The sequence below is a fragment of the Megasphaera indica genome, assembly GCF_046614755.1.
In the GTDB taxonomy this organism is placed as follows: Bacteria; Bacillota; Negativicutes; order Veillonellales; family Megasphaeraceae; genus Megasphaera; species Megasphaera intestinihominis.
Genome location: NZ_JBKKJR010000013.1, coordinates 1 through 57,671, shown reverse-complemented (window position 1 = coordinate 57,671; position 57,671 = coordinate 1). Strand labels below are relative to the sequence as shown.

46 protein-coding genes, 1 rRNA gene, 1 other RNA gene, 1 pseudogene, 1 riboswitch and 1 other annotated feature (1 of these 51 running past the window's edge) are annotated in these 57,671 nt (G+C 53.6%); of the genes and pseudogenes, 42 read left to right on the top strand and 7 right to left on the bottom strand.

Going from position 1 to position 57,671, the window contains the following annotated elements:
• The 10 genes from ACFCTO_RS07840 to carB form a co-directional block, all read left to right on the top strand.
• Positions 1-315, top strand: the final stretch of a protein-coding gene (locus ACFCTO_RS07840; protein WP_370842555.1) for an NAD-dependent epimerase/dehydratase family protein. Its footprint begins 615 nt before the window's first position; the window shows 315 of its 930 coding nt (coding positions 616-930); its start codon lies beyond the left edge, outside the window; the stop codon is at positions 313-315.
• A gap of 87 nt (positions 316-402) precedes the next feature.
• The gene (gene pyrF / locus ACFCTO_RS07835) at positions 403-1,116 is read left to right on the top strand and encodes an orotidine-5'-phosphate decarboxylase (RefSeq protein WP_020310987.1); all 714 of its coding nucleotides are present in this window, start codon (positions 403-405) and stop codon (positions 1,114-1,116) included.
• Positions 1,117-1,122: 6 nt separating this feature from the next.
• Positions 1,123-1,710 (top strand): orotate phosphoribosyltransferase, encoded by a 588-nt coding sequence (gene pyrE / locus ACFCTO_RS07830; RefSeq protein ID WP_020310986.1) that lies wholly within the window; start codon positions 1,123-1,125, stop codon positions 1,708-1,710.
• A 24-nt stretch (positions 1,711-1,734) separates the two neighbouring features.
• Entirely contained in the window at positions 1,735-2,670 is a 936-nt protein-coding gene (locus ACFCTO_RS07825) for a hypothetical protein (RefSeq protein ID WP_499876675.1), read from the top strand.
• Positions 2,660-3,133, top strand: a complete 474-nt coding sequence (locus ACFCTO_RS07820) for a hypothetical protein (RefSeq protein WP_499876674.1) — start codon at positions 2,660-2,662, stop codon at positions 3,131-3,133. Before ACFCTO_RS07825 ends, ACFCTO_RS07820 begins: the two co-directional genes overlap by 11 nt.
• Positions 3,066-3,563 (top strand): copper amine oxidase N-terminal domain-containing protein, encoded by a 498-nt coding sequence (locus ACFCTO_RS07815; protein ID WP_499876673.1) that lies wholly within the window; start codon positions 3,066-3,068, stop codon positions 3,561-3,563. Before ACFCTO_RS07820 ends, ACFCTO_RS07815 begins: the two co-directional genes overlap by 68 nt.
• Positions 3,564-3,770: 207 nt before the next feature.
• Positions 3,771-4,715 carry an aspartate carbamoyltransferase catalytic subunit gene (locus tag ACFCTO_RS07810; protein ID WP_292262007.1) on the top strand — a complete coding sequence of 315 codons (945 nt, stop codon included), beginning with the start codon at positions 3,771-3,773 and terminating at the stop codon, positions 4,713-4,715.
• Positions 4,699-5,985, top strand: a complete 1,287-nt coding sequence (locus tag ACFCTO_RS07805) for a dihydroorotase (RefSeq protein WP_020310982.1) — start codon at positions 4,699-4,701, stop codon at positions 5,983-5,985. The genes ACFCTO_RS07810 and ACFCTO_RS07805 overlap by 17 nt, the downstream gene beginning before the upstream one ends.
• The gene (gene carA / locus ACFCTO_RS07800; protein ID WP_499876672.1) at positions 5,985-7,043 is read left to right on the top strand and encodes a glutamine-hydrolyzing carbamoyl-phosphate synthase small subunit; all 1,059 of its coding nucleotides are present in this window, start codon (positions 5,985-5,987) and stop codon (positions 7,041-7,043) included. Before ACFCTO_RS07805 ends, carA begins: the two co-directional genes overlap by 1 nt.
• A gap of 1 nt (position 7,044) precedes the next feature.
• Positions 7,045-10,248, top strand: a complete 3,204-nt coding sequence (carB, locus tag ACFCTO_RS07795; protein ID WP_303148059.1) for a carbamoyl-phosphate synthase large subunit — start codon at positions 7,045-7,047, stop codon at positions 10,246-10,248.
• A gap of 482 nt (positions 10,249-10,730) precedes the next feature.
• Here the strand turns inward: carB and ACFCTO_RS07790 are convergent, their stop codons facing one another.
• Positions 10,731-11,171, bottom strand: coding sequence for a transposase (locus ACFCTO_RS07790; RefSeq protein ID WP_499876671.1), 441 nt, complete (start codon positions 11,169-11,171; stop codon positions 10,731-10,733).
• A gap of 535 nt (positions 11,172-11,706) precedes the next feature.
• On the opposite strand from ACFCTO_RS07790, the gene ACFCTO_RS07785 reads away from it, so the two are divergent.
• The 7 genes from ACFCTO_RS07785 to speC all read left to right on the top strand — a co-directional run bounded on the left by ACFCTO_RS07785 (position 11,707) and on the right by speC (position 20,941).
• Positions 11,707-12,180, top strand: coding sequence for a hypothetical protein (locus ACFCTO_RS07785; protein WP_499876670.1), 474 nt, complete (start codon positions 11,707-11,709; stop codon positions 12,178-12,180).
• 29 nt (positions 12,181-12,209) lie between these two features.
• On the top strand, positions 12,210-13,124 hold the full coding sequence (locus ACFCTO_RS07780; RefSeq protein WP_499876680.1) for a S66 peptidase family protein: 915 nt from the start codon (positions 12,210-12,212) through the stop codon (positions 13,122-13,124).
• A 439-nt stretch (positions 13,125-13,563) separates the two neighbouring features.
• Positions 13,564-14,508: an N-acetyl-gamma-glutamyl-phosphate reductase gene (gene argC / locus ACFCTO_RS07775; RefSeq protein WP_499876669.1), complete on the top strand. Its 945-nt coding sequence runs from the start codon at positions 13,564-13,566 to the stop codon at positions 14,506-14,508.
• A 27-nt stretch (positions 14,509-14,535) separates the two neighbouring features.
• The gene (locus ACFCTO_RS07770; RefSeq protein ID WP_292282339.1) at positions 14,536-15,261 is read left to right on the top strand and encodes an arginine biosynthesis protein ArgJ; all 726 of its coding nucleotides are present in this window, start codon (positions 14,536-14,538) and stop codon (positions 15,259-15,261) included.
• Between the two features lie 17 nt (positions 15,262-15,278).
• Complete coding sequence (gene argB / locus ACFCTO_RS07765; RefSeq protein WP_499876668.1) at positions 15,279-16,187, top strand: acetylglutamate kinase; 909 nt, start codon at positions 15,279-15,281, stop codon at positions 16,185-16,187.
• A 182-nt stretch (positions 16,188-16,369) separates the two neighbouring features.
• Positions 16,370-17,542, top strand: a complete 1,173-nt coding sequence (locus tag ACFCTO_RS07760) for an acetylornithine transaminase (RefSeq protein WP_499876667.1) — start codon at positions 16,370-16,372, stop codon at positions 17,540-17,542.
• 1,239 nt (positions 17,543-18,781) lie between these two features.
• Positions 18,782-20,941 carry an ornithine decarboxylase gene (speC, locus tag ACFCTO_RS07755; RefSeq protein WP_499876666.1) on the top strand — a complete coding sequence of 720 codons (2,160 nt, stop codon included), beginning with the start codon at positions 18,782-18,784 and terminating at the stop codon, positions 20,939-20,941.
• Between the two features lie 254 nt (positions 20,942-21,195).
• Here speC and metF read toward each other — a convergent pair whose 3' ends face one another.
• Together metF and ACFCTO_RS07745 are read right to left on the bottom strand one after the other, a co-directional pair.
• Entirely contained in the window at positions 21,196-22,050 is an 855-nt protein-coding gene (gene metF / locus ACFCTO_RS07750) for a methylenetetrahydrofolate reductase [NAD(P)H] (RefSeq protein WP_499876665.1), read from the bottom strand.
• Between the two features lie 199 nt (positions 22,051-22,249).
• Positions 22,250-23,080: a MetQ/NlpA family ABC transporter substrate-binding protein gene (locus tag ACFCTO_RS07745; RefSeq protein WP_020311165.1), complete on the bottom strand. Its 831-nt coding sequence runs from the start codon at positions 23,078-23,080 to the stop codon at positions 22,250-22,252.
• A gap of 105 nt (positions 23,081-23,185) precedes the next feature.
• Positions 23,186-23,279: riboswitch (SAM riboswitch) on the bottom strand.
• Between the two features lie 136 nt (positions 23,280-23,415).
• Between ACFCTO_RS07745 and ACFCTO_RS07740 the strand changes: the two are divergent.
• A pseudogene (locus ACFCTO_RS07740) lies at positions 23,416-23,523 on the top strand (D-methionine-binding lipoprotein metQ); the annotation flags it as partial.
• A 144-nt stretch (positions 23,524-23,667) separates the two neighbouring features.
• Here ACFCTO_RS07740 and ACFCTO_RS07735 read toward each other — a convergent pair.
• Entirely contained in the window at positions 23,668-24,783 is a 1,116-nt protein-coding gene (locus tag ACFCTO_RS07735; RefSeq protein ID WP_499876664.1) for an RNA-guided endonuclease TnpB family protein, read from the bottom strand.
• Between the two features lie 144 nt (positions 24,784-24,927).
• On the opposite strand from ACFCTO_RS07735, the gene ACFCTO_RS07730 reads away from it, so the two are divergent.
• The 5 genes from ACFCTO_RS07730 (at position 24,928) to ACFCTO_RS07710 (ending at position 29,486) form a co-directional block, all read left to right on the top strand.
• Positions 24,928-25,572, top strand: a complete 645-nt coding sequence (locus ACFCTO_RS07730) for a MetQ/NlpA family ABC transporter substrate-binding protein (protein WP_499876663.1) — start codon at positions 24,928-24,930, stop codon at positions 25,570-25,572.
• 361 nt (positions 25,573-25,933) lie between these two features.
• The gene (locus ACFCTO_RS07725; protein ID WP_292301349.1) at positions 25,934-26,749 is read left to right on the top strand and encodes an energy-coupling factor ABC transporter ATP-binding protein; all 816 of its coding nucleotides are present in this window, start codon (positions 25,934-25,936) and stop codon (positions 26,747-26,749) included.
• Positions 26,749-27,432, top strand: a complete 684-nt coding sequence (locus ACFCTO_RS07720; protein WP_036201004.1) for an energy-coupling factor transporter transmembrane component T family protein — start codon at positions 26,749-26,751, stop codon at positions 27,430-27,432. The genes ACFCTO_RS07725 and ACFCTO_RS07720 overlap by 1 nt, the downstream gene beginning before the upstream one ends.
• Before the next feature lie 12 nt (positions 27,433-27,444).
• Positions 27,445-28,920, top strand: a complete 1,476-nt coding sequence (locus tag ACFCTO_RS07715; protein ID WP_499876662.1) for a tryptophan transporter — start codon at positions 27,445-27,447, stop codon at positions 28,918-28,920.
• Complete coding sequence (locus tag ACFCTO_RS07710) at positions 28,917-29,486, top strand: GDSL-type esterase/lipase family protein (protein WP_292301347.1); 570 nt, start codon at positions 28,917-28,919, stop codon at positions 29,484-29,486. The genes ACFCTO_RS07715 and ACFCTO_RS07710 overlap by 4 nt, the downstream gene beginning before the upstream one ends.
• 556 nt (positions 29,487-30,042) lie before the next feature.
• Here ACFCTO_RS07710 and ACFCTO_RS07705 read toward each other — a convergent pair.
• Both ACFCTO_RS07705 and ssrA read right to left on the bottom strand, forming a co-directional pair.
• The gene (locus tag ACFCTO_RS07705; RefSeq protein WP_499876661.1) at positions 30,043-31,380 is read right to left on the bottom strand and encodes an MFS transporter; all 1,338 of its coding nucleotides are present in this window, start codon (positions 31,378-31,380) and stop codon (positions 30,043-30,045) included.
• A 66-nt stretch (positions 31,381-31,446) separates the two neighbouring features.
• Positions 31,447-31,687, bottom strand: a binding site (T-box leader).
• Between the two features lie 461 nt (positions 31,688-32,148).
• Positions 32,149-32,499, bottom strand: a transfer-messenger RNA (tmRNA) gene (gene ssrA / locus ACFCTO_RS07700).
• Positions 32,500-32,806: 307 nt separating this feature from the next.
• Between ssrA and ACFCTO_RS07695 the strand changes: the two genes are divergently transcribed.
• The 7 genes from ACFCTO_RS07695 (at position 32,807) to ACFCTO_RS07665 (ending at position 40,807) form a co-directional block, all read left to right on the top strand.
• Entirely contained in the window at positions 32,807-33,571 is a 765-nt protein-coding gene (locus ACFCTO_RS07695; protein WP_292300977.1) for a YdcF family protein, read from the top strand.
• 135 nt (positions 33,572-33,706) lie between these two features.
• Positions 33,707-34,735 carry a type I glyceraldehyde-3-phosphate dehydrogenase gene (gap, locus tag ACFCTO_RS07690; RefSeq protein WP_020311176.1) on the top strand — a complete coding sequence of 343 codons (1,029 nt, stop codon included), beginning with the start codon at positions 33,707-33,709 and terminating at the stop codon, positions 34,733-34,735.
• 266 nt (positions 34,736-35,001) lie between these two features.
• Positions 35,002-36,525: a 2,3-bisphosphoglycerate-independent phosphoglycerate mutase gene (gene gpmI / locus ACFCTO_RS07685; protein ID WP_292262100.1), complete on the top strand. Its 1,524-nt coding sequence runs from the start codon at positions 35,002-35,004 to the stop codon at positions 36,523-36,525.
• 43 nt (positions 36,526-36,568) lie between these two features.
• Positions 36,569-37,591, top strand: a complete 1,023-nt coding sequence (locus ACFCTO_RS07680; RefSeq protein WP_292262102.1) for a sugar-binding transcriptional regulator — start codon at positions 36,569-36,571, stop codon at positions 37,589-37,591.
• Positions 37,592-37,609: 18 nt separating this feature from the next.
• Positions 37,610-38,791: a phosphoglycerate kinase gene (locus ACFCTO_RS07675; RefSeq protein WP_302485570.1), complete on the top strand. Its 1,182-nt coding sequence runs from the start codon at positions 37,610-37,612 to the stop codon at positions 38,789-38,791.
• A gap of 31 nt (positions 38,792-38,822) precedes the next feature.
• The gene (gene tpiA / locus ACFCTO_RS07670; protein WP_499876660.1) at positions 38,823-39,584 is read left to right on the top strand and encodes a triose-phosphate isomerase; all 762 of its coding nucleotides are present in this window, start codon (positions 38,823-38,825) and stop codon (positions 39,582-39,584) included.
• 263 nt (positions 39,585-39,847) lie between these two features.
• On the top strand, positions 39,848-40,807 hold the full coding sequence (locus ACFCTO_RS07665) for a 5-bromo-4-chloroindolyl phosphate hydrolysis family protein (RefSeq protein WP_499876659.1): 960 nt from the start codon (positions 39,848-39,850) through the stop codon (positions 40,805-40,807).
• A 321-nt stretch (positions 40,808-41,128) separates the two neighbouring features.
• Here ACFCTO_RS07665 and ACFCTO_RS07660 read toward each other — a convergent pair whose 3' ends face one another.
• Positions 41,129-42,244 (bottom strand): RNA-guided endonuclease TnpB family protein, encoded by a 1,116-nt coding sequence (locus ACFCTO_RS07660; protein WP_499876658.1) that lies wholly within the window; start codon positions 42,242-42,244, stop codon positions 41,129-41,131.
• A gap of 281 nt (positions 42,245-42,525) precedes the next feature.
• Between ACFCTO_RS07660 and ACFCTO_RS07655 the strand changes: the two genes are divergently transcribed.
• The 12 genes from ACFCTO_RS07655 to ACFCTO_RS07600 all read left to right on the top strand — a co-directional run.
• Entirely contained in the window at positions 42,526-43,287 is a 762-nt protein-coding gene (locus tag ACFCTO_RS07655) for a LytR/AlgR family response regulator transcription factor (RefSeq protein ID WP_302485572.1), read from the top strand.
• A 221-nt stretch (positions 43,288-43,508) separates the two neighbouring features.
• Positions 43,509-44,138 carry a DUF47 domain-containing protein gene (locus ACFCTO_RS07650; RefSeq protein WP_292300657.1) on the top strand — a complete coding sequence of 210 codons (630 nt, stop codon included), beginning with the start codon at positions 43,509-43,511 and terminating at the stop codon, positions 44,136-44,138.
• Positions 44,131-45,120, top strand: coding sequence for an inorganic phosphate transporter (locus tag ACFCTO_RS07645; RefSeq protein WP_292300658.1), 990 nt, complete (start codon positions 44,131-44,133; stop codon positions 45,118-45,120). The genes ACFCTO_RS07650 and ACFCTO_RS07645 overlap by 8 nt, the downstream gene beginning before the upstream one ends.
• Positions 45,121-45,335: 215 nt before the next feature.
• Positions 45,336-45,812 (top strand): RrF2 family transcriptional regulator, encoded by a 477-nt coding sequence (locus tag ACFCTO_RS07640; protein WP_226885715.1) that lies wholly within the window; start codon positions 45,336-45,338, stop codon positions 45,810-45,812.
• A 185-nt stretch (positions 45,813-45,997) separates the two neighbouring features.
• Positions 45,998-46,810, top strand: coding sequence for a diadenylate cyclase CdaA (cdaA, locus tag ACFCTO_RS07635; protein WP_020310207.1), 813 nt, complete (start codon positions 45,998-46,000; stop codon positions 46,808-46,810).
• A 3-nt stretch (positions 46,811-46,813) separates the two neighbouring features.
• Positions 46,814-47,719: a CdaR family protein gene (locus tag ACFCTO_RS07630; protein WP_020310206.1), complete on the top strand. Its 906-nt coding sequence runs from the start codon at positions 46,814-46,816 to the stop codon at positions 47,717-47,719.
• Positions 47,720-47,733: 14 nt separating this feature from the next.
• Positions 47,734-49,338 carry an NAD(P)/FAD-dependent oxidoreductase gene (locus ACFCTO_RS07625; RefSeq protein ID WP_302485573.1) on the top strand — a complete coding sequence of 535 codons (1,605 nt, stop codon included), beginning with the start codon at positions 47,734-47,736 and terminating at the stop codon, positions 49,336-49,338.
• The gene (gene glmM / locus ACFCTO_RS07620; protein WP_303150125.1) at positions 49,339-50,694 is read left to right on the top strand and encodes a phosphoglucosamine mutase; all 1,356 of its coding nucleotides are present in this window, start codon (positions 49,339-49,341) and stop codon (positions 50,692-50,694) included. It begins immediately after the preceding gene.
• Between the two features lie 276 nt (positions 50,695-50,970).
• Positions 50,971-52,800: a glutamine--fructose-6-phosphate transaminase (isomerizing) gene (gene glmS, locus ACFCTO_RS07615; protein ID WP_292301588.1), complete on the top strand. Its 1,830-nt coding sequence runs from the start codon at positions 50,971-50,973 to the stop codon at positions 52,798-52,800.
• 213 nt (positions 52,801-53,013) lie between these two features.
• Positions 53,014-55,458 (top strand): phosphate acetyltransferase, encoded by a 2,445-nt coding sequence (gene pta, locus ACFCTO_RS07610; RefSeq protein WP_366665143.1) that lies wholly within the window; start codon positions 53,014-53,016, stop codon positions 55,456-55,458.
• A 290-nt stretch (positions 55,459-55,748) separates the two neighbouring features.
• Positions 55,749-56,747: a phosphate acyltransferase gene (locus tag ACFCTO_RS07605; protein ID WP_492001092.1), complete on the top strand. Its 999-nt coding sequence runs from the start codon at positions 55,749-55,751 to the stop codon at positions 56,745-56,747.
• A 605-nt stretch (positions 56,748-57,352) separates the two neighbouring features.
• Positions 57,353-57,671: ribosomal RNA gene (locus ACFCTO_RS07600) — 16S ribosomal RNA — on the top strand; the annotation flags it as partial.

The following is a 57,671-nucleotide window of genomic DNA, read 5'->3' as shown; positions in this document are numbered from 1 at the left end:
AATCAGACCCGCGATTTCGTCTATGCCGGCGATATCGCCCAGGCCATCATCCGGGCGCTGCCGCTCAAAGGCTGTCACACGATGAACGTGTCGACCGGACAGGAAACGAGCATCAACGATTTGATCTGCAGTTTTGAAAAAGCCGTCGGCTATACGGTCCCCGTCCAGTATACGGCACCCAGGACGGGCGATATCCTGCGGTCGGTCCTCAGTAATGAGACCTTGAAAAGGGATTTAGGTTTTGTGCCGGCAATGGATTTGAAAGAAGGAATCCGCCGGACCTATGACTGGTACCGCAGCCAATGGATGGAGTAAGGCGTTTTTTGCCTTGACAGGCTTCCCAAAACATGACACAATAAATTAGATATGCCTATATACATTTATATACAGGAGGGGTAGCCTATGGCAGATGATCGCATTATTACGGCTTTGGACGTCCATTCATTGGATGATATGAAGAAGCTCGTTGAAACCCTTGGCGATAGTGTTTCTTTTTATAAAGTCGGGATGGAACTCTTTTACAGTGCCGGTCCCGATGCAGTACGGTATTTGAAGGACCAGGGGAAACATGTTTTCCTCGATCTGAAGGTCCACGATATTCCCAATACGGTGGCCCAGAGCATCCGCGCCCTGACCCGTCTCGGTGCCGACCTCATGACGCTGCACGGCACAGGCGGCCGGGCTATGATGGAAGCGGCTGCAGAAGCTGTCCGCGATGAAGCGGCCAAACTGAATATCGAACGGCCGCGCCTGCTGGCTGTAACGGTACTGACCAGTATCGACGAAGACGCCTGGAAGGAAATCGGCGGCAAGTACAGCATTGCCGAATCGGTCAAGAATCTGGCGAAACTGGCCAAGGAAGCCGGTATCGACGGCACCGTCTCTTCGCCGTATGAAGCTAAAGAAATCCGGGAAATGAATGGTCCCGATTTCCTCATCGTCACGCCGGGCATCCGTCCGACGTTTGCCGTAGCCAATGACCAGAAGCGGTTCACGACGCCGTCTCAGGCTTTGCGCGACGGGGCGTCTCATTTAGTCATCGGCCGTCCGATTACCAAGGCCGCCGATCCTAAGGAAGCAGCCCAAAAGATTTTAGCAGAAATTCAGGGGGTATAATCAATTATGATGACAGAAGCAGAAGTAAGACAGTTGTTAGTAGACACCAAGGCCGTCCTCGAAGGCCATTTCCTCTTGACGTCGGGCCTGCACAGCCCGCTGTACGTTGAAAAGTTCAACGTCCTCCAGCATCCGGAATATACGGAAAAGCTCTGCAAGGAATTGGCAGAACGTTTCAAGGACCAGAACGTCCAGACCGTCATGGGTCCTATGACCGGTGGCATCCTGCTGGCTCATGAAGTTGGCAAGGCACTTGGTACGCGGGCTATCTTCACGGAACGTGAAAAGGGCGTCATGACACTGCGCCGCGGTTTCCATATCGAACCGGGGGAACGCGTCCTCATCGTCGAAGATATCGTCACGACTGGCGGTTCCGTCCAGGAAGTCGTCAATGTCGTCAAGAAAGCCGGCGGCGTCATCGTCGGTGTCGGCCTCCTCGTCGACCGCAGCGGCGGTAAAGCTGAATTCGGCGTACCGAAAGATAAAGTCCAGGCTCTCCTGCATTTGACCGTCCCGACGTACAAACCGGAAGAATGCCCGCTCTGCAAACAGGGCATCCCCATGACCGAACGGGGCAGCCACCATCTGAAATAATCTGGGTCAGGAGATGTTTTGTTCATGGAAATGTTATCGGCCATAGCTCCTTTCTTCGTGGCTGGCCTGCTGGGGACGGTGTTCGCCCGTTTTACGGGTATCAATATGAGCATGTGCGTCCTCCTCATGTTCTTGTATATGGGGGCCAAGCCTGTCGAATGTATTGCCGCTATGTTGATGTTTAATGTCTTTACGTATTTTACGGTGTACTCTCAGCTCCACGTCATGAAGATCAAGAGTTTCACCTTTTTCCCCGGCGTGCGCCTGGCCATCCCGATTTTGATCACCATCGCCCTGGCTGCGCTCAATCCCTTCATTGGCATCGTCTTTTTCGTCTTTACCTTCCTCATGGAAATCTTTGCCAAGATTTATAAGGAAATGGATGCCAAGTCGCGTCCGACGAAAGGGAAAATCGGCCAGATGGTCGTCATCGCCGTTATCCTGGTGACTATCGGTGCGGCTATCGTTCAGTTCATCCCGGAAAATTACTACTACATCGTCGGCGGCGTGACCATCTTGATTTACGCCTTCGTCATGTGGCGGACGGGAGACCGCCGCAAGGGGACGGCCTGGTGGGATAAGATGCTCTACGCATCGACGTTCCTCACCGGCCTGAGCGGCATCGACGGGACCGATTGGCTTACGGCGATGCGCCGCAATCCCGAATCGGTGTTGTCCAAGTGCTATCCCATCGTCATCAACGGGGCCATGATCATCGGCCTGCTGGCGTCGTATGCCATGTACCAGTATTTCTCGCTGGGCGCCCTGTTCGCTACTATCGGCTCGGCCGTCGGCATCCGCCTGTTCGGCTTGTATGAACATAAAGAAAAGGGAAGCTTCTCGTACCTCACCCTGGGCATTGCCGTCCTGGTAGCTCTGGTGTTCATGATCATCCAGCCAGTGCCGACGGGATTCCCCGTCGTGCCCATGGCCGACCAGACGGGATTCTTTGATTTTTAGTTTTGCAAAAAAGCGCTGTCTTTTATGGCAGCGCTTTTTTTACAAGGCTCCCTTTATAGGGGAGCTGGCCGCCGAAGGTGGTCTGAGAGGTTGCTTTTTATTTTCTGAGAGGTTCTTTTTTTATTTTCGGAAAACAGCGAGCAACCTCTCAGTCAGCGTTATTCCCAGGATTCAGGCGGGCCGCCTAGCTACAGCTGTCCGTTTTGGCAACCGTCTTGCGCCTCTCGCTGGTCGGCACCTGACGGGCCAAAAAGGCTTAGGACGGCCCCTACAGTGGCGGGCTGCGACCTGCGTTCTTTTAAATATTAGCAGGAAAACGGCGGGTTTTGTCGAATATATTATATATATCCTTATTTACCATTCGTTTTTTATTTTGGATAAAGGGGGGATCCCTTATGAAGAAGAGTATTATCTTAGCAATGGTCGTGGCGGCTTTGGCTTGCGGGCCGGCCTGGGCCTATGATGAAGGACCAGTTATGGGGGCGTATACGTCGATTCCGGGGCTGACGGCGATCCAACAGTGCCAGCTGACCGTTGCCGGCAAGGTCATGGACCCGGCTGATGGAGCCGTATTACAGGAAAATAACGTGGTCATGATTCCTTTGCGTAAAGTGGCGGAACAACTCGGTTATACCGTGACCTGGGATCCTGACGACCAGAGCGTCCGCGTCGAGATGAATATCGCCTATATCATCGTCAAACCCGGTGAAGACTGGTACGAACGGATCGGGACGATCAAGAAGGTCAACTTGAACCACATCTTCCAGTACGGTGCCGGCCCGGTCAATGTCAACGGTACGATGTACGTCCCGGCCCAGCTCTTTGAAGCCTTTTACAACAGCGTCACCATTACGCCCCAGGCCGTGACCATTACGCCGGCCTCGACGGATTGAAGTCGTAAAAAAACTGCTTGACTTTATAGGCCCTGGTCGATACAATATATAGAAGAATATGTGGCAGTCCCGTGAGGCTGTGCGATTCTAATACTTTCAGATTGTACCTTTAATATAGTCCGGAGAGGCTAAAAAGGGACATATTTTGCCATGCTTATAATATGACCTTTGCCCTGCGGCAGAGGTCTTTTTTACAAGGAGGATTCGATGGTTAGTATACAGGGAAAAAGCCTGTTGGGGCTCCAGGGAGTACCGAAAGAAGAAATTGAGTTGATACTGCAGGTAGCTAAGAAGATGAAAGCCGTCGTCAACAGCGGGAATAAGAAGTTATCCCTGCTCAAAGGGAAATCGGTGGTCAACATGTTCTGGGAACCGAGCACGCGTACGCGCGGCTCCTTCGAAATGGCTGCCAAGTATCTCGGCGCCGATGTCATCAACTTCACGCCGCGGGGAAGCTCCATCCAGAAAGGCGAAAGTTTCCGCGATACCCTGCTGACGGTAACGGCCATGGGTGTCGATGCCATCGTCATGCGCCAGAAACAGGAAGGTTCGCCTTGGTTTGCCGACCGCTGCGTCGACCCGATCATCATCAACGCCGGTGATGGCGCCCACGAACATCCGACGCAGGGCCTCCTCGACATGTTCACCATTCAGGAAGTCAAAGGCCATATCGACGGCTTGAAGGTCGTCATCGTCGGTGATATCGACCACGGCCGCGTCGCCCGCTCCAACATCTACGGCCTCAAGACCATGGGTGCTGACGTCCACCTCGTCGGCCCGCGGACACTGCTCCAGCCGGAATTGGAAGCCATGGGCGTCAAAGTCCACTACGACTTGAAGGAAGCCATCCAGGATGCAGACGTCATCAACGTCCTGCGCATCCAGAAAGAACGCCAGGGCATTGGCTTCTTCCCCAGCGCTGGTGAATACAATTCGCTCTTCGGTATCAACCGCGACCGCCTCAAGTGGGCTAAAGACGACGTCCTCGTCCTTCATCCGGGTCCCATGAACCGGGGCATCGAAATCGAACCGGATACATGTTACAGTGAATTTTCTTCGATTCAGGAACAGGTCAAGAACGGCGTATCCGTCCGTATGGCCGTATTATATCTGACAATTATGGGAGGCGATGACGTTGACACTACTCGTTAAAGGCGGCAGAGTCGTAAATCCGGCCATGCAGCAGGATGAAATTTGTGACATTCTCATTGAAAATGGTAAAATTAAGGAAGTCGGAGCCAATCTGAGCGCTGACGGCGCCGAAATCTTCGACGCATCGGGCCTCGTCGTAGCACCGGGCTTCATCGATATGCACGTCCATCTCCGCCAGCCCGGCCAGTCCGGCAAGGAAACGATTGAAACGGGGACGAAGGCAGCTGCTGCCGGCGGCATCACCCGCGTTGCGACCATGCCGAATACCAAGCCGGTCATCGATTCGGCAATCATCGTCGACGGCATGAAGTATAAAATCGAACGGGAAGCCAAAGTCAAAGTCGAAATCATCGGCGCCATCTCCAAAGGCCTCCAGGGCCAGGAACTGGCCGCTATGGGCGCCATGGCCAAAGAAGGCGTCGCCGCTTTCTCCGATGACGGCCGTTACGTCGAAAACTGCGATTTCATGCGCAAAGCCATGGAATATGCCAGCATGTTCCACAAGGTCATCATCGACCACTGCGAAGAACAGAGCCTCGTCGAAGGCGGCAACATGCATGAAGGCGTCGTTTCCAATGAACTGGGCATCAAAGGCCGTCCGGCTGTCGCCGAAGACATTGCCGTCGCACGCGATATTTTCCTGGCCGAAGCGACACACACGCCGGTCCACATCGCTCACATCAGCACCAAGAACGCTGTCGAACTGGTCCGCCAGGCCAAGAAGCGCGGCGTCCAGGTTACGGCAGAAGTCACGCCGCAGCACCTCATCCTGACCGATGAAGCCCTGCGCACTTTTGAAACACGGTATAAAGTCAACCCGCCGATCCGCTCGGAAGAACACCGCGCAGCCTGCGTCGCCGGCCTGCAGGATGGCACCATCGATGCCGTCGTCACCGACCACGCACCGCATGAATGGGAAGAAAAGGACCAGGAATTCAACCTGGCTCCCAGCGGCTTCGTCGGCTTGGAAACGAGCGTCGGCGCCATGCTGACTTATATGTATCATACGGGTCATATCGATCTCATGACCCTGGTCAATGCCATGTCGACGGCACAGGCCAAGATCCTCGGCCTCGACGCCGGCGTCATTGCACCGGGCAAGGATGCCGATTTGACCGTACTCGATCTCGATAAAGAATGGACGGTAGATTCCTCGAAATTCTATTCCAAGGGAAAAGCGTCGCCTTTCGATGAAATGATTTTCAAAGGCAAGGCCGCAGCTACCATCGTCAATGGTGAAATTGTAATGAAAAACGGGGAGGTTTTATAATGAAAGGTGTCCTCATATTAGAGAATGGACAGAAGTTTTATGGCAACATGCTGATGGATGAACCGGCTGTCGGCGAAGTTGTCTTCAATACGGGCATGACAGGCTATCAGGAAACGTTCACCGATCCGTCCTATGCCGGTCAGATCATTACCATGACCTACCCGCTCATCGGTAACTACGGTTTGTTCCACGAAATCGAACAGGCCGACCGTCCCTATGCTGCCGGCTTCATCGTCAGCGAGCTCTGTGAAGAACCGAGCAACTGGCAGAACGAAGGCAAGCTGTCTACCTTTATTATGACACACCACATCCCCTGCCTCTACGGCGTCGATACGCGTGCCATTACGCGGGCCATCCGCAGCCAGGGCGTCATGAAAGGCGTCATCGTGCCGGAAACGATGGAAGAAAGCGCTATCAAGGAACTCTTCGATACGCCGCTGGAAACGCAGCTCGTCCGCCGCGTTACGACGCGTGATATCAAGCACATGGGCGATGGCCGTTTCCACGTCGCCGTCATGGATTACGGCGCCAAAGCCAACATCCTGCGCGAACTGGTCAACAGCGACTGCCGCCTGACCATTTTCCCGGCTGAAACCAAGGCTGAAGAAGTCCTGGCCGTCAATCCGGACGGTATCTTCCTGAGCAACGGCCCTGGCGACCCGAAAGACGTCCCGTACATCGTCGAAGAAGTCAAGAAGATGATCGGCAAGAAACCGATTTTCGGCATCTGCCTGGGTCTTCAGATGCTCGGCCTGGCTCTGGGCGGCAAGAGCCGCAAGCTGACCTTCGGCCACCGCGGTGCCAACCATCCGGTCAAGGATATCCGCACGGGCCGCGTCTACATCACGTCCCAGAACCACGGCTATGTCATCGACGAAGCCTCTCTGCCTGATGACGTCGTCATCACCCATCGCAACCTCCACGACAACACCCTTGAAGGTTTTGAAGTCCCGTCCAAGAAAATCATGTGCGTCCAGTACCATCCGGAAGCTTCGCCGGGACCGACTGATAATTTGTATCTGTTTACACAATTCGTCAAGATGATGGAGGAAAACTAACATGATAGAAGGATTGAAGAAAGTACTCGTTATCGGTTCGGGCCCTATTATCATCGGTCAGGCCGCTGAATTCGACTATGCCGGCACCCAGGCCTGCCGTGCCTTGAAGGAAGAAGGTCTGGAAGTCGTCCTCATCAACAGCAACCCGGCGACGATCATGACCGACGAAGACATTGCCGACCGCGTCTATGTCGAACCGATTTCCCTCGACTACGTGACGGAAGTCATTGAAAAAGAACGGCCTGACGGCCTGCTGGCTACCCTTGGCGGCCAGGTCGGCCTGAATATGGCTGTCGAACTGGCTAACGCCGGTGTCCTGGAAAAATATAACGTCCAGCTCCTCGGGACGCATCTGTCGGCTATCGAAGAAGCCGAAGACCGGGAACTCTTCAAGAAAGCCATGAAAGATATCAACCAGCCTGTTCCGGAAAGCGATATCTTTGAAGACGTCCCGTCGGCCATCGAATTCGCTGACAAAATCGGCTATCCGATCATCGTCCGTCCGGCCTTTACCCTCGGCGGTACCGGCGGTGGCATCGCCCACGACGAAGACGAATTGTTCATGATCGCCACGCGCGGCATCAAACTCAGCCCGATCAACCAGATCCTCGTCGAACGTTCCGTTGCCGGCTGGAAGGAAATCGAATACGAAGTCATGCGCGATAAGGCCGACAACTGCATCATCGTCTGCAACATGGAAAACATCGACCCCGTCGGCATCCATACGGGCGACTCCATCGTCGTCGCACCGAGCCAGACCCTGAACGACTTGCAGTACCAGATGCTGCGTACGGCATCGCTGGCCATCATCCGCCGCTTGAAGATCGAAGGCGGCTGCAACGTCCAGTACGCCCTGGACCCGAACAGCAACCAGTATTACGTCATCGAAGTCAATCCCCGTGTCAGCCGTTCGTCGGCCCTGGCTTCCAAAGCGACGGGCTATCCTATCGCCAAAGTTGCCGCCAAAGTCGCTACGGGCCTGACCCTGGACCAGATTACCAATGCCGTTACGGGCAAGACGACGGCCTGCTTCGAACCGACCCTCGACTATTGCGTCGTCAAATTCCCGCGCTGGCCTTTTGAAAAATTCGCCCTCGCCGACAAGACCCTGGGCACGCAGATGAAGGCTACGGGCGAAGTCATGGCCCTCGACCGCTGCTTTGAAGGGGCCCTGCTCAAAGCCGTCCGCTCCCTGGAAATCGGCGTCAACTATATTTCCATGAAGAAGCTCGAAAGCAAGTCCCTCATCGACATCGTCGAACTTCTGCAGAAACAGGATGACGAACGGCTCTTCGTCGTCGCTCAGGCCCTGCGCCTCGGCATCAGCGAAGAAAAGATTCATTACATCACGGGCTATGACCTGTGGTTCCTCCATAAGATCAAGAACATCATCGACTTGGAATTCGACTTGAAGCGCAACAACCTGACGGTCGATAACATCCGCCTGGCTAAACGCTACAGCATGCCGGATGCCATCATCGCCGGCTTCACCAACAAGACGGAAGACGAAGTCCGCCAGTTCCGCCTCGACCACGGCATTACGCCGACCTTCAAGATGGTCGATACGTGCGCTGCCGAATTTGAAGCCGCTACGCCGTATTACTATTCGTACTATGCCGACGAAGACGAAGTCAAGCCTCTGGGCAAGAAGAGCGTCATCGTCCTCGGTTCCGGCCCGATCCGCATCGGTCAGGGTATCGAATTCGACTACTGCTCGGTCCATTCGGCCTGGGCCCTGCGCAAAGCCGGCATGAACAGCATCATCGTCAACAACAACCCGGAAACGGTCAGCACCGACTTTGATACGTCAGACAGCCTGTACTTTGAACCGCTTACTGTCGAAGACGTCATGGCTGTCGTCGACAAGGAAAAACCGGTCGGCGTCATCTGCCAGTTCGGCGGCCAGACGGCTATCAACCTGGCAGCTCCACTGGCCAAACGGGGCGTTACCGTCCTCGGTACGTCTGTTGACGGCATGGACCGCGCCGAAGACCGCGAACGCTTCGACGAAGTCCTGGCCAAATTGAACATTCCCCGTCCGGATGGCCGCATCGCTACCAGCGATAAAGAAGCCATGAAGGTTTCCAAGGAATTGGAATTCCCGCTCATCGTCCGTCCGTCTTACGTCCTCGGCGGCCGGGCTATGGAAATCGTCTATAACGAAAAAGAATTGGAACGCTATCTCCGTGAAGCCGTCATCGCTTCGCCGGATCACCCGATCCTCATCGACGAATACATGGTCGGCCGTGAAGTCGAAGTCGACGCCGTTGCCGATGGTACTGACGTCTACATCCCGGGCATCATGGAACAGGTCGAACGGGCCGGCGTCCATTCCGGTGACTCCATCGCCGTCTATCCGCCGCAGCATCTGGACCAGGATATGATCAACCAGATTGTCGACTACACGACGCGCATTTCCCTGGAACTCCAGGTCAAAGGTTCGGTCAACATCCAGTTCGTCGTTTCCCGCGGCAAGTTGTACATCATCGAAGTCAACCCGCGTTCGAGCCGTACCGTTCCCTTCCTGAGCAAGGTCACTCATTTCCCGATTGTCGAAATCGCAACCCGCATCGCCCTCGGCGAAACCTTGAAGGACATGGGCTATCACAGCGGCCTCATGCCGGCCAAGAAACACGTCGCCGCCAAAGCTCCGGTCTTCTCGTTCAGCAAGATCGGCCTGGCTGAAATCGCCCTCGGGCCGGAAATGAAATCGACTGGCGAAGTCATGGGTATCGGCCATTCTTACTCCGAAGCCCTGTACAAAGCCGTCAATGGCGCTAAAATGAAGATCCCCGCTGGCGGTACGATCCTCGTCACCGTCGCCGACCGCGATAAAGCTGAAGCCCTCCAGCTGGCTGAAGGCTTCAAGGAATTGGGCTATCACATCATCGCCACCGAAGGGACAGGTAAATACTTCAACGACCACGGCATGCCCGTCGACATCGTCCGCAAGATCCACGAAGGCGGCCAGAATATCGCCACCCTGATCCGCAACGGCAAAATCGACTTGGTCCTCAACACCCTGACCTATGGCAAACACCCGGAACGCGACGGCTTCAACCTCCGCCGCATGGCCGTAGAACTCGCCGTTCCCTGCCTGACCTCCCTCGATACAGCCCGTGAAGTCCTCCGCGTCTTTGCCAACAAAGGCAAAAACGAAGGCTACCACCACGTCGCTGCCTTGCAGGATTACGATATGGAATAACTTTATAGTTTACAGCTCAGAGTTTGTAGTTTAGAGGAATAAACTCGAAGAAGAGAGGCTGTCGCTCATGCGATGGCCTCTCTTTTATGCATAAGGGCCGATATCGTAGGGGCTCGCACGTGCCTTTTCAGCCCGTCAGGACATGAATGAAATGAATGGCAGGACGGCTGCTGAAACGGACTGCAGTAGAGGGCGAGCCCGTCTGGTAATTGGGGACATTTCATTTACATGAATAAAGAGGCGGTTTATATCGTAGGGGCTCGCACGTGGCGAGCCCGTCTGCAATTGAATACATCTCCTTTATATGAATGAAAGGACTACATATAAACCCGGCAGGTGCGTAGTGTTCATCCACCCTAGTTCAGAAGCGGGCGCCCCGCTACGGCTGTCCTTTCTGGCAGCCGTCCTGCGCCTTCCTGTGGTCGGCACCAGACGGGTCAGAAAGGTACGTGGCGCCCCTACGAATCGCTGATTATTCTTTTTTATAAATGGCGTAATTCCCATCGTGCCGGATTGTTTTCTATATATTCCATGATGGCTAATAGTTCCTTTTCGTCGCGGATTACATGTTCAAAATATCCCCGCTGCCATAAAGACATTTTTGCTTTACTTGTTGCCATTCCTTTGAATCTATTGATGATGCGCCCTAGTCGGATGGCATTATTGTTGGTTTCGATACTGAGGATAAAATGAATGTGATTGGGCATGATGATGGAGTGAACTATTTGAATATTGTTGTAGTAATCAGAAACCGCGGCTAACTGTAGGGCGATTAAATTTCCTAGGGAGTTGAAATGCATTGCTGAGTTTCGGATCGCACCAAATAAATGACGTTTATATTTTGTGCATATCGTGATGAAATACATTCCATTTTGACCATAGTCGTAATGAGGGAGTCGGATATTTTTTCGTTTCGGTAACATAATATGCCTCCTGGAGAATTTTTTTTGATTTTATCAAAGGCATATGAGAATATGATGAAAATAAATGATGATTCACAAAGTATTCATTAGAATTTTTAATGTTTGCATTCATATAAAAATTATCGTAGTCCATACGTGTAGGGGCTCGCACGTGCCTTTTCAACCCGTCAAGACATGAATGAAATGAATGGCAGGACGGCTGCTGAAACGGACCGCAGTAGAGGGCGAGCCGGCCTGCAATTGAATACATCTCCTTTATATGAATAAAGGGACTACATATAAACCCGTCAGGCACGTGGTGTTCATCCACCCTGGTTCAGAAGCGGGCGCCCCGCTACGGCTGTCCGTTCTGGCAGCCGTCCTGCGCCTTCCTGTGGTCGGCACCAGACGGGCCAGAAAGGCACGTGGCGCCCCTACGAATCGCAGACAGGCGATCTGGAAATAATAACTGGCTTTCTGTGTAACTTACTGATTTCGTGCGACAAGCCCTTTTTTGTCGTATAATAAAGGCATACTTTGAAGGGAGGTTTTTGGTATGAATATGAAACGTGGGTTAATGATTTTATCATTAGGGGCCGCGGTGGCTCTCGGAGGTTTTGGCAGCGGTCAGGCTTTTTTCAACAGTCCTTTGGCTGCGAATAGTCATTACCGGCCGATTAATTTTGGCATGGGTTATGAAATGTACGTCGATTTGAGTTCGCTGGAAACCGTGAAGGATGACGGTCAGGGCTGGATTTTTAAGGTCAATCTCTTCCAGTCTCCTGAAGATTCGGGGAATATTGAAGGGACGTACACCCTGACTTATAAGGTGGCTCATGGCCAGGCCTGGTTGTATAATGATTCGACCCATAGCTGGCAGGAAATACCTATGCGCAAGAAGGAAATCAAGCACAATCAGATTGCCGATTTCGTCGCCGTCAATCTCTGTTATAAGCAGAAGACGGGCCAATATCTGAATGACGACTATGGCTATGCCAAGGGCATGGAGCGTTACTACAAGGGGGAGTAACGGCGGGAACGGCTCTTCGGGGACCGGCACTGCGCCGCGGTGACTGCATCGGCATCGCAGCGCCGGCCACGCACGATGAAGGCCAGAATATTTCTGCGGCCGTAGCCCGGTTGGAACGGGCCGGTTATCGCGTCAAGATGATGCCGACGGTCACTGGGAATTATGGTTTCTTTTCCGGGACCGATGCGGAACGGGCCCGCGATATCAATGCCTTGTTCCACGACGATGATGTCAAGGTCATTATCTGCCTCAATGGCGGCTACGGCTCGGCGCGTATCTTCGATAAGCTGGACTATGAATATATCGCGTCTCATCCCAAACTGGTCGTCGGCTTCAGCGATGTGACGGCCTTGCAGATTGCCCTTTGGGAAAAATGCCGCTTAGTCACAGCCAATGGACCGCTCATGGTCACCCTCGGCGGCTCCGATGCCTATACGGCAGGCCAGTTCTTCCAGGGCCTTACGACAGATGCATGGCGAGGCCCTCTGGCCCTGCCGGCCGGGCGGAAGCTGACGACCGTCGTTCCGGGACAGGCGGAAGGGCCGATTGTCGGCGGCAATCTGACGGTTCTCACGTCCCTCGTCGGCACGCCTTATGCCCTCGATGGGACGGGCTGTATCCTGGTCCTGGAGGATACTGGCGAAGATGCTTACCGCATTGACCGCATGCTGAACCAGCTCTGGCAGAGCGGCCTTTTGTCCCGCGTCGCCGCCATCGCCTATGGCGATTTCACCGACTGCCCCAACGACCCGGGCGACTTCACGACGGACCAGGTCCTGGATTATTATGCTCATCTGGCTGGAAAACCCGCCATCAAAGGACTGCCCGTCGGCCATACCAAGGATAAGGCCTTCGTGCCTTACGGCGTCAAAGTCCGCCTCGATGCCGACAGGGAGGGCGCATCGCTTACCTTTATTGATGTTTGCGGTCTACGGCCGTTGTAATATATGCATGTCGAACATAAATCATCGCCTGAGTGCGATTTGTAGGGGCGCCACGCGCCTTTCTGGCCCGTCTGGTGCCGACCACAGGAAGGTGCAGGACGGCTGCCAGAACGGACAGCCGTAGCGGGGCGCCCGCTTCTGAACTAGGGGGGATGAACACTACTTGCCAGATGGGTTTACATGTAGTCCCTTTATTCATATAAAGGAGATGTATTCAATTGCAGGCGGGCTCGCCCTCTACTGCGGTCCGTTTCAGCAGCCGTCCTGACATTTATTTCATTCATGTCCTGACGGGCTGAAAAGGCACGTGCGAGCCCCTACTAATATTCATGTAAAAAATCGTGCATAATTCTTGACAAAATATTAAAATGCATCTATAATGAATAAAAATTCAAAGAATAGTCAGGGCACAGCCCATGTGATATAGGAGTGATGAAGTGTGAAAACGAAAGTATTCATTGATGGTCATGAAGGGACGACGGGCCTTCGGATTCATGAACGGCTCAGTACCCGCCAGGATATCGAATTGGTTCCCATTGCCGACGATGTCCGCAAGGATCCCGACGCCATCCGGGCCTGCATGAAACAGGCCGACATCGCCTTCCTTTGTCTCCCTGACGGTGCCGCAGCCGAAGCCGTAACGCTGGCCGAAGGCTGTGCTGTCCGCCTCATCGATACGTCGACCGGGCGGCGGGTAGCACCGGGCTGGACCTATGGTTTCCCCGAATTATCGCCCCAGCAGGCCGCGGCCATTGCCAAGAGCGACCGCGTCGGCAATCCGGGCTGCCATGCCAGCGGCGCCATTTCCATTTTACAGCCCCTGACAGAAGCCGGCATCGTTCCGGCCGATTATCCGGTGACGGCTTTTTCCCTGACCGGGTACAGCGGCGGCGGCAAGAAGATGATTGCCCAGTACGAAGGCGACAAAGGGCAGGATTTATATGCACCGCGCCAGTACGGCCTGGTACAGCAACACAAGCATCTGCCGGAAATCGTCACTATCTGCCATTTGACGCAGGAACCGGTCTTTACGCCTATCGTCGACGACTACTACAGCGGCATGGAAGTCATGATTCCTTTCTTCAGCCACTTGCTGGCGAAAAAGGTGACGGCTCACGACGTCTGGCAGGTTTTAGCCAGCCATTACGACGGCTGCCCCTTCGTCCATGTCCTTCCTTTTGGCGAAGACAAGGGCGGCTTCATCGCAGCCAATGATATGAGCGGCTACGACGATATGGAAATCCTGGTCACCGGCAATGACCAGCGCATCATGGTTACGTCCTTGTTCGACAACCTCGGCAAAGGCGCTTCCGGTGCGGCTATCCAGAATATGAACCTCATGATGGGCATTGATCCCACGACGGGGCTGAATTTAAAGTATTAGATGAATCAGATGAAAGGTGGAGTCAGTATGAGTCAGGTTTATGATAGCCTCAGCGTACCGCAAGGATTTCAGGCTGCCGGTACGTACAGTGGATTATGCAGCAGCCGTGTAAAATTGGATGTAGCTATGATTGTAAGCCGACGCGACTGCTCCATCGTTACCGCTACGAGTCAGGGCCTGATGACTCAGTCCGGTAAGGTACTGCTCCTGCATAACGGTACGGCCCTTCCCGATGGGCCGCGGGGCCATGAGATTTCTCAGGAAGTCTGCCAGGCTGCCGGGAAATGCATGGATGAAGCGCCAGACGATATCGCCCTGGTCGCCAGCGGGGCCAAAGGCCAGTATTTCCGCCCGTCCCTGCTCATCCACAGCCTTAAGACGCTGACGGCAGGATTGGGGACCGACAGCCAGCCGCTGGAAGCGGTCCTGGATAATGCCGGCGATGTCACGGCCTATCAGGTGGCCTTGTCCAGTGGGACGCCCGGCTGTTCCCTGAGCGGTGTCGCCGCCGACGGCACGGCCGACAGCGACGGCTTATGTGTCATCATGACCGATGCCCAGGCCGGCAGTGCTGTCATCGAAGGCGCCCTGGCTCAGGCCAAGGCGGCTATCGACACGGAAAACTTTACGTTCATCGTCATGGCCAACGGCATGGCCGGCAGCAGCCCGTGCAGTCAGGAGGTACTGGCTGATGGACTGGAACAGTTATTGAAAAAATTAGGCTTCCAAAATTCCTTGAAGGCCTGCAGTTAATGGGGGAATCTATTGTAATGTTTAAACGAATCGAACTCGTCTCGGAAGATGTCAAATCCGTAACCAATGCCCAGAAGGCGCAGATCTTGATGAACGCCCTGCCGTACATCAAGAAATACAGCAACAAAATCGTCGTCGTCAAATACGGCGGCAATGCCATGATCAACGAAGACCTGAGAAAATCGGTCATGGGCGATATCGTCCTCTTGAACCTCATCGGCGTCAAGGTCGTCCTCGTCCACGGCGGCGGCCCGCACATCAAAGAGACGCTCAATAAATTGGGCATGGAATCGAAATTCATCAACGGCCTGCGCGTCACCGACGCAGAAACGATGAAAGTCGTCCAGATGGTCCTGGCCGGTCAGGTCAACAAAGACCTGGTCAACCTCATCGGGACCATCGGCGGCAAAGCCATCGGCCTCTGCGGCATCGATGACCAGATGATCAAAGTCCAGAAACAGAGCGATGAACTGGGATACGTCGGCCGCATTACCGACGTCGACGTTTCCATCATCAAAGATAACCTGGATAAAGGCTATATCCCGGTCATTTCGACCATCGGGACCGACACCAACGGCCAGGCCTATAACATCAACGCCGACACGGCAGCGGCCAAGATTGCCGGCGCCCTCAATGCAGAATGTATGCTGTCCATGACCAATATCGACGGCGTCCTCAAAGATAAGGACGATCCCGATTCATTGCTCACGGAAATCACCCTCGACCAGGCGCGGCAGCTGGAAAACGACGGCATCATCGCCGGCGGCATGATTCCCAAAGTCCAGTGCTGCACCGATGCCATCAAGGCCGGCGTCAAGCGCGTGTTCATCATCAACGGCACGGTTCCCCATGCCATCCTCATCGAAATGCTCACCGAAGAAGGCCTGGGCACCATGTTCGTAGGGCATTATTCAATCGGCAAATAAATGCGACTAGCACATGAAAATAAATTTTTTTCGTTGGTCGTAGGTCGTTCCTCGTTCATCGTATGGGAGTTAAAAATACCAAGCCATCGCGATGAACGATGAACTACGAACGAAAAACGGTCTCTTTGAGCGGCCTGCGGAGCCGTCAGGCTCCCATATTATAAGAAAGAAGGAATCCCCTAATGGCAGAAGATTATAAAAATCTTGATAAAGAATATATCGTCAATGTATACAACCGGGTCGGTGCCGTATTGGACCACGGCAAAGGCGCAATTTTGTATGATGTGGACGGCAAGAAATACATCGACCTCAGCGCCGGTATTGCTGTCAACATCTTCGGCGTCTGTGACGACGTGTGGATCAAAGCCGTTGAAGCGCAGCTCCATAAATTGAGCCATATTTCCAACGTCTTCTTTACGGAACCCCAGACCGTCCTGGCCGAAAAACTCTGCCAGAAGACGGGCATGAAGAAGGTCTTCTTCTCGAACTCCGGTGCCGAAGCCAACGAATGTGCCATCAAGACGGCCCGCAAGTATTCGCACGACAAATACGGCGACGGCCGCTATACCATCGTCACCTTGAAGAACAGCTTCCACGGCCGGACCATTGCCACCTTGACGGCGTGCGGCCAGGACTCGCTCCATGAAGACTTCGGGCCCTTCGTCGACGGCTTCGTCTATGCCGAACCCGATGATTTTGCCGATATGAAGCGGCTCTGCGAAGAAAATAACGTCTGCGCCATCATGATGGAAATGGTCCAGGGTGAAGGCGGCGTCCATCCCCTCGACAAAGAATACGTCCAGCAGGTCGCAGAATATGCGCATGCCCACGATATCCTGATCATCGTCGACGAAGTCCAGACCGGTAATGGCCGGACGGGCTATCTCTATTCCTACATGGGCTACGGCATCCAGCCCGATATCGTTTCGACGGCTAAAGCCATCGGCGGCGGCCTGCCCTTGGGGGCTACGATGTTCGCCGATTCGACACAGCATACCCTGACCAACCATACCCATGGTTCGACCTTCGGCGGCAACCCGATTTGTACGGCCGGCGGCATTTCCATCATCGACCGCCTCGACGACGCCCTCATGGAAGAAGTCCGGGAAAAAGGGAAATACATCAAAGAAGAACTGGAACAGTGCGAACACGTCGACCGCGTATCCGGCATGGGCCTCATGATCGGCGTCACCCTCAAGAATAAAGCCCTCATGGACGTCGTAGAAGGCTGCGTCGACCACGGCGTCCTCGTCCTCACAGCCAATGGCCTCCTGCGCCTCCTGCCGCCGCTCAACATCCCCTGGGATGAATTGAAAGAAGCCATCAGCATCGTCAAGAAAGTTATCGATAAATAGAATATAGTTTGCAGTGAAAAAGGGGCTGTCGCACGTGCGACAGCCCCTTTTTTTGCAGTCAGCGGCTAGCAGTTAGCAGTTCGCAAAAAAATACACGGCCCATGGCCGAACTGTAGGGGCTTCCCGTAGGAAGCCCGCTAGAGAGATTTCATCACAGCCTATTCGAGTATAATGGCAGGTTTTTACGAACAACGAGTCACCTGTCATAAAATCCGGGTATGCACAAGCTTCGCGGCGGGACGCCCTTTGGCCGTCCCCTACGGCATCGCAGTCAGGCGATGGGAATAACGCCAGTCACAGGTCACAAAAAAACACGGCCAACGGCCATGTGCGTAGGGGCCGACCTTTAACCTCTCAGACCGCCTTTGGCGGCCAGCTCCCCTATAAAGGGAGCCTTGTGCGGACCGCTGTGAGATTCGGTCACAGCCCATTCGGTTTTGATGGTATGTTTTTTGATTACGAATAACACGTCACGGCCTTTCCTTGGACTCAGATGCGGCGTTCCGCCGCGACAGACTCATGATTGTATTACGACCATGCGCCGTCCGTCATAAATTCCGGATATGCACAGGATTCAGGCGGGCCGCCCGTTGGGATGGCCCCTACGGTATCGCAGACAGGCGATGAAAAAAGAGCGTGGTCCGCAGGCCACAAAAAAATACACGGCCCATGGCCGAACTGTAGGGGCTTCCCGTGGGAAGCTCGCCAGAGAAATTTCATCACAGCCTATTCGAGTATAATGGGTATGTTTTTACGAACAACGAGTCACCTGTCATAAAATCCGGGTATGCACAAGCTTCGTGGCGGGGCGACCTTTAACCTCTCAGACCGCCTTTGGCGGCCAGCTCCCCTATAAAGGGAGCCTTGTGCGGCTCGCTGTGAGATTCGGTCACAGCCGATCCGAGTATAATGGTAAGTTTTTACGAGCCACGAACAACGAGCCACGAGCCACTATTTTTTCACAAGCCGAGGGTTACTCGAGGCGATGTCGTCATTCTGGGTCTGTTGCCGCGAAGCGGCATCTGAGTCCAAGGCGGCCTGCGAACTGCGGCCTGCGACCGGCGGGGCCGTCAGGCCCCATATTCGATGAACGACGAACGACCTACGATGAACGGCTTTTTAGGCCCCAACATACTATTTGCGAAATATTTTTCTTGCTATTCATGGGGGAATTGCGTACAATAGGGCTGTATTTATTAAAATATCAATGCAAAGGAAGAGGATAGGGAGAGAAGACATATGAAACATTTGAAGATAGCTTACAGCTTTGATGTACAGTATTATTTCGTTGACAGCGACCGGGAAATCGTGCCTATTGAGCAGACGGATTTCACCGATGTGGCCGTAGCGGTTATTTCGGACCAGGATTTTGCCTACATCGACAAAATCGATGAAACGGGATTCGGTATTCCCATCATGGTCATCATGCCGGGCGGCGAGAAGATGCCGGACCAGTATATCGACAAGGTCGATGTCGTCTTTACGGAAGAAATGGTCAATAAGAGCCGCTGTATTTCGACGGCCGAACGCCTGGCCAGCCGCTATGAACATGCTGTGCTGCCGCCGTTTTTTGCCGACCTCGTCGATTACGTCAGTGAAAAGAATACGCCTTTTGACTGCCCGGGCCATCAGGACGGCCTGTTTTTCAAGAAGCATCCGGCAGGACGCTATCTTTATGATTTCTATGGACCTCATATTTTTCAATCCGATATCTGTAATGCCGACGTGACCCTCGGTGATTTGCTCATCCACGAAGGGCCGGCTTTGGAAGCGCAGGATTTTGCAGCCGAAGTCTTCCATGCCGATAAGACCTATTTCGTCCTCAATGGCTCTTCGTCGTCCAATAAGGTCGTCACCAATGCCTTGCTGACGCCTGGCGACTTGGTCCTCTACGACCGCAACAATCACAAGTCCGTCGCTCTCGGGGCTCTCATCCAGGCCGGGGCGACGCCGGTCTATTTGGAAACAGCCCGCAATCCCTATGGCTTCATCGGCGGCATCGACGCCCACTGCTTCGATGAAACGTATCTGCGCCAGCTGGCAGCCGAACGGGATCCGGAAAAAGCCAAGGCCAAGCGGCCTTTCCGCCTGGCTGTCATCCAGCTCGGCACTTATGACGGGACGCTGTACAATGCCCGCTATGTCGTCGACCGCATCGGTCATCTCTGCGACTACATCCTCTTTGATTCGGCCTGGGTCGGCTATGAGCAGTTCATTCCCATGCTCAAGGACTGCTCGCCGCTGCTCCTCGATTTGCATGAAGACGATCCGGGTATCATGGTCGTCCAGTCGGTCCATAAGCAGCAGGCTGGTTTTTCTCAGGCTTCGCAGATCCACAAGAAGGACAACCATATCCATAACCAGTCCCGCTACTGCAACCACAAGACCTTCAACAATGCCTTTATGGCCAATGCGTCGACGAGTCCTTTTTATCCCATGTTCGCTACTATCGCTGTCAACGCCAAAATCCATGCCGGTGCGGCTGGCCGCAAGATGTGGATGGACTGCGTGAAAATGGGTATCGAAGCCCGCAAGGATATCCTGCGCCGCTGCCACTATATCCGGCCGTTCGTGGCACCGACGGTCTACGGCAAGCCCTGGCAGGATGGCAATACGGATGACATGGCCAACGACCTGGCCTATTTCACCTTTGAACCGGATGCCAAGTGGCATGCTTTTGAAGGATACGGGCCGGGACAATATCTCGTCGACCCCTGCAAATTGTTATTGACAACACCGGGTATCGACGCTGAATCGGGACAGTACGAAGATTTCGGTATCCATGCCAACATCCTGGCGACGTACCTTCGCGGTAACGGCGTCATCCCGGAAAAATGTGATTTGAATTCGATCCTCTTCCTGCTGACACCGGCTGAAAATAGGAATAAGATGCGCCTCCTCGTGTCCCAGCTGGTCCGTTTTGAACGCTTCGTCGACCACGATGTCCCCATGCAGGAAGTCCTCCTCGGCGTCTACAACTCACATCCGGACCGCTACGCCGGCTATACGATTCGCCAGCTCTGTCAGGAAATGCATGATTTCTATAAGGCGCGGAACGTCAAGGACCTGCAGAAGAAACTCTTCCGTCGGGCATACTTGCCGGAATACGCCATGAATGCCCAGGATGCGCAATACGCTTTCATCCGTGGCCAGGGTGAGCTGGTGCCCCTCGATGAAATCGAAGGCCGCATCGCCCTGGAAGGGGCCCTGCCGTACCCGCCGGGCGTCCTCTGCGTCGTCCCGGGCGAACGCTGGTCCCATACGGCAGTCCAGTATTTCAAGGCCCTGGAAGAAGGCCTCAATGAATTGCCGGGCTTCGCCTCGGAAATCCAGGGCGTCTATCTGGAAAAAGAAGACGATGGACGCATCCACGCCTATGGGTATGTGCTGAAAGAGTGAACTTTTTAGTGGCTAGTGGCTAGTTGTTAGGGATTAGCGGATGGCTTTAAATTTAAAGGTCTTTTCTGCAATCTATAAACACCGAACTGTAAACCATAAAGTTAAAATATAGCCATTAAGGCATAAGAAAACCCGCCTCCAGGTTCCAACTTTAGGCGGGTTTTCTAATATCCAATTATCAAGGGGCTGACCGTTTACCGGATAGCACCTTTCTTGCTTTTATTATATATTATTGTCTTGGGACGTCAACTAAACTACAATAATGTCTTTACGGCTTCGGCAATTTTTTTGGCGATGTACGGGTTATTCATGGTGTAGACGTGGATGCCGTCTACGCCGTTGGCCAGGAGGTCGGCAATCTGGTCGACAGCATAGGCGATGCCGATGTCTCGCATGGATTCGGGAGTGTCACCGTATTTTGCAATGGCCCGCTGGAATTTGATGGGGAGCGTGGCGCCGCACATGGTGACCATGCGTTCGATTTGAGCTTTATTGGTGACGGGCATGATGCCGGCTTCGATGGGGACGTTGATGCCGGCGATTTCACAGCGTTCGAGGAAGCGGTAGAAAAGGGCGTTGTCGAAGAATAGCTGAGAAATGAACTCGCTGGCACCGGCGTCGACTTTGGTCTTCAAGTTGCGGATGTCGGCAGCCAGGGTCTTGGCTTCGGTATGGCCTTCGGGATAGCAGGCGCCGATGACGTTGAAGTCCGGTTCCTTTTCTTTGATGAAGGCTACGAGGTCGCTGGCATGTTCAAAGACGTGAGCCCGTTCGCGGCCCGGTACTTCGTCGCCGCGCAGGGCCAGGATGTTTTCGATGCCCGCTTCTTTCAATTCTTTCAGGTTCTGCAGGGCTGCTTCTTCCGTGAGGTAGATGCAGGGCATATGGGCCGCCGTTTCGCAGCCTAACTGCTTGATGTACGTAGCGACTTCGACGGTACGGTTACCGCCCGTGCCGCCGGCGCCGCAGGTGACGCTGATGAAGTCAGGATGGAGCTGGCTCAGCTCGTCCAGGGTCGGATAGACCGTTTCGACGGGAATGTCCCGTTTCGGTGGAAAGACTTCAAAAGAAAAGACCGTTTTTTTGGCAAAAAGCTCATTCGTATGCATGTATATGAATTCCCCCTATGTTGTTGCATGTCAAGGTTTCTGCCATTAGGCATAACACCTTTCTTTTCCAGCTGTTAGCAGTTAGTTATTAGGGATTAGGGGCTACTAACTGCTAATCCCTAAAGGCTAACTACTTTAAATGAGAAAGTCGTGTATGTAAAGAAAATCTTTGCTGTGACGACTCCTGTATAAACTTTTATTAGAAGCTCGGCAGGATTGCGCCCTGGTATTTGTCTTCAATGAATTTCTTGACTTCCGGAGACTGGAGGGCTTTGACGAGTTTCTGGATTTCCGGACGATTTTCATCGCCTTCACGGATGACGAGGACATTGGCGTACGGCGAATCTTTCGGTTCCAGGAAGAGGGCGTCTTTCAGCGGATTGAGGCCGGCTTCCATAGCGAAGTTGGTGTTGATCAAAGCGATGTCCACGTCATCGATGGAACGGGGAATCTGGGCGGCTTCGAGTTCGACGAACTGGAGGTGCTTATCGTTCTTTTCGACGTCCTGTACGGTCGACGTAATGTTACCGCCGTCTTTCAGGCCGATGAGGCCGGCGCTCTGCAAAATGAGGAGGGCGCGGCCGCCGTTGGTCGGGTCATTGGGGATGGCGACTTTCGCACCGTCCGGCAGGTCTTTCAAATCCTTGATCTTATGGGAATAAATGCCCATCGGTTCGACGTGGATCTTGGCGATGGCTTTCAGTTTCGTGCCGTGTTCGCTGTTGAATTTATCGAGGTACGGCGAATGCTGGAAGAAGTTGGCGTCCAGTTCTTTGTCGTTCAGGGCCAGGTTCGGTTTGACGTAATCCGTGAATTCGACGACTTTCAAGTCGACGCCTTCTTTGGCCAGGAGCGGCTTGATTTCGTTGAGGATTTCGCCGTGCGGTACGGGCGTAGCGCCGACGGTGACCGTCGTGTTCTTGGAAGACGAGCCGCTGGAAGCGGAATCACTGCCGCAGCCGGCAGCCAGGAAAGCGACGGCCAGCAGGGCCGAAGCGGCGAGAAGCGAGAGTTTCTTGAGATTTTTCATGAAGATTCCTCCTAACAAAATATAGAATAATATAGACCATCCTGTTCCGTCATTTTATCCATAAAAAAGACCTCTTTCCGAAAGAGAAAGAGGTTGATTGCTGATTCTTTATCTCTCGGAATAATCCGCAGGAATTAGCACCGTCATCGTCGGTTGCCGGGTTTCATAGGGCCAGTCCCTCCACCACTCTGGATAAATGTCGTCTAAAGTTGTCTTGATTCTTAGTTTATCATGGATAGGCGATTTGTCAAGAGGCCAGGCAGGTCATTGACAAAACTATACTGAAAGCGTATCATTTAGGCACAATCTTAAGAGGGGGTATCATTGATGATTCAATGGAAAGTTCCGGCAGCAGCGACAAGGAAATCAAGATCGGGGCCACAGCCGGTCCGCATGCCGAAGTCGTCGAAGCCGTAGCCAAGGAAGCGGAAAAGCAGGGGATTCACAGTGAACGTACTCCCGCCTATAGAGGCGGGAGCTTCCTGCTTCAACGAGAACAGCGCCACTGACTCCAAAGAGTTGCGGCGGCTTACACTCTCTCCACAGGCGTAGATTCCCGTGCGCCCCACGGTATTTTATGGATTACGTCAGGCAGATATCCGCCTGGCTTCTTCCCGAATATTTATGGCAGCGTTCTTATCGCGATTATGGTGACTGCCACATTTCGGGCAATCCCATTCCCTTACAGATAAGTCCTTGGTTTCGTGGTTCTGATATCCGCAAACATGGCACAGTTGGCTGCTTGGATACCACTTGTCTATCTTGATAAGCTGTTTGCCTTGCCAAGCCAACTTATATTCCAGCATGTTCGTGAACAGATTCCAGCCATTGTCAGCTACGGATTTGCCAAAACTGAACTTGCCACCCTTTTTCCGCTTTGCCATCGCTTTGACGCTAATATCCTCAATGCCAATGACATCATAGCGATCTGCAAGGTAGCGAGCCTTCTTATGCAGGAAGTCCTGCCGTTGATTGGCCACTTTCTCATGGAGAATAGCTACACGCAGTCTTTGTTTTTCTCTGTTGTGACTTCCTTTCTGCTTTTGGGATAGCTTCCGCTGTGCCTTAGCCAATCTTTTCTCTGCCGTTCGCAGGAAATCGGGATACTCAGCATCCTCCTCATCGGAAGCCACATACAAGCCGTGCATCACAAAATCCAGGCCCAGGAACGTCTTCGGTATGACCGGGAGTATTTGGTTTTCATACTCCACCAGCATACTGATATAGTACTTTCCGGATGGCGTCTGGCTGATGGTTACGGTCTTTATGATACTGTTCTCTGGCAAGGGACGATGCTGGCATAATTTCACCCAGCCGACTTTCGGCAGTTTCACCTTATGGCCCTCGATTCGGACAGAGCCTTTCTGGTTGTTCGTGGAATACGAAGCACGACAATTCTTCTTGGACTTGAATCGCGGCTTGCCAAAATGCTTTCGGTTGCTCAAGATGTTATGGTACGCCTTGTTCAAGTTCATCTGAGCGTTGGCAAGAGCCAGACTATCCACTTCTTTCAGCCAAGGGAATTCTTCCTTGTACTGCGCAGGCGTGTTATTCAGCTTTTGGCCGGTTTCCTTATAATAGTCAATGCGGTCACGCAGCATCTTGTTGTAGATGAATCGGACACACCCAAAGGTCTTGGCAAACATCATTTTCTGTGCCGTTGTCGGATAGATTCTGTATCGGTATGCCTTATTCACTATCATCACCTGCCTTGACTTTCCAAATCCTTTTACTCTTACTACTGATTATACTGCAAATCAACTTGTGAAGCCATTGTTTTTCTGATGGCATCGAGCCCTCAGAAAAACTTGCAATTCATCTCACCGCCTAAAGAGGCGGGAGACTTCTTGCAGAATCAGGTTAAAGTCGTCGAATTTTCCGACTATATTACGCCAGACAAGGCTTTGGCCGATGGCGACATCGATTTGGTCAGCTACCAGCACAAGCCGTTCTTGGATAATTTCAATAAGCAGAATGGCACTGATTTAGTGCCTATCGGCAATACGATCCTCATGCGCATGGGGATTTACAGCGACAAATATAAGAGCGTCGATGCTTTGCCCGACGGCGCTGTCATCGCCATTCCCAACGACCCGACCAATGGCGGCCGCGGTTTGGCACTCCTCCAGCGGGCAGGCCTCTTGAAGCTCAAGGACGGCGTCGGTTTCAAGGCTACGTCGGCTGATGTCGTAGATAATCCGAAGCATTTCCAGTTCAAGGAAATCGAAGCCGCCCAGCTTCCGCGCAGCCTCGGTGACGTCGATGCCGCCGTCATCACCATGAACTACGTCATGAGCGCCGGCCTCAACGTCAAAGAACAGGGCATCTTCCTGGAACCGAAAGACGAACCGCTGGCCGTCATGGTCCTGGCTGTCCGGGCTCAGGACAAGGACAACCCGACGTACAAGAAGGTTGCTGGAATCTTCCATTCCGATGCTGTCAAGAAGTTCATTGCCGATAAATACAACGGCACCATCGAACCGGCTGAATAGGCGGGTCTAAGGCTTGACAATAGGCGCGTTACAAGTATATAATAAAGCAAAATCTAAATGGATTTGTCGATGAACGAAACGAGTATATCCGATTGTGGCAGTTCCAGCGAGCCGATGGCAGTGGGAGTTCGGCACGGACCGGCGGATAGAATGGATTCGGGAGATGCGGCCTGAACGGTAACCAGTAGGGTGCGACGGTGTATTTCCACCGCTATCAAAGAAACGTGTATCGCTTATGCCGTACATGTAGAGCTGGACTCACTGAGTCAATCTGGGTGGCACCGCGGAAGAAATCAAACCTTTCGTCCCTGTATAGGGACGGAAGGTTTTTTTGTGTCTTCAAATAGAAGGGGAGAGAAAGATGCTGGAAATGAAAGATGTCAGTTTCAACTACGGCAATGGCGTGCCCGTATTGGAACATGTAAATGTACAGATCGGTGAGGGCGAATTCATCGGTCTCGGCGGCCGCAACGGCTGCGGCAAGACGACGGTGACGCGCCTGCTCATGGGGCTGGAAAAGCCCGTATCCGGGGAAATCCTGTATGACGGCAAGGTCATCAACGATGACGATGCTTCTGTGCGAAGCCATTTCATGGGCTACGTTTTCCAGCGGCCGGAACGGCAGATGTTCCGGCCGACGGTCCGTGAAGAAGTAGCCTACGGGCCGCAGCAGCTGGGCATGAGCCGCGACGAGATCCGTCAGGCCGTCGACGAAGCCCTGGCTGCGACGGAACTGACGGATTTGGCTGAAGCCTATCCGCCCAACTTGAACCGCGGTGAAAAACAGCGCGTCGCCATTGCTTCGGCCATCGCCATGCATACGAAATACATCGTCCTCGATGAACCGACGAGCGGCCAGGACAGTGAAGACAAGGACCAGCTCATGGCCTTGCTGACGGACCTCAATAAAAAGGGCATGACCATCCTCATCATCAGTCATGACATGGATATTTTCGCCGAATACTGTCAGCGCGTCCTGGTCATCGGCAACCATACCAAGGCTTTCGACGGGACGCCGCAGGAACTGTTCACCCAGCGCGATGATTTATATGACCTGGGCCTGAGCCGGCCCGATGCTGTCACTTTATCCATGGCGGTCCCCGATTTTCCCTATTGTAAATCGATGAAAGAATTTACGACAGCCATGCTGGAACGGATTGGAGGTACGAAAAAATGATGAAGAATTTGGTCCCTGTTACGAAATTGATCGGCACCTTTGCCTTTTCCTTCTGGGCCTTGGTCATGCATACGACGCTGCCTCTGGTCATCTTAGTCGTCATCGAACTCATCCTCTTGGGCTTATGCGGCAGCCTGTCGCGCAACCTCAAGGCCGTCTTCAGCCTGGCCGTCTTCGCCGTCTTCCTGGCTGTCGTCCAGCTCCTGGGCGGCGGGTCCCTGGAATCGGCTTATGTCACGGGCCTGCGCATGCTGGCCATGACCATCGTCTTCATTATCTTGCTGACGACGACGCGCCTGCAGGATTTGACGGCCGCCCTGGTCAAGCAGATCAAGATCCCTTATGAATATGCCTTCATGTTCACGGCGGCCCTGCGCTTCGTGCCCGATTTCATCGCCGAAAGCAAGGCCGTCCAGGAAGCCCAGGCCTGCCGGGGTCTGTCGACGAAGGGCAATGTCTTTAAGAAAGTCATCAATTATATGAGTGTCGTCCAGCCGCTGATGCTCAAGTCCCTGGGCCGGTCGGAAACGATGGCACTCAGTCTGGAATTACGCGGTTTCGGCAGCAACGAACACAGCTTCATGAGCAATGTCCGCCCGAAAGGCCGCGACTATGTGGGCATCGTCATCATGCTGGCCCTGAGCTGTTTTGTCGTTTACTTGCGCCTGCAAGACTTGGTTTAGGAGGGAAGAAAGATGAAAACTGTTGCAGATATTGCTAAATTAGAATTTCATCATCGTCAGGGCGGCCAGTTCCGCTGGATCACCATTACGACGCTCATGCTGGCCATCGGCACGATTCTGCACCTGGTCTCACCGAGCGTCGGCGGCGTCACGCCGAACTGGACCATCGCCACGTATTGTGTCGCCATCTGCCTGACCAAGCCGAGTTACAAGCAGGCCTTGGGCATCGGCCTGGTCGCTGCCCTGGTCAACGTCCTGACGTCGAAGTCGGGCTTCCCTTATGGCAACCTCATCAGTGAACCGCTCGGTGCCCTGACCTGTACGTTCATCGTCAAGAACCTGGCATTCATCAAATTCAAAGGTCATTCGTGCCTGCCCGTCCTGACCGGCTTTGCAGCGACCTGCATGAGCGGCGGCGCTTTCGTCACGATTCTGAAGTTCGTCATGAATCTGCCGAATGTCGTCTATTTTACGGCCATGCTGCCCTTGGTCGTCGTCATCGGCGTCTTGAATGCCATCGTTACACCGCTTATGTATTTCCCGGCCCTGCGCCTTTTCGTATCCCGGGGCATCCTCGATTCCCTGGAAGAACGGGAAGTCACGTCGGACCACAGCATGTATGATTTGAAGCCGTCCCAGGAAGGCCTCATTTCCATGGAACATTTGTCGTACATCTATAACAAGCAGAAGACGCCTGTCCTGGACGATGTCACCATGACCGTGAATAAAGGCGACTTCCTGGTCATTACCGGTGAAAGCGGCAGCGGCAAGAGCTCGCTGTGCATGGCTATGACCGGCGCTATCCCGCATTATTTCGGCGGCGTTATGAAAGGCATGGTCTACGTCGACGGTCAGGCGACGACGCAGACGACGATTTCCCAGCTGGCAACCCGTGTCGGCGCCATGCTCGATGATTATGACAGCCAGCTCGTCGCCATGACGGTCGAAGAAGAAATCGCCTTCAGCCTGGAAAATCAGGGCGTCGCACCGGATAAGATCGGCCAGGCTATTTCGGAAGCCTTGGAAAAGGTCAATATGACGCCGTACCGCAACCGCCAGGTCACCAAGCTGTCCGGCGGCCAGCGTCAGCGCCTGGTCATTGCCGACGTACTGGCGACCAATCCGGATATCCTCGTCTTCGATGAACCGACGTCGGCCCTGGACCCGGAAGGGACCCATGAATTCTATGAATTGATCCACGACTTGAATGTCAAATACGGTCATACCATCGTCGTCATCGAACATACGCTGGAAGCGGCCCTGCCCTATGCCAACCGGCTGGTCCTCATCGACCACGGCCACATCCTCAGCGATGCCGACGTTGAAACGACGCTGCGCTATATGTATGACCATGATATTTATACCAGTGCCATCCCGAAAATCTTCGCCTGCCAGATGGACCTGGAAAAAGCCGGCTGCCAGTTCGATGCCCCGTGGCTGTCGACGGACGCTGCCGTAAAGGCCGTCCAGAAAGCCGTCCAGCCGTGAAACTCCTGTGCCTGGGCGACAGCCTGACCTACGGCTTCGACGTCCGGCCCGACCAGAGCTGGACGGCCCTGGTCTCGGCCAAAAGCCATATCCATATCGACAATGAAGGCCAATGCGGCGATACGACGACGGGCATGGTCTATCGCCTCCATCAGTTCGACCTCAGCCGGTATGACGCCTTCTTCATCATGGGCGGTTCCAACGACATCCTCCTCGGCGGGGAATTGGAGAAAATCTGCCAGAACATGCGGACTATCGTCACGACTTTCAAGGAGCAGGGGAAGCCCGTATACCTGGGCATCCCGCCGCTGACCAAGATGGAAAGCGCCATGTACGGCTGGCAAAATGCCAGTGACGTAGAAAAACACAACGACGGGCTCCGCCAGTATCGGCAATGGATCCTTTCCTACGGAAAAGAAACGGAATGCATCGTCATCGACTTCTACGAAGCCCTGCTCAAAGCCGAACGGCGGACAGGCCGCAATCTCTATGCCGACGGCGTCCATCCCAATGCCGAAGGCTACGCCGTCCTGGCCGGAGCTCTGTTGAAAGCGATGGGGGGTTAGTGGCTAGTGGCTCGTAAAACCATGCCTCATGGACCTGTTATGTATATCACCATTTATTCGCGGCGGGCCGCCCGCTGGGACGGCCCCTACGGTGCGGCCATAAGGCCGCAAAAACGAGCCACGAACCACTAACAACTTAAAAGGGCTTGTCGCATGTGCGACAAGCCCTTTTTACAAACTGTAGGGGCGCGCACGTGGCGCGCCCGCACGGTTTATGTGAGTATCTCCTAAGCCATCCTAGGGGGTGCTTTTTTTGGACCTTTACAGCTCGGTGGCGTAGGCGCCAGTTATTCATAACGGGCGCCCCACGTGGCGCCCCTACAGAAAAAACTTGTCGTCGTCGACGTCCATTCGTATTACCTGTAGGGGCGCGCACGTGGCGCGCCCGCACGGTTTATGTGAGTATCCCCTAAGCTATCCTAGGGGGTGCTTTTTTTTGACCCTTACAGCTCGGTGGCGTAGGTGCTGGTTATTCATAGCGGGCGCCACTGATTTATGGGAGTCCCGCAACGGACCGCCCTTTGGGACGGCCCCTACAGCGACATCACAGATGTCGTTAATGTCCGGCTGTAGGCTGGACGTTGGCTTTGGCGTCGAGGAGGACGTCTTTTTTGGCGGCGCCGTTGACTTTATATTTCAAAGTCAGGACCAGGAGGCCGGCGCAGAACATGAAGGCTGCCATGAGGTAGTAGCCCATGTCGAAGCTGCCTGTCTGAGCCTGGACCCAGGCCATCATGTTCGGACCGAACATGCCGCCCAGGTTGCCGCAGGAGTTGATGAGGGCGATGGAGCCGGCAGCGGCCGGGCCGGAAAGGAATGTCGTCGGGATGGTCCACCATACGCCCATGGAAGCGTGGATGCCGATTGCCGACAGGCAGATGAGGAACAAGGCGACGCCCATGTTATGAGCGAAAGGCGACAAGCCGAGGCCGATAGCGCCGACGGCCAGGGCACCGAAGACGTGCCATACTTTATCGCCCGTAACCGTAGCCGTATGGCCGATGACCAGCTGGACGACGAGGGCTGCCATCATAGGGATAGCGATAGCCCCGCCGATGAGCGACGTAGACCAGCCGGAGAGGTTCTTGAGGACCGTGGGCATCCAGAAGTAGAAGCCCCAGAAACCGACGACCCAGAGGAAGTAGATGAGGCAGAGTTTCAAGACTTTCGTATCCGTAAAGGCCTGGAAGACCGTGTATTTCTTGACGCTCTGCATCTTGGCCTGTTCTTCCTGGTACATGGTGGTCAAGTATTCTTTTTCAGCATCCGTCAGCCAGCTGGCCTGGTCGGGACGGTCTTTGACGGCGAAGAAGAAATAGAAAGCGAAGCAAAGAGCCGGGATGGATTCCAGGATAAACAGTTCCTGCCAGCCTAAGAGGCCGAAGAAGGAATGTTCCAGGAGGACGCCGGCAATCGGTGCGCCGATGATCGTCGAAAGGAGCAGTGATGTCAACATGAGCGACGTGGCCCGGGCCCGTTCAGCTGCCGTGAACCAGCGGGGGAACAAGAGGGAATAGATGACCGGGTAGAGACTGGCTTCCGATGCGCCTAACAGGAAGCGGCACAGGTAGAACTGACATTCCGTCGTGACGAAGGCCATGCACAGGCTGACGATACCCCAGGTAAACATGATACGGGAAATCCATTTCGATGCCGAGAACTTCGCGGCGAACAGGGAACCGGGGATTTCCAGGAGCAGATAGCCGGCGAAGAAGATGCCGGCGCCGAAACCATATACTTCCGGCGATAACCAGGACAGGGTCTGGGTCATGGTCAGTTTGGCGTAGGAAATATTGACGCGGTCGATGCAGGCTATAATCGAGACGAGAAAGACCGGTAAAATGATGCGAAGATCTCTCCGTCGTTTCAGACTGTCGAAATTGATGTTTTCCATGATGAATTCCTCCTATTGTGAGTCATATAGTCATAAGATAAACATGAAATAAAAAAACTCCCGTCCACAAGGGACGGAAGTTCATATCCGCGGTACCACCCAATATTCCTCGCCAAAAAAAGCAAGGCACTTTTCAACGTACTATCATACGCGTTTCCTGTAACGTGGATCAGACGGTGCAGTTTACTCATTTCAACTGCAATTCTCAGAGATGATTTTCCATTTTCCTTCCACCGCCGGCTTTCACCATACCCGGCTCGCTGTGCGCTTCCGTAAAAAATGTACTCTTTCTCGTCATCGAATGTCAAAATATAAAATCGATGTTTAACTTACGGCCCTTATCATAGACCTTGTGCATCGATTTGTCAATGGTTTATTCCAAATTTTTTATTTACAAGCCTCTCCTCATAGGAGAGGTGGCCCGAAAGGGCCGGAGAGGTTTAACCTCTCAGTCAGCTGTGCTGACAGCTCCAGCAAGGCTCTCCGTTTTGGCAACCGTCCTGTCTTCTTTCCGGTCAGTCCCTGACGGACCCCAAAGGGCCTATCAGGGGGCACTAACCACTAGTTACTAGCCACTAACAACTTAAAAGGGGCTGTCGCACGAAGTTTTTTGCCATCATGCGAGGCCCCTTAAACTTAAAAGTTTTTCGTTCGTAGTTCATCGTTCGTCGCAATGGATTTATATTTTTAATCCCATACGACAAACGATGAACTACCTACGATCAACGTAAAAAGAGGCTGTCTTCATGCGACAGCCTCTTTTTATCATGGTGGAGATGAGGAGAGTCGAACTCCTGTCCGTAAATGCCGCCCCATGAACTTCTCCGAGCGCAGACCTTGTTAGGATCTTAAACCGTTTTCGTACAAGGACAAACTAGACGATTCCAGCCTGTGAGTTTCCCGACACGACTGCCAGGCAGAGCCATGTGGTATCCCGCTAAGTGACGTCTGCGAGCTGCCCGCAGGATTAGCAGCAGGAGACGTTAGCCGCGATTAGGCAGCTAAAGCAAAATTGTTTTCTTTTGCGTTTAATTTAAAAGGTTCACCGATTTACGGGCAGATGAAACCCCGGCTCGCTATTCATGATACAACCATCCACGTCGAAACCTTTACATCCCCATGGACAGAATATCCCTTTACAGGGGTTCAAAATAAGTATAGCACATATTTTACCTTTTGCCAATGAAGTTTATGATATAATATGCGTAGGGGCCGCCCAAAGCTTTTCTGGCCCACCAGGTACCGACCAGCGGGAGGTGCAGGGTGGATGCCAGAAAGGACAGCTGTAGCGGGCGGCCCGCAGACCGCAGGTCGCAGGTCGCAGTTAGCCGTCGCGGCGCTTTATGGTTTACAAGCAGCCTCTCCGGTCTTTTGGGCCACATCTCCTAGCAGGAGAGGCTTAACTATACGAAAGGATGTCTTTGTTTTGTTATTATATATCATTAAATGGCTTTATGCCTGGATCCTGCCTATGGGTGGCATCGTCCTGGCTTTGATTCTCCTGTTGTGTTACATGTTCCGCAAGCACAGTCCCGGCCGCTGGGCTTTGGCTGCTATTACGGCTGTCTTTTACCTGCTCTCTATCGAACCCGTGTCGAATGGCCTCATCCATCCTTTGGAAACGGCCTATGACCAGCCCCAGGGGGCAGATGTAGACGGTGACGTCATCATCCTCCTCGGCGGTGGTTCTCGTGCCGGCGTTCCTGATTTCGATGGGACCGGTCAGGTCGGCAGTGCGGCGGCCAACCGCTTCCTCATGGCCCTGCGCCTGCAAAAGGCGAAGGATTTGCCTATCCTCTTATCAGGCGGGACCATCCTCAAGGGCGACGCCAATGAATCGGAAATCGAAAAGCGGATGCTCTTATCCCTGGGCGTGCCGGAAAATAAGATTTTCATGGATGACAAGAGCCGCAATACGGCAGAAAATGCCGCTTTTTCCAGGCAAATCTGCGAGTACCAGGGCTGGAAGAAGCCCATCCTGGTCACCAGCGCCTTCCATATGCCCCGGTCGGTCCGCTTCTTTACGCGCCAAGGCCTGGACGTGACGCCCTATCCCTGTGATTACCACACGAGTGCAGCGACGAACTGGTCGGGCTATTCCATCGTGCCCCAGTCTTTTTACTTATTCAACTCCTGTCTGGCCATCAAGGAATATGTCGGCATAGGCGCCGCTTCTTTGCGGATGCAATAAATTGGGACATAAAACGTCCATGGTATTGCAAAATCGTACCCGATGTGGCATACTTACAGTGTAAGTAGTAAGGCCCTCAAGTTCTTAGAATTATGTAAAAGAGTTATTTTCGTTTTCAAAAGGAGTGTATCGACAATGATTAAAGTTGGTATTAATGGTTTCGGTCGTATTGGTCGTTTTGTTTTCCGCGCTGCACAGACTCGTGATGACATCGAAATCGTAGGCATCAACGACCTCTGCCCGGTTGACTACATGGCATACATGCTCAAATATGATACCATGCACGGCCAGTTCGATGGCACGATCGAAGCTGACGTCGAAAACAGCCAGCTCATCGTTAACGGCAAAAAAATCCGCGTAACGGCTGAAAAAGATCCGGCAAACCTCAAATGGGACGAAGTCGGTGCTGAATACGTCGTTGAATCGACAGGCCGTTTCCTCACCATGGACCTCGCTGAAAAACACCTCGCAGCCGGTGCAAAATACGTTGTACTCTCCGCTCCTTCCAAACAGGGTGCTGACGGCCGTCAGGCAGACATGTTCGTTTGCGGCGTTAACACCGATACATACAAAGGCCAGAAGATCGTTTCCAACGCATCTTGCACGACGAACTGCCTCGCTCCGATCGCTAAAGTCCTCAACGATGCTTTCGGCATCAAAGAAGGCCTCATGACGACGGTTCACTCCACGACGGCTACGCAGAAAACCGTTGACGGCCCGTCCATGAAAGACTGGCGCGGCGGCCGTGCAGCTGCTGGCAACATCATTCCGTCCACGACGGGTGCTGCTAAAGCTGTCGGCAAAGTCATTCCGGAATTGAACGGCAAATTGACCGGCATGTCCATGCGTGTACCGACCCTTGACGTTTCCGTCGTCGACCTCACGGTCAACCTCGCTAAACCGGCTACGTACGACGAAATCTGCGCAGCTATGAAAAAAGCTTCCGAAGGCGAACTCAAAGGCATCCTCGGCTACACTGACGAAGCTGTTGTTTCCTCTGACTTCCTCGGCTGCCCGCTCACGTCCATCTTCGACGCTAAAGCTGGTATCGCTTTGACGGACACCTTCGTAAAAGTCGTTTCCTGGTACGACAATGAAATCGGCTACTCCAACAAAGTCCTCAACCTCATTGCTGTCATGAACGACTACAACAGCAAACACTAATTTGTAGCGACGCATTTCCCGACGGGTAAACAGCCTCCCGTTACAAATCAGATTGAACCCTAAAGGGGCCGTCGCATGAAGGTTCTCGTTCTCATGCACGGCTCCTTTTTCTTTCAAGGTTTTTAGTGTAAAGTTTGTAGTTTGTAGAAAGGGCTTGAATTTTTAGCCAATCACTGCAAACTGCAAACTTCAAACTCGAAAAGAGGCTGTCTTAATGGGACAGCCTCTTTTTACTTTCTCACATCACAAAGGAGTCAAATACTGTAATGACGAAAAAGAAACCTGTAATGCTGGTCATCATGGATGGTTTTGGCTGCAGCAGCATCGCTAAAGATAACGCCGTAGCCCAGGCAGACCTCAAGGTCCTGCCGAAACTTTGGAAAGAATATCCTCATTCGTATCTCGGCGCATCGGGCGAAGACGTCGGTCTGCCTGACGGCCAGATTGGCAACTCTGAAGTGGGCCATCTTAATATCGGTGCGGGACGTATTGTGTACCAGGCGCTGACCAAGATCACCAAGGATATCAAAGACGGAGCTTTCTTCAAGAAGCCGGCTCTCGTCGGTGCCATGGAAAACGTCAAGGAAAAAGACTCGGCCCTCCACCTGCTGGGCCTGGTATCGCCTGGCGGCGTCCACAGCAGTGAACAGCATCTCTATGGTCTTTTGGAAATGGCGAAGCGCTATGGCTTGAAGAAAGTCTACATCCACGCCTTCCTCGACGGCCGCGACGTACTGCCCCGCAGTGCCGGCGAATACCTCCAGGAACTGGAAGACAAGTGCGCAGAACTCGGCGTCGGTGAAATCGCCACCATCAGCGGCCGCTACTATGCCATGGACCGCGACAAGCGCTGGGAACGCGTCGAAAAAGCCTATGATGCCGTCGCCCTCGGCGAAGGACCGCAGGAACCGGATGCCCAGACCTGCCTGGAACATTCCTATGCAGCTGACGTTTCCGACGAATTCGTCATCCCGACAGTCATCCATAAACATCCCGTCCAGGATGGGGACAGTGTCGTCTTCTTCAACTTCCGCCCCGACCGGGCCCGTCAGCTGACGACCGCTTTCGTCGTCCCCGATTTCGACGGCTTCCCGCGTCCGAAGAAACTGGACACGTACTTTGCGACCATGACCCGTTACGAAGACGACCTTCCGGTACACGTCGTCTATGATAAAGAACGGATCCCTGACACACTGGGCGAAGTCCTGGCCAAGGCAGGCAAGACCCAGCTGCGCATTGCCGAAACGGAAAAATACGCTCACGTCACGTATTTCTTCAATGGCGGTGAAGAAGAACCCAATCCCGGTGAAGACCGCATCCTCGTGCCGTCGCCGAAAGTTGCGACTTACGATTTGCAGCCGGAAATGAACGCACCTATCGTTACGGAAAAAGTCATCGAACAGATCAAGGCCGATAAATATGACATGATCATGCTCAATTTCGCCAATGCCGATATGGTCGGCCATACGGGCGTCTTTGAAGCCGCTGTCAAGGCCGTTGAAACGGTCGATACCTGCGTCGGCAAGATCGTCGAAGCCTTGAAGCCCGTCCAGGGCCAGCTCCTGATCATCGCCGACCATGGCAATGCGGAACAGATGGCCGATCCCGATACGGGATGCCCTTACACGGCTCATACGACCAATCATGTACCGTGCATCCTGGTCAGTGAAGAACATAAAGGGGAACACCTGCACGACGGCATCCTGGCCGACGTCGCCCCGACTATGCTGACCCTGGCCGGTATGGCCATTCCTGCCGATATGACCGGCAAATGCCTGCTGGATCAGTGATTATACTCTGTTGTTCTATCGCATCGTGAAGGGAGAGAGTAAGATGGAACAAGATACATTGAGTATCTTTCAAAAAATAGCTCCCGATGTCATGGGGACAATCAAAGAACGTTACCTGCTGCTGCGGCATATCGCCGACGCCGAACCCGTCGGCCGCCGGACCCTGGCCGGCCTTTCGGGCCTGTCGGAACGCGTCGTCCGGTCGCACGTCGACGTCCTGCGGCGCAGCGGTATCGTCCGCTTTACGACGCTGGGCATTGCTATGGAGCCGGAAGGCAAACGGCTCATGCCGGATCTGTTGGAATGTTTCCTGCGCCTGAACAATTTGGATGACATGCAGCGCCAGATTCGCCAGAAGCTGGGCCTGAAGAATGTCTACATCGTTCCCGGTGACAGTGACAGCGATAAGACAGCGAAGGAAGAACTGGGCCGCCGTGGCGCCCTCTTGCTCAACGACCTCTTTGGCAGCGTCGATACTGTCGCCATCAGCGGCGGTTCGACCATGGCCGAAGTGGCCCGTATGCTGCCGGAATGTCTGGCCAATGTGACCATCCTGCCGGCCCGCGGCAGCATGGGGAACCACGTCGAAGTCCAGGCCAACTATATTGCCGCCAACATTGCGTCCAAGACTCACAGCTCGTACCGCATGATCCACATCCCCGAAGGCCTGAGCGACTCGGCGCTGCAGATGATGCTCAAAGCTGACCGTCAGACCCAGGAAAATGTCGCCATGACCGCCCGGGCCCAGGTCGTCATCTTCGGCATCGGCCGGGCCGACCGCATGGCCCGCAAGCGGGGCATGACGACGCTCCAGCGCGATGCCCTGCACAGCCTCGGCGCCTGTGGCGAATCGCTGGGCTGCTATTGCGGCCTGGACGGCAAAATCTTATATGGTACGAATAATGTAGGGATTTCATTACGGGAAATCAAATATCATCCGCACATCATCGCCGTAGCCGGTGGCGCCAGCAAGGCAGAAGCTATCGTCGGCGTCATGCGGGCCTGCCATACGGGCACGCTGGTCACTGATGAAGGTGCGGCTGAAAAAATCATACAACTGCTTTAATTGGAGGAGGAACCTTTCATGAAAAAAACGATCACCGATGTAAATGTCGAAAACAAACGCGTCTTTGTCCGCGCTGACTTCAACGTCCCCCTTGATGAAAACTGCCACATCACAGATGACACGCGTATCCAGAAGACGCTGCCGACCATCAAATACTTGCTCGACCACAAGGCTGCTGTCATCCTGGCCAGCCATCTCGGCCGCCCGAAGGGACAGGTCGTCGAAAAGTATTCCCTGAAACCGGTCGCTAAACGCCTGTCGGAACTCCTCGGCATCGACGTCAAATTCGCTCCGGACTGCGTCGGCGCAGAAACGAAAGCCATGGCTGACGCCCTCAAACCGGGTGAAGTCCTGCTTCTGGAAAACCTCCGTTTCCATAAAGAAGAAGAAAAGAACGGCGAAGATTTCGCCCGTCAGCTCGCTTCCCTGGCTGAAGTCGGCATCAATGACGCTTTCGGCTGCTGCCACCGCGCTCATGCTTCCGTCGCTGGCATTACGAAGTTCCTGCCCATGGCTGCCGGCTTCCTCCTGGAAAAAGAAATCCGCTTCATCGGCGGTGCTGTCGATAATCCGGCTCACCCCTTCGCAGCTATCATCGGCGGCGCTAAAGTTTCCGACAAGATCGAAGTCATTTCCAACCTTCTGCCGAAAGTCGACCTCATGATCATCGGCGGCGGCATGGCCAATACCTTCCTGGCTGCCCAGGGTTATGGCATCGGCAAATCCCTCGTCGAAGCCGACAAGATCGACCTGGCTAAACAGCTCATCAACCAGGCTAAGGAACAGGGTACGAAACTGCTCCTGCCGGTCGATGTCATGGTCGCCGCTGAATTCAAGAACGATGCTGATCACAAAGTCGTTCCCGTCGATGCGGTCCCGGCTGATTGGATGATCCTCGACGTCGGCACGAAGACACAGGAACTCTTCGCCAAAGAACTGGCTTCGATGAAACTCATCGTTTGGAATGGTCCGATGGGCGTCTTTGAAATGGAAAACTATGCTAAAGGTACGGAAGCAGTCGCCAAAGCCGTTGCTGATTCCGATGCTGTTTCTATCGTCGGCGGCGGTGACTCCGTCTCGGCTGTCAACAAGACCGGCCTGGCCGACAAAATCAGCCACATCTCCACGGGCGGCGGCGCTTCCCTAGAATACCTCGAAGGCAAACAGCTCCCGGGTGTCGTATCCCTGAGCGATAAATAAAATCATTCACCTTTAAAGGAGGAAACTCATTATGCGTAAAACCATCATTGCCGGCAACTGGAAAATGAACCATCTCGGTGCCGACGCCAAAGAAACTATCCAGGGCCTCGTCGCCAAAGTCCCGCAGGACGTAAAACCGGAAGTCATCATCGCTCCGGTCTTCCCGTACCTGCCCATGGCTGTTGAAATGACCAAAGGTACGCCGATCCACGTCGCAGCCCAGAACATGCACTGGGAAGAAAAAGGCGCTTTCACTGGCGAAGTTTCGCCGGCTATGCTCGTCGACATCGGTGTCACCCATGTCATCCTGGGCCATTCCGAACGCCGGACGTACTTCAATGAAACGGACGAAACGGTCAACAAGAAGACCAAAGCCACACTGGCTCATAACCTGACGCCGATTGTTTGCTGCGGCGAAACGCTGGAACAGCGCGAACAGGGCATCATGCAGTCCTGGATCGAAGGCCAGATCGAAAAAGCCTTGGAAGGCCTGACGGCAGCAGACGTCAAGAAAGTCATCATCGCTTATGAACCGATCTGGGCTATCGGCACGGGCAAGACGGCAAGCGCTGCCCAGGCAGAAGAAGTCTGCGCTATCATCCGCAAGAAACTGGCTGCCCTCTATGACGCAGCTACGGCAGAAGACGTTTCCATCCTCTACGGCGGCAGCGTCAAAGGCGGTAACGTCGCTGAACTCACAGGCTCTGCCGACATCGACGGCGGCCTCGTAGGCGGTGCCAGCCTCAAAGCCGACGACTTCCTGGCTATCATCAACAATGCTGTTGTAAAATAGTTAGTGGCTAGTGGCTAGTGGCTAGTGGCTAGTGGCTAGTGGCTAGTGGCTAGTGGCTAGTGGCTCGTAGGGGTCGTAGGGGTCGCCACGTGGGCGACCCGTTATGGATTTGGATGATTTTTCTAGCAGACTGGCCGGGAAATCGTACATATCCCGGAGCGGGCGCCCCTACAGAAAAGGACCTGTCGCTTTTGCGGCAGGTCCTTTTGCTATATCTCCCCACATTTGTTACAATAAAGGCAATGAGATGGAGGAGGAATTCGATGAAATATATTTTATATGTTCTTTCTTTTTTCTGCCTGCTCATCGGCGGCGGTGCCTGGTTCTTTTATAACCATCCTGTCGGTGTCATCGGCGTTATCCTGTCGCTGTATATCCTGTATCGCCTGGAACGGCAGCCGCACAAACTTTTTTTGAAGTGGCCCGGTGGAAAAGAGAAGGGAGCCAGCCGTGACCAGGCGGCCTTTGAAAAGGCTGTCAGCGATTTCAACCGCATGGAAGCGGAACGATTGGGGCTGACCGACCCGGACCTGCGCCGGACCGTTGCCAATATGCAGCACATTGCCCGTAACTTCCTCTACTATTTACAGCAGTATCCCGAACGGATCGGACTGGCAGAACACTTCATCGATTACTATCAGGACCGGGCCGTCTACATGGTCCATAAATATAAGAAATTGGCCGTAACAGGCGTCAAGACGGACAAAGTGGTCAACACGCAGAACAAGCTCAAGACCCTGCTCAGCCAACTCGACCAGGCCTATGAAGAACAGTTCACGCAGGTCATGGAAGCGGAATTAGTGACCATCGACGGAGAAACGACGGTCATGGCCCAGAACCTGTCTGCCCAAGGCCTGTACGACCCGGAGGTTGCCGCGCGGAGAAAGAAGCCGTCGTCCCTGAAAGGCTCCCTGGCTCAGTGGAAGCAGAAAACCGCCGACCGCTTCGATGCCTATACGGACGGGACCTTCTCGTCGATTACACCGGAACTGCGCCATAAAATCAACGAAGAGCGCCTGATTACAGCCGTCCTGGCCTTCTTCCTGGGCTCCTTCGGCATCCATTACTTCTATTTGAAGCGCCCTGTCCGCGGGGCCATCTACGCCCTCTTCTGCTGGACCCTCATCCCAGGCTTCCTGGGCCTGCGCGAAGGCATCCGCTACTTCAACATGACGACCGATGAATTTTACTATGCCGATTATTTGCATAAATACGGCGCTTAACTCCATAAATAAAGTGAAACACGAGTATAATACTCATGAGTATTATACTCGTGTTTCACTTTATTTGTAATGCGCTTTCTTAGATTTCTACGTTGAAGTGTTTGAGAATCATTTTTTCGGCGTCTGCGTTCCACAGTCCTTTGTGTCTTTGCAGCATTTGTCCAGCTCCTTAATATATGTAGTGAACGTACTCCCACCTATAGAGGCGGGAGCTTCCTGCTTCAACGAGAACAGCGCTACTGACTCCAAAGAGTTGCGGCGGCTTACACTCTCTCCACAGGCGTAGATTCCCGTGCGACCCACGGTATTTTATGGATTACGTCAGGCAGATATCCGCCTGGCTTCTTCTCGGATATTTATGGCAGCGTTCTTATCGCGATTATGGTGACTGCCACATTTAGGGCAATCCCATTCCCTTACAGATAAGTCCTTGGTTTCGTGGTTCTGATATCCGCAAACATGGCACAGTTGGCTGCTTGGATACCACTTGTCTATCTTGATAAGCTTTTTGCCTTGCCAAGCCAATTTATATTCCAACATGTTCGTGAACATATTCCAGCCATTGTCAGCTACGGATTTGCCAAAGCTGAACTTGCCACCCTTTTTCCGCTTTGCCATCGCTTTGACACTAATATCCTCAATGCCAATGACATCATAGCGGTCTGCGAGATAGCGAGCCTTCTTATGCAGGAAATCCCGCCGTTGATTGGCTACTTTCTCATGGAGAATAGCTACGCGCAGCCTTTGTTTTTCTCTGTTGTGACTTCCTTTTTGCTTGTTGGATAGCTTTCGCTGTGCCTTAGCCAATCTTTTCTCTGCCGTTCGCAGGAAACTGGGATACTTAGCATCCGCCTCATCGGAAGCCACATACAAGCCGTGCATCGCAAAATCCAGCCCCAGGAAGGTCTTCGGTATGACCGGGAGTATTTGGTTTTCATACTCCACTAGCATACTGATATAGTACTTTCCTGATGGCGTCTGGCTGATGGTTACGGTCTTTATGATACTGTTCTCCGGCAAGGGACGATGCTGGCATAGTTTCACCCAGCCGACTTTCGGCAGTTTCACCTTATGGCCCTCGATTCGGACAGAGCCCTTCTGGTTGTTCGTGGAATACGAAGCACGACAATTCTTCTTGGACTTGAAGCGCGGCTTGCCGAAATGCTTGCTGTCATTCCAAAAGTGACTGTAGGCCTTATTGAGGTTCATTTGGGCATTGGCAAGGGCTAAACTATCTACTTCCTTTAACCAGGGGAATTCTTCCTTGTACTGCGCAGGCGTGTTATTCAGCTTTTGGCCGGTTTCCTTATAATAGTCAATGCGGTCACTCAGCATCTTGTTGTAGATGAATCGGACACACCCAAAGGTCTTGGCAAACATCATTTTCTGTGCCGTTGTCGGATAGATTCTGTATCGGTATGCCTTATTCACTATCATCACCTGCCTTGACTTTCCCAATCCTTTCACTCTTACCACTGATTATACTGCAACTCAACTTGTGAAGCCATTGTTTTTCTGATGGCATCGAGCCCTCAGAAAAACCTGCAATTCATCTCACCGCCTAAAGAGGCGAGAGACTTCTTGCAGAATTAGGTTAAAAGACAGGCAATTTGAGGTTGTCTTTTTACAGGCTTCATTCCTACTAGCGGTAACGCAGTTTGTGGTATAATGAAGGTAAAAAATCACGAAGAGGAGGTGTTGATATGGGGGCGAAAGCCGTGATTATCGATCACGAACCACTGATGGCGGCGCAGTTAAAAAAAATGTTACAGCAGGGGAAACCAGCTATCGAGGTGAAAGCGATATGCTATGAAGGGGAGCAGGCCATGGCCTGTCTGGCAGCTCATCAACCGGATATCGTCTTTTTGACCCTGGAAATGCCACGGGTCAGCGGCATGACTATTGCCAAGCAGATTGAAGCGGAAAAAGAGCCTCATCCGGCCATTGTCTTTGTCACGGGCCAGCGCGATTTCATTTCTCAGACGCTGCGGCTCAATGTCCTCGATTATCTGGTCAAGCCGGTTACAGAAGGTGAAGTCCGGCGGGTTGTCGAAAAGTTCTGTGCCGTCTATACAAAAAAAGAAGCCCCTTCACAGGAAGGCGCTTCTCTGACGGCCGCCGACGGCGGCGAACGGCCTAGTTATGCCCGGCGCTTTTCCGTCGATGAAGGTGATAAGATAAAACTCATCGCAACGGAAGATATCCGCCTGGTCTATGCGGAAAAGCGCAAGGTCTATTTGGTTACTCTCTCAGGCCGGACTTATCCCAGCCATCTCAGTCTGGTCCAGTTTGAAAAGCGCCTGCCTGAAGACATCTTTTTCCGCTGTCACCGCAATTACATCGTCAATATCGATGAAGTCCAGCAAATTGAACCGTGGTTCAATCATCAATACGTCCTCATCCTGAAAGGGATGGAAGACCAGCCCGTGCCTATCGGCCGATCGTATGTCAAGAAGCTCCGGCAGTACGTCGACTTATAGGTTCAAGGCAGACTAAAGTAGGCTTTAAGGCTCTCCGGCAAATGACAGCATTTTGATAATGCATAGATTGCAGGATGAGGGTGAAAAAATGCCTGGTTGTTATAGAATAATGGCAAGCCATATGATATAATTCAAAGTAAAGCCTTGTAAAGAATATGAAAGAATCGTGTGAATTTTGATAAAGGCTTATTCTTATCTTTTCGTTAAGGAGATCGATGATTATGGCATTCCACTTAAAGCCCAAGGAAGAAAAATTCTTTTCCCTATTGGACCAGCATGCGACGTTGAGCTATGAAGCGGCTGAATTACTGAGCCAGGCTATTAACGGCGAAGTCGCAAAAGAAACGGCGCTGGAAAAAATCGACGCCCTGGCCGACCAGGCCGATGCATTGGTCATGGAAACGATGAAGCGCCTGCAAAAGACATTCATTACGCCTATGGACCGGGAAGATATCCAGCAGCTGATCGACCAGCTCGATGCGGCAATCGATAACATCAGTGAAATCATGGATAAAATGTGCATGTACCAAGTCGGTGAAGCGACGGATGGGGCTAAAAAGATGGCGACCATTACGGCTAAGGCCATGAAGGAAATACGCAAGTCCATTGGCTACATGAAGGATCTCAAGAAGAATTACCTCAAAGTCGAAGCGCGGAGCAAGAAAGTGTTGAAATTGGAACAGGACTGCGACGACTTATATCATGAAGAAATGGCGAACTTGTTCAAGAACTGCAAGGACCCCATCGAAATCATCAAGTGGAAGGAAATTCTTCAGTCTGTCGAAGACGTTACTGATGATTGTGAAGATTTAGTCGTTACGTTCAGAAGGGTTGTATTGAAGTATGCCTGAGCATTGGTTAATATGGGCCATCGTACTGCTGGCCGTTCTCTTTGATTATATTAATGGCTTCCACGATACGGCGAATGCCATCGCGACCAGTGTTTCGACGCGGGCCATTTCACCGCGTCACGCTATCATGATGGCGGCGTGCCTGAATTTTGCCGGTGCTATGATCAGTACCGGCGTCGCTAAGACCATTGGCGGCGATTTAGTCCTCAATCCGGCTGAAATCAGCTTAGAAGTCATCGTAGCTGCTCTTATCGGCTCGATTATCTGGAATGTCATCACTTGGTACTATCGCATACCGAGCAGTTCATCCCATTCGTTGATTGGTGGCGTCATCGGTGCCGTTTGCATCAGCGTCGGGCCGGCAGCTCTCGATATGGGCGGTATCGGCAAGATTATCCTGTCTTTGATCTTGTCGCCTGTCGTCGCCTTGATTACGGGCTATTTCGTCATGATCGGCATCCTCTGGGTCGTCCGTAAATATTCCCCGCTAGCCCTGAACCGGCAGTTCCGCAAGATGCAGCTCTTGTCGGCCAGTTTGATGGCTTTTTCCCACGGCTCCAATGATGCCCAGAAAGCCATGGGGATCATTGCCCTGGCTCTCTTATCTGGCGGTTATATTGAAACCATGGAAATCCCGATTTGGGTCAAGATGGCCTGCGCCACGTCGATGGCCCTGGGGACGTCGGCCGGCGGCTGGCGCATCATCTCCACGATGGGGACGAAAATCTTCAAGATGGAATCGATCAACGGTTTTGCAGCGGATTTGAACTCGTCTATCGTCATCTTTACGGCGACTTTCCTCCACCTGCCCGTCAGTACGACCCACGTCGTATCGGGCTCCATCATGGGTATCGGTTCAGCCGAACGCGTCCGCGCCGTCCATTGGGGTGTCGCCCGCAGTATGCTCGTCGCCTGGGTCGTTACCATCCCCATCAGTGCCCTTATGTCGGCAATCATTTTCAAAATTATCGATTTTCTTTAAGACTATGTTTGAGGTTTAGTGTGTGAAACTAACCACTAGCCACTAACCACTAAAAAAGCGCTGTCTTCATGGGACAGCGCCTTTTTCTTTTGAGGATGTCTACCCCGAAGTATATTATAGATATACTTTGGGGCACTGGAGTTACAGAATTAAAACTATACTTTTTTTGTCTTTTATTGTATAATACTAAATATAGACAACAAGGGGGTAGAAATATGAGATTGAATCAGGCTACGGACTATGCCTTCCGCATGGTCCTCTATTTGGCGTCTCTCCCGGAAGGCACGAAGATTACCGGCGCGGCGCTGGCTGAAAAACAGAATATACCGGAACGCTTTTTATTGAAAATCATGCGCAGTCTCACCAAGGCTGGCATCATGAAGTCTTACCGCGGTGTCGAAGGCGGCTTCGCCCTGCAGCGGGCTCCCAAGGATATCACCCTCTTTGACATCATCGATGCCGTCGAAGGGCAGACGGAACTGCAGCGCTGTCTCCATGATATCGGCTCGTGCAGCCGCGGCTGCAGCGGCATGTGCTCTATTTATGCCGCTTTTGCCGACATCCAGCGCGACCTGGCGGCCCGCCTGAAGTCCATCAACTTCGAGACACTGGCCAAACAGGAAGCCAATCTGCGCATGGTCCATGAAGCAGAAGCGCAGCTGACGGCCAAAAAAGAAGCGGCAGAAAAGTGAGCTTGTAGTACGGAGTTTGTAGAAGAGGGCTTTAAATTTAAAACCCTCCGCTAACCACGAGCCATTAGCTGCTAGCCACTAAAAAGGGCTTGTCACCGACGACAAGCCCTTTTTTTTATGCCCAAAATATTGTAAAATAAGGATACCCATTTTATTTTTATTCTCGTTGTGTGGAGTGAAGCCCTATGTACCTACCCCTTCAAGGTTTCATCAGCAGCTTCCGGCTGCTCGATATATTGGATATCCTGCTCGTCGCTTTTGTCCTCTATAAATTATTCATCCTCATCCGCAATACCCGGGCCGTGGCCCTGATCAAGGGCCTGCTGGTCCTGGGCGTGGTCACTGTCGTCAGCAAGGTCCTCGACCTGCACGTCATCAACTGGATGCTGCAGCAGGGGATGACGGTCATCCTCGTCGCCCTGCCTGTCGTCTTCCAGCCGGAATTGCGGCGGGCCCTGGAACAAATCGGCCGGGGCCGTTTCTTTCGTTCCGGCCAGGTCATCAGCATGGAAGAACTGGAACGGCTCATCGATGAAATCGTGGCTATCAGTGAATCCCTGTCAAAGACCCATACAGGAGCGCTCATCGTCTTTGAACGCGAAGTAGGCCTTAACGACTACATCGACACAGGCATCGCCATCGACGGCCTGGTGTCGCGGGAACTGTTGGGGAATATCTTCATTCCCAATACGCCCCTTCACGATGGCGCCGTCATCATCCGGGAAAACCGGATCATGGCTGCCGGCTGTCTGCTGCCGTTGACGTCGGACCGGTCGCTGTCGACGGAATTAGGGACGCGTCATCGGGCGGCTATCGGCATCAGTGAACTGGCCGATGCCGTCGTCGTCGTCGTCAGCGAAGAAACGGGCTCCATTTCTTATACCTATGGCGGTCATATTTATCGTCACCTCGACGGCAATGCCCTGCGCAATGTCCTGAAGACGTTCTTGAACAGGACGCCTCAGGGCCTGGCCAATATTTTTAAATGGAGGCCTTAGCTTATGAACAAGATTGATAAAAAATGGCAGCTCAAAATAATCTGCCTTCTCCTGGCTATCGTCTTGTGGTTCGTCATCATCAACGAACAGAATCCCCTCAGTGAAGGCAGTTATACCGTACCGATCACTGTAGAGAACCTCGACTCCCAGTATATTACGTCCAACGTGCCCAAGACGGTCTATGTCCGCCTGTCGGGACCGCGCAATACGATCATCAACGTCGGGCCGTCGGATATCAAGGCCTATATTGACTTGTCCAGTGTCCAGGAAGGGGAAGTAGAGGTCCCGGTCCACATCGAGATCCCCAGCGGGACGGAGCTGAAGAAGCAGAGCATGACGTCGACGAAAATCACAGTCGATGTCTATACGGTCAAAGAATTTAAATTGACGCCCCATGTCGTCGGCAAACTGGATGACAAGGATTTTATCAGCGATTTGAAAATCGTACCGGAGAAAGTCGTCGTCAGCGGGGCGCGCCGCCTCATCCAGCACGTCAGCCAGGCAGTCGTAGACATTCCGGTCAATCAGCGCAATGGCGACTTTGCTATTATGGCGCCGATTCATTTGTACCAGGCTGATGGCACGCCTGTCGAAGGACTGGAAATGACGCCCTGGCAGAGCAATGTCAAAGTGGCCATTGCCCATGATGCCGTGGCCAAGACGGTGCCTCTCAACCTGAACGCTACGGGCCAGACGGCCTGGAAGACCGTCACGGTCCAGCCGATGTCGGTCCAGGTCCGCGGTGAAGCCGATACGCTGAAGAATATCAGCTCCATCGATTTGCCAGATATCGATGTGGAAAACATGACGGAAGAAAAGACCTGGAAAGTGCTGATTCCGCCCATTGATGGCGTCGTCATAGACCCTGATGAAGTCGACGCCACACTGCATATTAAGAAAGATGAGTAGAAAGGGAGAAGATTGTGCTTAGAGTATTGAATATCCGCACGGCTGTGCCCATGAAGAAGCCTTTGGAAGCGTTAGTCGCCAAGAAGCTCCGCTGCAGCCGCAGCGATATTTCCCGCCTTATCATTGTCCGCCGGTCCATCGACGCCCGGCGGAAGCCGCGGATTTATTTCGTTTTTACGGTCGATGTGGAATTCGTCGACGAAAGCCGCGTTTGGAAGCGCTGTCGTGACAATAAGGATGTCCGCCAGCTGGCTGAGTCGCCGGCGCCGGATATCCGTCCCGGTACGCAGCCGCTGGCCCACCGGCCCATCGTCATCGGGACCGGCCCGTCCGGCCTGGCGGCAGCCCTGGCCCTGGCTGAACACGGCTATGCGCCTATCGTCTTTGAACGGGGGTGTGACGTCGATACCCGCACGAAAGACGTTGAAGATTTTTGGCGCGGCGGCCCCTTCAAGGCATCGTCGAACGTCCAGTTCGGCGAAGGCGGAGCGGGGACCTTTTCCGATGGGAAATTGACGACCCGCGTCAATCATCCGCTGCTGCGGCGCATTTTGCAGACTTTCGTCGATGCCGGAGCGCCGGAAGACATCCTGTATGCCTATAATCCCCACGTCGGGACCGATGTCCTGCGCCGCGTCGTCAAGAATATGCGCCACACCATCGAGGCGCAGGGCGGCGAAGTCCATTTTTCCAGCTGTGTCACGGCAATCCATCGCGACGATCGCGGACGCATCACGTCGGTGACCGTCAACAGCTGCGATGAGTACCCGGCAGAGCTGGTCGTCATGGGCGTCGGCCACAGTGCCCGCGATACGTATTACATGCTCCATGACCAGGGCATTACCCTGGAAAAGAAGCCTTTTGCCGTCGGTGTGCGTATCGAACATTCCCAGGATGTCATTGACCGGGCCCAATATGGCTGCCCGGCAGCCGACCTCGGCCTGGAACCGGCCGATTACGCCCTGGTCTATCACAGCCCGGAAGGGCGGTCGTGCTATTCTTTCTGCATGTGTCCCGGCGGTGTCGTCGTCGGCGCGGCTTCGGAAGAAGGGCGGGTCGTCACCAATGGCATGAGCCTGTATCGACGTGACAGCGGCATCGCCAACAGTGCTGTCGTCGTCAACGTCACAGCCGACGACATGGGCGGCGACAGCCCCCTGGCGGGGATCGAATTCCAGCGCCGCTATGAAGCCCTGGCCTATCAGGCCGGCGGCAGCAATTATCACGCGCCGGCTCAGACCGTCGGGGCTTTCCTCAGCCGTCCTGGAGCACCGCAGGAAGGGCCCATCCATTCCTATCGTCCCGGCGTGACCTGGACGGATCTGCATGAGGTCCTGCCAGGTTTCGTTACGACGACACTGGAACAGGCCCTGCCTTATTTTGGGCGGCGGATCCACGGTTTTGACGATGACGATGTCGTCATGACCGGCGTCGAAACCCGGACCAGCGCCCCGGTACGCATTGTCCGCGGCGAAGACCGCATGGCCCTGGGGGCGGCAGGCCTTTATCCCATCGGGGAAGGGGCTGGCTATGCCGGCGGCATTATGAGCGCTTTTTTGGATGGCCTGGAAACGGCGATTGAAATCATCCGTAAATATCAACCTTTGGAGGTAAAGTAAATGGCTAGATTGTTTGGAACTGATGGAGTACGAGGTATTGCCAATGATTCGTTGACACCGGAATTGGCATATCATTTGGGCAGAGCAGCTGCCTATATTTTTGGGCAGAACAAAGAACACCCGACCTTTCTCATCGGCCGGGATACCCGCCGTTCCGGCACTATGCTGGCAGACATCCTGGCCGCCGGTATCGCTTCGGCTGGTGGTGACTGCTACATGGTAGGCGTCATTCCGACTCCGGCCATTGCCTACCTGACGCGGACTCATCATATGGATGCCGGCGTCATGATTTCGGCGTCGCATAATCCCTTTGAATACAACGGCATCAAGTTCTTCGACGGCTTTGGCTATAAGCTGCCTGACGAAACGGAAGACAAAATCGAAGAATGTATGCTCAAAGATGAACGGGCTGCCCTTCAGAGCCGTCCGACCGGGGCCGCTATCGGCACGATTTCGACGTGGACCGATTTACAGCAGGAATATGCCGATTTCATCTGCAAATCGACGGATGTCGACTTGTCGGGCCTGAAAGTCGTCCATGACGGGGCCAATGGTTCCGCTTCGGTCTTGGGGCCGGAAATCCTCAAACGCCTGGGCGCCGAAGTCATTGCCATCCATCATGAACCGAACGGCATAAATATCAATGACAACTGCGGCTCTACCCATTTGGAAAGCTTAAAGGAAACGGTTCTCAAGTATGGGGCCGACGTAGGGATTGCTAACGACGGCGATGCCGACCGCTGCCTGGCTGTCGATGAAAAGGGTCAGGAAATGGATGGCGACCAGATTATGCTCCTCTGCGCCATGAAATTGAAGGCCGAAGGCCGGCTCAAACAGAATACCGTCGTCGGTACGGTCATGAGCAATATCGGTTTCCACAAAGCCCTGAAGGAAATGGGCTGCCAGACGGAAATTACGGCTGTCGGCGACCGCTATGTCCTGGAAAAGATGCGCAAAGATGGCTATTCCCTCGGCGGCGAACAGTCGGGCCATATCATCTTCCTCGACTACAATACGACTGGTGACGGCCTGCTCACGGCGGTCCAGCTGCTGAGCATCATGAAACAGCAGCAGAAGCCCTTGTCGGAACTGGCCAGGCTGATGACGCGCTATCCGCAGATTTTGAAAAATGTTCGCGTTCAGACGAAATCGGGATGGGAAGACAATAACCTCATCATGGCCGCCATCTCGGCTGGCGAAGAAGAGTTGGGTGATGAAGGCCGCATCCTCGTCCGCCCGTCGGGCACAGAACCCTTGATCCGTGTCATGGCAGAAGGACCGGACCTGGAACAGCTCGAACGCATCGTCGATGACATCGCCGTCGTCGTCGAACACGAAATGGGCCCGTCTAAGTAGGTATTGACAAAACCTTGCAAATATATTAAAGTGTGGGAATGGAGTTCCTGGAACTCTTTCCTGCACTTTTTTTATGCAGGCGTCTGGAAATCCTTGACGATATAATGGATAGCGCTAGTGCCTGATGGATTCAGGCAGACGAGGTAGAGAAGTATCGAAATAGTCAGCGGATGTCTCTCGGCAGCTTCAGCCGTTATATGGCGGAAAAACACGATGGTAACGTCGTCGACAAGTTCGTCATAAGAAGGAACATTTTCATATCAGGAGGATATAACTATGTGTGGTATTGTAGGTTACATCGGAGACAGAGAAGCAGCGGATTTTTTGATGGATGGACTGGCCAAGCTGGAATATCGTGGTTATGACTCGGCCGGTATCGCCGTCTACAACGACGGCGCCATCGCTGTACGCAAAAAAGCAGGCCGTCTGGTCAATCTGGCTGAAGAAGTCAAGGCTCACCCCGTCGTAGGGACACTGGGCATCGGTCATACCCGCTGGGCGACACACGGTGGCCCGTCGGACGTCAATGCCCATCCCCATACGGATGAAAAGGGGAACTTCGCCATCGTCCACAACGGTATCATCGAAAACTACATGGAATTGAAGGAAGAACTCCTCAAAAAAGGGTATCACTTCAAGTCGGAAACGGATACGGAAGTCGTCGCGCACCTCTGCGCCGACATGTACGACGGAGATTTCACCAGCACCGTCCGCAAGGTTCTGGCCTGTCTGCGCGGTTCCTATTCGTTGGTCTTCATGTGCAAGTTTGAACCGGATAAGATCATTTGCAGCAAGAAAGACAACCCCCTCATCATCGGCCTCGGCCAGGGGGAAAATTACATCGCTTCGGATATTCCGGCCATCCTCAGCTACACCCGCAAGACGTACATCATGAACGATGGGGAAATCGCCATCGTCATGAAGGATAATGTCTGGGTCACGGACCTCGAAGGCAAGCCCATTTCCAAGAAGGTCTTTGAAGTCAACTGGGATGCTGAAGCAGCTGAAAAGGGCGGCTTTGAACACTTCATGCTCAAGGAAATCTACGAACAGCCGAAGGCTATCAAAGATACCATGAGCTGCCGCATCACCAAAGATGGCAAGCACGTCCATTTTGAAGAATTGAACTGGACGCCGGAAGACGTCAAATCGATCGGCAAGATTTTGATTACTGCCTGCGGTACGGCCTACCATGCCGGCCTTTTGGCCAAGTATTTCATTGAAAAACTGGCCCGCATCCCCGTCGAAGTCGACATCGCTTCGGAATACCGTTACCGCGATCCCTTGACGGACAGCAAAACCCTGTGCATCGTCATCAGTCAGTCCGGGGAAACCATCGACACCCTGGCAGCCCTGAAAGAAGCCAAACGCCGTGGCGCCCGTTCCCTGGCCGTCACCAACGTTGTCGGTTCGTCTATTTCCCGTGAAGCCGACCAGGTCGCTTATACCTGGGCTGGCCCGGAAATCGCCGTCGCTTCGACCAAGGCCTATACGACGCAGCTGGTCACGCTCCTGCTCCTGTCCCTGTACATGGGCCGCTTGAACGGGAACCTGCCCGTAGATCGGGAAGAAAAAATCCTGGCTGATTTGACCAAACTGCCGGATCAGTGCCAGGCCATCTTCGACCAGGTCGATTTCATCAAAGGTCTTTGCAGTGCTTTCAAAGATAAAGAAGACGTCTTCTTCATCGGCCGTTCCATGGACTACGGCCTGGCTATGGAAGGTGCCCTGAAATTGAAGGAAATCTCCTATATCCATGCTGAATCCTATGCCGGCGGCGAACTGAAACACGGCACGTTGTCCCTCATCGAAGCCGGTGTCCCCGTCATCGCCCTGGCTACCCAGCTGGAAGTCGAAGAAAAGATGATCAGCAACATCAAGGAAGTCAAAGCCCGCGATGCCTATGTCGTCGGCGTCGTCCAGGATGGCGATACGGAAGTCGGCAAGACCGTCGATGATTTGATCAAAGTACCGGCATCGGACGATTTCGTCGTTCCTATCCTGGCCATCATCCCCTTGCAGCTCCTGGCCTATTACATCGCTGTCAGCCGTGGCAACGACGTAGATAAACCGCGTAACCTGGCTAAGAGCGTTACTGTAGAATAAAAGCCGTTGTTCGTTTGCAGTTCATCGTTCATCGGAGGGCTGCTAGCCACTAGCTGATAACTGCTAACCCCTTTTTTTTGTCCTGGTTATTCTCCGTTCGGCAGAATAATATCTCCTTTCGTCATGGAAAAGAGGCGGCCGTCTTCGTTTTTCCGTATACTATACTTAACGAAATGACAGTGATGATTGTAGATATATGTGAGGTGTTGTCTTATGTCACGATTTATAAATAACCTGAAACGCCGCGTTGCTAAAGAACAGAAGAAAATCGTCCTGCCGGAATCGGAAAGCCGCCGCGTCCTGCAGGCTGCCGAACGGGTCCAGGCCGAAGGCTTTGCCCGGCCCATCCTCATCGGCCGTCCCCAGAGTATCGTCGAAGTCGCTTCGGAATACCAGATCGATATGGACGGGATTGAAATCATCGACCCTGAAACGTACCCCATGATGGATAAGTTCTGCCAATATTATGCCAAACGGCGGGCTAAGAAGGGCATGAGCCTGGAAGAAGCCCGGAAAGTCCTGTCAGAAAATTACATCTTCTTTGCAGCCTGTCTGGTTGCCTTCGATATTGCCGACGGCATGGTCGCCGGTGCGGTGGCCACGTCGTCGGAAGTCATCCGGGCGGCTCTGCAGGTCATCGGTCCTCATCCCGGCCTGTCGACGGTCAGCAGTTCTTTCATCATGATTACCGATAAGCCCCAGTTCGGCGATGACGGTATCTTCGTCGTCGGCGACTGCAGTGTCGTCATCGAGCCGACGCCGCAGCAGCTGGCCGATATTGCTGTCAGCTGTGTCGAACGGGCCCGCCGGACGGCGCAGATGCTCGATCCGAAAGTAGCATTCCTATCGTATTCGACCATGGGCAGCGGTGCCGGCGAAGAAGTCGACCGCGTCCGCGAGGCCGTCCGCCTGCTGCGGGACCGCAATGTCGATTTTGAATTCGACGGCGAAATGCAGGCCGATGCCGCGCTGGTACCGCGCATTGCCCGCCAGAAAGCACCGGGTTCGGCCGTAGCCGGTCAGGCCAATGTCCTCATTTTCCCGAACCTCGTTTCCGGCAACATCTGCTATAAAGTATTGGAACACCTGGCCGGGGCTACGGCCTTGGGACCGCTCCTCCAGGGCCTAGCCAAGCCGGTCATGGATTTGTCCCGCGGCTGTACGCCTGAAGATATTACCGACGTCATCGCCATTTGCTGCAGCGATGCCATCTACATGCAGGCTGAAAAGAAACGCGATATCGCCTTTACCAGCCGTTTTGAAAAGCTCGACCGCCGCGTAGCCGTCGAGAACCGCAATATTTCCATCCAGTTCGACCCGGAAAAATGCAAGAACTGTACTCTCTGCCGCCGGCGCTGTGCCGATGTCATGTCCATGACCGGTTATTATTCCCTGGAAAGTACCGGCGACGTGCCTATCTGCGTCCACTGCGGCCAGTGTTCCCTGACCTGCATGTTTGGGGCGACGACGACCGTATCCCAGCGTGATGCCATCCAGAAGGCCATCGACGATCCTAAGAAAGTCGTCATCTTCCAGACAGCGCCGGCTGTCCGCGTCGCCCTCGGCGATGAATTCGGACTGCCTTTCGGTTCGGTTGTCCAGGGCAAGATGATCGCCGCCCTGCGGGCCCTCGGTGGGGATTACGTCTTCGATACGAATTTCGGCGCCGATTTGACCATCATGGAAGAAGCATCGGAACTCTTATACCGCATGCATAACAAGAAAGAACTCCTGCCGCAGTTCACCAGCTGTTGTCCGTCGTGGGTCGAATTCACGGAAATCTTCTTCCCTGAACTGATTCCCCATCTGTCGACGGCTAAGAGCCCTATCAGTATGCTCAGTCCTATGATCAAGACGTATTTTGCCAAACGCATGAAGATCGACCCGGCCGATATCGTGACGGTCTGCGTGACGCCGTGTACGTCGAAGAAGGCGGAAATCGCCCGGCCGGAACGGAATGCTGCCGGCCGTTACTGGAAGAAACCGGAAATCCGCGATACGGACTACTGCATTACGACGCGGGAATTGGCGAAATGGATCAAAGACGCCCAAATCGACTTCAACAGCCTGAAAGATTCGGATTACGACCCCATCTTCGGCCAGTCCTCCGGCGGCGGCACGATTTTCGGCAACAGCGGCGGCGTCATGGAAGCGGCCCTGCGGACGTTGGTCTATTTGAAGACAGGCAAACCGGCTGATGAAGAATTCCTCCACTTTGAAGAAGTCCGCGGCCTGGAAGGCGTCAAGGAAGCGGCCCTGACCCTGGACAACGACATCATCCGCGTCGTTGCCATCAGTGGTCTGGCCAATGCCCGGCGCTTCATCAACCTCATGGAAGAAAAACATTCGTGGAAGAAATACGCCTTCATCGAAGTCATGGCCTGCCCAGGCGGCTGCATCGGCGGCGGTGGCCAGCCGAGAACGAAACTGCCACAGGAAATCCCGGCCAAACGCGCCCGCATCGAATCGCTTTACGGACTGGATGCACTGAACCAGATACGTGCCAGCTGGGAAAACCCGGAAATCCAGACACTGTATACCAAGTTCCTGGGTGAACCGCTCAGCGACCTGTCGGAATCCTTACTGCACACGCAGTATATCAACAAGCACTACATGCTGGGCAAAGAAGATAAAGTCCAGCCAGGCGTGAGCCATTAACGTGATTAGTGGTTCGTGGCTAGTGGCTTGTGGCTTCGTAGGGGCCGTCCCAGAGGGCGGCCCGCCTCTCCTGTTAGGAGAGGTGGCCCGAAGGGCCGGAGAGGTTAAACCTCTCAGTCAGCTGTAGCTGACAGCTCCCCTATAATGGGAGCCATTATACGAACTGCTAACAGCTAGCTGCTGACTGCTAAAAAGGCGCTGTCTTCATGCGACAGCGCCTTTTCACTTGCTTCCTTTCCCGTATGTCCTTATAATGAAAGGTAACATACATGATGCGGAAGGGAATCGATATGAGCCGGTATATTACGTCTTTGAAACAGCAGGCGGCCCAAAAGCCGCAAAGAATAGTTTTGCCTGAAAGTGATGATATCCGTATATTGCAGGCTGCCGACCGGGTATTGGCCGAGCAGCTGGCCATCCCCGTCCTTTTGGGGAAGGAAGGCGACATACAGGAACTGGCTTCACGGTATCAGCTCGATTTGGAAGGGGCTGAAGTGATTTATCCCAAGAAGTACCCTGGTTTAGAAAGCCTGGCCCAGACCTATGCGGATAAGCGGAAAGCCACTGGTATGACCTTGGAAGAGAGCCGCCGTTTTCTCTTGAATCATCCCTTGCATTTTGGGGCCGCCTTAGTCGCTGCCGGGGAAGCGGCCGGCATGGTAGCCGGTATCGAAACGCCGGCGCCGGAAGTGCTCCGGGCGGCTTTGCAGCTCATTGGGACACGGGATGACATCGATACGGTCAGCAGTTCTTTTATCGTCGTGACGGATATGATGCAGTTCGGTCATGACGGCGTCTTCGTCGTCGGCGATGGCGATGTCATTCCCGACCCGGACGAATACCAGTTGGCCGATATTGCCTGCAGCTGCGTCGAACGGGCACGGCGGACCCTGCACATTGCCTCGCCCAAAGTGGCCTTGCTGTCGTATTCGACCATGGGCAGTGACCGCGGTGCCGGTGCCGATAAAGTCCGCAAAGCCGTGCAGATCCTGAGTGACCGCAATGTCGATTTCATCTACGATGGAGAAATGGAGGCCGACGTGGCCCTGGTCCCGGCGTATGCTGCCGATTGGGCGCCCCGTTCGCCCGTGGCAGGGCAGGCCGATGTCCTCGTCTTTCCCGACCTCAATACGGGCAACATCTGCTGCAAGATGCTGGAACACGTCGCCGGGGCGACCGTTCTGGGGCCGCTGCTGCAGGGCCTGGCCAAACCGGTCATGGACCTGTCCCGGGCATCCACTGTCGATACCATCGTCGACACCATCGTCATCTGCTGCTGCGATGCGTGAGGGAACGCAGAACACAGTTCGCAGGCCGCAGGCCGCCTCGGACTCAGATGCGGCGTTCCGCCGCGACAGACTCAGACTGACAACATCGTCTCGAGTAATCCTCGGCTCGTAGAGGAGAACCGCTCCACCGCAAGCGGTCCCCCTCCCCTTCGCAGGGGCGGCTCACGCCCCGACCGGGGCCATCGTAGGGGCCGTCCTTTAACCTCTCAGACCGCCTTTGGCGGCCAGCTCCCCTATGAAGGGAGCCTTGGGCGACCGGCGGCCGGCGTCAAGGATTTGAAAAAATCCTTGACAATCTCTTTACATAGTAGTATACTAAATGAGCTGTCGGGGCAAGGCCCTGACACAGCAGGAGTTTCATCCTGTCGTGGTCTGCACCATGCAGACTGGGGTGATTGAACTTTGAAAAAAGTTCAAAACATCCTTGACAAGCTCTTCTGAGTTTGTTAAAATAAACAAGTCGTCGCCACCTGGTGATGACAACGATGACCTTTGAAAACTGAACAATGAACTGAATGAACGCCAACGTGCGAGGTTCTATTATATAGAACGTCAAACGATGAGTAATACCAATCAATAAACAAGAGCCAAACGCTCTTCCATATATCATGGAGAGTTTGATCCTGGCTCAGGACGAACGCTGGCGGCGTGCTTAACACATGCAAGTCGAACGAGAAGAGATGAGAAGCTTGCTTCTTATTGATTCGAGTGGCAAACGGGTGAGTAACGCGTAAGCAACCTGCCCTCTAGATGGGGACAACAGCTGGAAACGGCTGCTAATACCGAATACGTTCTTTCTGTCGCATGGCAGAAGGAAGAAAGGGAGGCTCTTCGGAGCTTTCGCTGGAGGAGGGGCTTGCGTCTGATTAGCTAGTTGGAGGGGTAACGGCCCACCAAGGCGACGATCAGTAGCCGGTCTGAGAG

Bases quoted from the DNA above. Each gene is read 5' to 3' on its own strand.
- ACFCTO_RS07825 (WP_499876675.1), top strand. From the start codon at position 1,735: ATGGAAATGTTATCGGCCATAGCTCCTTTCTTCGTGGCTGGCCTGCTG.
- ACFCTO_RS07715 (WP_499876662.1), top strand. From the start codon at position 27,445: ATGAAAACTGTTGCAGATATTGCTAAATTAGAATTTCATCATCGTCAG.
- ACFCTO_RS07675 (WP_302485570.1), top strand. From the start codon at position 37,610: ATGAAAAAAACGATCACCGATGTAAATGTCGAAAACAAACGCGTCTTT.
- ACFCTO_RS07680 (WP_292262102.1), top strand. From the start codon at position 36,569: ATGGAACAAGATACATTGAGTATCTTTCAAAAAATAGCTCCCGATGTC.
- tpiA (WP_499876660.1), top strand. From the start codon at position 38,823: ATGCGTAAAACCATCATTGCCGGCAACTGGAAAATGAACCATCTCGGT.
- carA (WP_499876672.1), top strand. From the start codon at position 5,985: ATGAAAGGTGTCCTCATATTAGAGAATGGACAGAAGTTTTATGGCAAC.
- ACFCTO_RS07605 (WP_492001092.1), top strand. From the start codon at position 55,749: ATGAGCCGGTATATTACGTCTTTGAAACAGCAGGCGGCCCAAAAGCCG.
- ACFCTO_RS07745 (WP_020311165.1), bottom strand. From the start codon at position 23,080: ATGAAAAATCTCAAGAAACTCTCGCTTCTCGCCGCTTCGGCCCTGCTG.
- argB (WP_499876668.1), top strand. From the start codon at position 15,279: ATGTTTAAACGAATCGAACTCGTCTCGGAAGATGTCAAATCCGTAACC.
- ACFCTO_RS07660 (WP_499876658.1), bottom strand. From the start codon at position 42,244: ATGATAGTGAATAAGGCATACCGATACAGAATCTATCCGACAACGGCA.
- ACFCTO_RS07705 (WP_499876661.1), bottom strand. From the start codon at position 31,380: ATGGAAAACATCAATTTCGACAGTCTGAAACGACGGAGAGATCTTCGC.
- ACFCTO_RS07645 (WP_292300658.1), top strand. From the start codon at position 44,131: ATGCCTGAGCATTGGTTAATATGGGCCATCGTACTGCTGGCCGTTCTC.
- ACFCTO_RS07760 (WP_499876667.1), top strand. From the start codon at position 16,370: ATGGCAGAAGATTATAAAAATCTTGATAAAGAATATATCGTCAATGTA.
- ACFCTO_RS07665 (WP_499876659.1), top strand. From the start codon at position 39,848: ATGAAATATATTTTATATGTTCTTTCTTTTTTCTGCCTGCTCATCGGC.
- ACFCTO_RS07785 (WP_499876670.1), top strand. From the start codon at position 11,707: ATGAATATGAAACGTGGGTTAATGATTTTATCATTAGGGGCCGCGGTG.
- glmM (WP_303150125.1), top strand. From the start codon at position 49,339: ATGGCTAGATTGTTTGGAACTGATGGAGTACGAGGTATTGCCAATGAT.
- ACFCTO_RS07735 (WP_499876664.1), bottom strand. From the start codon at position 24,783: ATGATAGTGAATAAGGCATACCGATACAGAATCTATCCGACAACGGCA.
- pyrF (WP_020310987.1), top strand. From the start codon at position 403: ATGGCAGATGATCGCATTATTACGGCTTTGGACGTCCATTCATTGGAT.
- speC (WP_499876666.1), top strand. From the start codon at position 18,782: ATGAAACATTTGAAGATAGCTTACAGCTTTGATGTACAGTATTATTTC.
- pta (WP_366665143.1), top strand. From the start codon at position 53,014: ATGTCACGATTTATAAATAACCTGAAACGCCGCGTTGCTAAAGAACAG.
- ACFCTO_RS07815 (WP_499876673.1), top strand. From the start codon at position 3,066: ATGAAGAAGAGTATTATCTTAGCAATGGTCGTGGCGGCTTTGGCTTGC.
- ACFCTO_RS07725 (WP_292301349.1), top strand. From the start codon at position 25,934: ATGCTGGAAATGAAAGATGTCAGTTTCAACTACGGCAATGGCGTGCCC.
- gap (WP_020311176.1), top strand. From the start codon at position 33,707: ATGATTAAAGTTGGTATTAATGGTTTCGGTCGTATTGGTCGTTTTGTT.
- ACFCTO_RS07630 (WP_020310206.1), top strand. From the start codon at position 46,814: ATGAACAAGATTGATAAAAAATGGCAGCTCAAAATAATCTGCCTTCTC.
- metF (WP_499876665.1), bottom strand. From the start codon at position 22,050: ATGCATACGAATGAGCTTTTTGCCAAAAAAACGGTCTTTTCTTTTGAA.
- carB (WP_303148059.1), top strand. From the start codon at position 7,045: ATGATAGAAGGATTGAAGAAAGTACTCGTTATCGGTTCGGGCCCTATT.
- gpmI (WP_292262100.1), top strand. From the start codon at position 35,002: ATGACGAAAAAGAAACCTGTAATGCTGGTCATCATGGATGGTTTTGGC.
- ACFCTO_RS07810 (WP_292262007.1), top strand. From the start codon at position 3,771: ATGGTTAGTATACAGGGAAAAAGCCTGTTGGGGCTCCAGGGAGTACCG.
- ACFCTO_RS07650 (WP_292300657.1), top strand. From the start codon at position 43,509: ATGGCATTCCACTTAAAGCCCAAGGAAGAAAAATTCTTTTCCCTATTG.
- ACFCTO_RS07790 (WP_499876671.1), bottom strand. From the start codon at position 11,171: ATGTTACCGAAACGAAAAAATATCCGACTCCCTCATTACGACTATGGT.
- ACFCTO_RS07640 (WP_226885715.1), top strand. From the start codon at position 45,336: ATGAGATTGAATCAGGCTACGGACTATGCCTTCCGCATGGTCCTCTAT.
- ACFCTO_RS07770 (WP_292282339.1), top strand. From the start codon at position 14,536: ATGAGTCAGGTTTATGATAGCCTCAGCGTACCGCAAGGATTTCAGGCT.
- cdaA (WP_020310207.1), top strand. From the start codon at position 45,998: ATGTACCTACCCCTTCAAGGTTTCATCAGCAGCTTCCGGCTGCTCGAT.
- ACFCTO_RS07720 (WP_036201004.1), top strand. From the start codon at position 26,749: ATGAAGAATTTGGTCCCTGTTACGAAATTGATCGGCACCTTTGCCTTT.
- glmS (WP_292301588.1), top strand. From the start codon at position 50,971: ATGTGTGGTATTGTAGGTTACATCGGAGACAGAGAAGCAGCGGATTTT.
- pyrE (WP_020310986.1), top strand. From the start codon at position 1,123: ATGATGACAGAAGCAGAAGTAAGACAGTTGTTAGTAGACACCAAGGCC.